This window comes from Chryseobacterium herbae (assembly GCF_025154075.1).
Classification (GTDB): Bacteria; Bacteroidota; Bacteroidia; order Flavobacteriales; family Weeksellaceae; genus Chryseobacterium; species Chryseobacterium herbae.
In genome coordinates this window covers 367,759-416,734 of sequence record NZ_JAOAMU010000005.1, presented here as the reverse complement: position 1 = coordinate 416,734, position 48,976 = coordinate 367,759, and the positions used below count along the sequence as shown (strand labels likewise).

Here is a 48,976-nt window from a genome sequence, read left to right as displayed (position 1 = left end):
TATTATGCTTATCTAAAAGCTCTTCTGTGCTACCGAAATACTCTCGTTTTTCAGTGGGGCAAAGATAACAACTTATTCAAACGCAAAACAAATTTATTTAACTTAAAATTCACGAACAAGCCCCTTTAAATCATAAAACACTGGTATGCAGAGAGAAAAATTTTAAACTAATGTTTAATTTTACCGCTCTCCTTTTCTTTAGTAGTGATTCTACCTTTTAGTATGTTCATAGATCAGGCTCAAAAACTCGGCATAAGACTTTTCCAGACCTATGATATCACCGGATTTGAGATTTAAACCGCCGTTTCCGGATGTATCGGATTTTACTTTTAATGAGGAAAACCGGAAATAGAGGATTAGTTTGTAAGTTTTGGCTAAAGCCTTTTAGAATGAACATATATTGTAAGCGGGCTAAAGCCCGCTTCTATTGAATCTTATACTATATATATTAATTATATACTTGTCATCATACATCTGGTTTCATCATATATATAAGGTATAAGATCTATCAATCAAACAGTCTTAGCTGCTGATCTTTTGCTCCGGTAAAATTCGCAGTGGAAAGCTTAGGAAATTCTTTGCCTTCAAAAAACTTCTTTCTTCCGATCTTAAATGTAGTATGAATCATGTCTGCGATGTTGCCCTCTCCTCTCTGTCTTTCAAAATATCTTTTGTCTCCCAGTTTTCCACCGCGCATAGAACGGATAAGATTTAAAACCTTTTGCGCCCTGTCCGGAAAATGTGACTCGATCCAATTAACAAAAACAGGTTCTACGGTATCATTCAATCTTACCAAGGTGTATCCGAAGCTCAATGCGCCTGCATCTGAAATAGATTTCAAAATGTTCAACGGCTCATCACTGTTCAGACCAGGAATAATAGGTGCCACCATAACATGAACAGGAATTTTATTCTCTGTAAGAACTTCTATGGCCTTCAATTTATTTGGAGCTGAACTAGTACGCGGTTCCATTTTCCGTCTCAACTCTTCATTAATAGTAGGAATACTAAGTGAAACTGAAACCAGATTCTGTTCCGCCATCGGTTTTAAAATATCAAGATCCCTCAGCACAAGTGCATTTTTTGTCAGAACATTGACAGGATGTCTGTAATCCAGACAAACCTGAAGAAGTTTTCGGGTGATCTCAAACTGTCTTTCCGCAGGCTGATAGCAATCGGTGTTTCCTGAGAGGAGAATTGGTGCCGGTTTGTAACCTCTTTTCTGAAAAAATTTTTCCAAAAGTTCAGGAGCATTTTTCTTCACCATGATTTTCCTTTCAAAATCAATTCCTGCGCTGTAGCCCCAATACTCATGGGTAGGTCTTGCAAAGCAATAGGAACAGCCATGTTCACAGCCCTGATAAGGATTCATGGAATATTCCATGGGGAGATCTTCACTTTTTACCTGATTCACAATGCTTTTTGGGAAAACTTCCGTAAAAGTGGTTTTTACCGCTTCGAAATCTTCTTCTTCCGGCTCATAGGTATACCGGTCGAAACGATTGATAACGTTCGACTGTGCGCCTTGTCCTTTTTTGAAATTTTCGTTCTGCATTATGATGTAAAATTAGAATGGATTTCTTATTAAATAATGAGTTTTAACATTAAAGTTATCCACAGAAAAAATCCGACCCTTAAAAAGGAGCCGGATTTCACATAATTAAATATATTCTTTTACTACTTCAGCGCATAAAATTCCACTCCGTGATATTCATCTTCGTGGTTTTTGTCATCAAAATGTCTGTGATAATCCGAATAGGTATCACTATATTTTTTATCTTTTTTAGTCAATATTTTCTTTAATCCAATAAAACCTAATACAGCCAAAAGACCAACACCTCCTGCCAGTAAAACGCCAACTTCTTTTTTCATATTTCGTCCGATTTAATATGGTACCTACTGCAAAAAGTGTACCTAATTTTCTGTTTTAAATTATAAATTTTGTTAACATTAAACTTTATTTCACCTAAAAATGTAATTCCCTTTTTTATTAAATTTAGCAAATCAATGGTTTAATTATTGTACTTACCTAAAAAAATAATATTATGGATAATTCAGAATATACCGATAGAATGACCACCTTAAGCCAGGTTATGAAAACCCTTTCAGAAAGAGGAATTCACCGTGAATTCAGAATGAACGACAAATGTGAAATGAAGTTTGAGAATTCAGATAAGGTATATCAACCTTCTGAACTTATCATTTTAAAGACCTATCGTTTTGAAGGTGACAGCAACCCCGATGATAATGCGGTTTTATATGTACTGAAAGATAACGCCGGAAACCGTGGTATGATCATAGATTCTTACGGAGCCGACAGCAATTATCCCGGCGAAAAGTTTGATGAATTTTTGAGAGATATTCCTGTTCAGGAAAGTGAAGAATTTAATTTCTAATCCTTTCTTCAACCAGAATACATATATATCCCCGGAACTATTCAGTTACCGGGGTTTCTTTTTTCTTGAAAATATTCTTTAGAAATCCTTTCTTTTCTTTTTTCTCTTCCTTTGGTTTAGGGTCTTCCTTTTTGGCTTTAATCTCCTTCTTCAGCTCTTTGACCGTTTGTTTCACTTCCTTTACAGAAGAAACAGCACTTTTTACCGTTTTTTCTGTTTTCTCGATGTTTTTTCCGATAAGTGTTTTCTTTAAACCTTGTTCAATTCCTTTCCAGAAAAGATTGAAAAATGATTTTGTAGGATCCCGTTCAACATTTTCCACGGCCACAGCTTCAGGATACTTTCCAGAATCGGATCTGATAAAAAGATTTGCAACAGCGGTGAGTACTCCTTTTTTCTCCTGATTATTTTTATTTAAGACGGCAATTTTAAGATCCTTATGTTTCAGATTGAATGTTCCATTCAGTCCAGCCGGGTTTCCTTTAAAATTGAACAGCATTTCCTGAATCGTTCCAGAAGTGGCTGTTACATGAAGATATGGTCTGATAAATGGATTGATTCCACTTGCCGGAAGATTGGATGTCTTTCCTGAAATGGCAAAACCGTCATTATGATCTGCGACATCAAAATTCCAGTTCACCGAGAGAGGGGCAAGATTCATGAACGAGCAGTTGATCCTGATATCCACTTTTGTAGGCTTTCCTTTTGTTTTGGCAGAATTCAGGTTTTTAACGTTCATATTAAAATTAGCAAAAGTCAGTTTTCCCGGGCCGGCACTTTCCGGTGTATCTTCTTCGTAAACCAAAACGGAATTTTTCAGATCAAGGTTATTGACTGTCATTGGAATTTTTATGGAACGGAGCAATTTGGAATACAATGGCTTCACTTTCGGATCATCATTTGGGATCTTACTTCTGAAAATATTGGCATCTGCCCCAAGAACCGCTACATTGGAAGCATTGATTGATTTATTATCTGAAAACAAATCCCAATGCCCATCTGCTGCAATCTGAGAAACTTTGATATCATACAGGTCGCGCTCTACAGGGATCATTTTGATAAACTGCGCCCTCGAAACGAGGGGTTTCATGATAAAATTATTAACCTGAATCCTATTTTTATTTAATTTTAAGAGACCGGCGCTTAAATTATAAAACTTTGTTCGGTACGCAAAATTCCTTGTGGTCAGGAAATAGTCTTTCACTTTAAAGGAAAGTCCCTGATTATTTGGTTTAGGTGCTATTTCAATGGTGTTAACCGTAGCATTCAGATCATGAAAGGCAAGCGGCTGCATTCCTTTATCATATACAACATCAGAATTCTTAAGAGACATTTTCCGGACGATGATCGAATTGATGATTGTCGGTCCTGGATTCTTCTTGGGCTTATTCACCCCCGCCTTAACTGTTCCGCTTACATTTTCAACCAGGACATCTTTGAGATCCAGATTCAGTTTCTTTTCAATAAATTCAAACTTATTAATGTTAAAAGCGATATGTCCGGTTTTCAGATCCATTGAACCTTTTCCTGCCTCCGGAACTCCGGGAGACAATACCAGATTTCTGATTTCACCGCTTTTTGGATTCAATGCAATGCTTTCAACCGTGAAATTCTGGTGATTTGAATACTGAATATCTCTTCCTGAAACATGAAAATCTTTATATCCGACAGGAATCACCTCTTCTGCGGTAATCTTGTCAAATTTTAACTGGTTGACTTTTATATTTAATGTTTTTGCGGAAAGTAATCTGCTGCCATCAGGTTTATTGATGAGTATGGAAGCGTTATTGAGTTTTATATCTTCTAAATTAACTTCAAAATTCAGTTTTTTCTCTGTCTTTTTAGGTTTTACTCCGGTATTGTAAACGGTAAGGACGGGATTTTGGAAATCAGCAGTGGCCAGCGAAATTTTGTTTTTAGCCAAAACCACATCTTTAAAATCCATTTTGGGAATAGAAAATTCAAAAAGTTTCGGTTTTTGAGGAAAAAATCTTTTAAACTGATTAAAAGACAACAGTGGAATCAATCTGAAATTATCAATTGACATCTGTCCGTCTGAAGTCGTGATAGTACTAATGGTTATCGCATATATATTATCCGGGCGAAAGAAGAACTCCTTTCCTTTAATCGTATAACGATCAAAAACTACCGGAAGCTTGTCTTCTACTGATTCTTCGGTCATCTGAAGATTTTCCACCACCAGATCCAATTGCTGAACCGATAAAAATTTCTGTTTTGTATGCTTGAAAATATTGATCGTTCCTTTATTAATCCTGATATTTTCAAATAGGACAGGATTTGTTTTTTTTCCGGTTTTACGGTCTACGGGTTTTGCAAGACTGATATTTAAGTTAGGTCTAGCCAGCAACAGATCAGATGAGCTGATTCTTTTATTAAAAATGGCATCATAGATCCCAAAACGACTGATTTTTAATGTATCAATTGTTCCCTGGAGGCCAATGACGTTAGTATTTTGAGGGTCTTTGCTGTTTACCGTAATTCCTGCAGCAAAAATATTTCCTGACCCCAGATCTACATCCAGTGTTTTGTAGGATACCTTATAATCTGTATTCTTCTTTATATAGTCCGGAAGTTGGGTTTTAAGCCATATATTCAGTCCGAAATTTGCAGCTAAAAGAATGAGCAGCAGAATTCCCAGGCTTATTAATAACTTTTTGACCCATTTTCTCATATTGTGATTTGGTGTTTGTCATCTTAAATATAAGATTAATTTTTTATCTCCAGCTCGATGACATAGCCTTCATGACCTCTTACATTCATAAAATCTGCTCCATCAAAACTCAGATACTGTCCTTTTATTCCCGTAAGCTTTCCTGTGAACTCAGGTTTTTTATCCAGGGTGAATGATGTTACTTTCGCAGGTTTTTCAAAAGGATAATCGAATCTCCACAGATCTTCTCCCTCACTGTAGAACTTTTGGAAGTCATCAGGGAAGTACTGTCTGATTTTCTGCTGGAAGTCAGCCAGATCAATTTCTCCTTCGAAATTGTCCTGAAGCATTTTTCTCCAGTTGGTCTTGTCAGGAAGATGTTCTTTTAAGGCAACTTCTATCATTCCTGCTTCGTAACGGTTTTCTGTTCTGGCAATCGGCAGCGCAAAAGTGGCCCCCTGATCGATCCATCTTGTTGGAATCTGGGTATTTCTGGTCACTCCTACTTTTACATCTCCGGTGTATGCAAGATAGACGGTGTGAGGCTGCAACTGGATTTGTTTTTCAACTTCCAGGTCACGCTCAGCAACGCCCAAATGGGCTGTGGATAATTCCGGACGAATAATGGTATCACTGGCATAAGGGCTTTCAAAGAAACAGCTCTTGCAGAATCCCATTCTGTAAATAGGCTTATTTTCTCCGCAGTTGACACACTGAAATCCGGTATGCTTTATACGCAGCTCCTTTCCGAAAAGCTCATTCATATGGATAAGATCCCCTGAAAGATTTAGATAATATTGTATCGGCTGTGCGTCGAAGCTCGTCATTTTTAAAATTTGCCCTTGAAACTGCATACTGTTTATATTACTTTTTTAAGTAAATTTAATGATTATATTTTCAAAAAGTAAATTTATATTTTTGCGACATTAAAAAATCACAAATGACTTATCTTGTAACTGGAGGAAGCGGGTTTATAGGTTCCCATTTAATAGAAAAATTATTACGAAATGGACATTCTGTCATAAACGTTGACAATTTTGATGATTTCTACAATTATCAGATAAAAATTAAAAATACTTTAGCGTCTATCGGTAAAAATTATGATTTTGATTTTTCGGACAAAGAGACAGACATCAGACATTTAGCTGACATTTCCCGGTCAGACTCCTATCAGATGTATTATCAGGATATTCGTGATAAAAAAGGGCTTGAACATATTTTTAAAAACCACAGTATTGATCTTGTTATCCATCTTGCTGCCCTTGCAGGTGTACGTCCTTCCATTGAAAGACCCCTTGAATATGAAGAAGTGAATGTTCGCGGCACGATGAATCTCTGGGAGCTTTGTAAAGAATTCAACGTCAGCAAATTCATATGTGCATCTTCATCAAGTGTTTATGGAAATAACGAAAAGACCCCATTTGCAGAAACTGACAATGTAGACCATCCGATCTCCCCGTATGCCGCCACTAAAAAGAGTGGTGAAGTTTTAGGACATGTTTACCACAATCTGTATCATATCGATATGATTCAGCTTCGTTTTTTCACAGTATATGGACCGAGGCAAAGGCCGGATCTGGCCATCCACAAATTTACAAAACTAATCTCAGAGGGACAGGAAATCCCATTCTACGGCGACGGAAATACAGCCAGAGACTATACTTATATTGATGACATCATCGATGGAATCATGAAGTCCATTGTTTATCTTGAAAATCATTCCGGGGTTTATGAAATTATTAATCTGGGTGAAAACGAGGTGGTCACTTTATCTGAAATGCTGGCTGCCATAGAAAATGCTCTGGGAATTTCTGCCACACGGAAAATTCTGCCAATGCAGCCGGGAGATGTCCTGAAAACCAATGCAGATATTACAAAAGCTAAGACATTAATACACTACAAACCAGACACGGACTTCCAAAATGGCATAAAAAAATTTGTGGAATGGTTTTTGAGAAAATGACATCATGTAAGTTGCTGGCACAGCTGTAATGCGGTCTATGACGGACAATGAACAAAAATTAATCAAAAAGAATTGAAAATCAAGTATAAAAAAGCGTATAATATAAGCTAATTTTATACTTTTGCAAAAAAATTAGAAAATTATGTACTGGACATTAGAACTAGCCTCCTACTTAAGTGACGCACCTTGGCCAATGACAAAAGCAGAACTTATTGACTATGCAATCAGAACTGGTGCACCAATGGAAGTTGTAGAAAACCTTCAGGCTATTGAAGACGAAGGAGAGATCTACGAATCTATCGAAGAGGTATGGAGTGATTATCCTACCGACGAGGATTTCCTTTGGAACGAAGACGAATATTAATTAAAGCAATAAGCTTTAAGCAGCGCGCTTAGAGCTTTTTTGCCCTTTTTTATATATAAAATTCACACGATAAGCGTGTCAGTAAAACGCTTAAAGCATATTACTTTAAGCATAAAGCAAAAAATTTATGAGTTTTTTAAACAAAGTTCTTAAAGGGTTTTTGGGAGACAAAAAAGCGCAGGACCTAAAAGAAGTAAAAAAAGTTGTAACAAAAATCAAAGCTGTAGAACCAGCCATTCAACAGTTGACTGATGATGGACTGAGAGAAAAAACTGCTGAATTTAAAGAAAATATTAAATCTGCAACCAGCAAAATTACAGCGCAGATAGAACAGATAAAGGAGCAGGTGAAAAATTCACCTAATGTAGATGAAAAGGAAGCTCTTTTCACAAAAATTGAGGCTCTTAAAAAAGAATCATACGACATCGAAGAAAAAGTTCTTGGTCAAATTCTTCCTGAAGCTTTTGCATTGGTAAAAGAAACAGCTAGAAGATGGGCTCAGAATGGAGAAATCCGTACTACAGCAACAGACTGGGACAGACAATTGGCCGGAGCGGGTAAAGATTTCGTAGAGATTCAGGGCGATACTGCCATCTGGAAAAGCTCTTGGGACGCTGCCGGAACTCCTGTAGTCTGGGATATGGTCCATTATGATGTTCAGTTTATCGGAGGGGTTATTCTTCACAGCGGTAAAATTACCGAAATGGCAACCGGTGAAGGTAAAACTTTGGTAGGAACATTACCTATTTACTTAAATGCACTTTCTGAAAGAGGTGTTCACGTAGTAACGGTGAATGACTATCTTGCTAAAAGAGACTCCGCCTGGATGGGCCCTCTTTATCAGTTCCATGGAATGTCTATCGACTGTATCGATAACCACCAGCCGAACTCAGACGGAAGAAGAAAAGCATACAACTCGGATATTACATACGGAACGAATAACGAATTCGGTTTCGATTATCTAAGAGATAACATGGTAACTTCACCTTCAGAACTTGTGCAGAGAGAATTAAACTTTGCGATTGTGGATGAAGTGGATTCCGTATTGGTAGATGACGCCAGAACACCATTGATCATTTCGGGTCCGGTTCCTCAGGGAGACAGACAGGAATTCGATGTTCTTAAGCCTTCTATCGACAGAATCGTTGAAGTTCAGAAAAAAACGGTTTCCGCACTCTTTAATGAAGCGAAAAAATTAATCGCGGCAGGAAACACAAAAGAAGGAGGATTCAAATTACTACAATCTTACAGAGGTCTTCCTAAAAACAGACAGTTAATCAAATTCTTATCGGAAAGCGGAAACAGAGCATTGCTTCAGAAAGTTGAAGCGCAATACATGCAGGACAACAACCGTGACATGCCGATCGTAGATAAAGATCTTTATTTCGTTATCGAAGAGAAAAACAATCAGGTTGATCTTACCGATAAAGGAGTAGAATATATGTCTCAGGGGAATTCTGACAATAACTTCTTCGTTCTTCCGGATATCGGAACAGAAATCGCTGAAGTTGAAGCAAAAAACCTGACTAAAGAAGAAGAATTCGAAGCTAAAGAAAAACTTTTCTCTGAGTTCGCTGAAAAGTCTGAGCGTGTACACACGATGAGCCAGCTGTTAAAAGCATATACATTATTCGAAAAAGATGATGAATATGTAGTAATTGACGGTGAAGTAAAAATCGTTGACGAGCAGACAGGCCGTATCATGGAAGGAAGACGTTATTCAGACGGTCTTCACCAGGCGATCGAAGCTAAGGAAAATGTGAAAATTGAAGCTGCTACGCAGACGTTTGCAACAGTAACGCTTCAGAACTATTTCCGTATGTACAACAAGCTTGCGGGAATGACCGGTACTGCTGAAACAGAAGCAGGAGAGCTTTGGGAGATCTACAAATTAGATGTTGTGGTAATTCCTACCAACCGTGCTATTTTAAGACATGACAGACAGGATTTAGTTTTCAAAACTAACCGTGAAAAATATAACGCCGTTATTGAAGAAATTGAAAAATTAACAGCAGCAAAAAGACCTGTACTTGTAGGTACGACTTCTGTTGAAATCTCTCAATTACTTTCTAAGGCCCTTCAATTAAGAAAAATCCCACACCAGGTATTGAACGCGAAGCTTCACAAGAAAGAAGCTGAGATCGTTGCCGGAGCAGGACAGCCGGGCGTTGTAACCATTGCAACGAACATGGCAGGTCGTGGTACGGATATCAAGCTTACTAAAGAAGTAAAAGAAGCAGGTGGTTTGGCCATTATCGGTACTGAAAGACACGATTCAAGACGTGTAGACAGACAGCTTAGAGGTAGAGCGGGACGTCAGGGAGATCCTGGAAGTTCTCAGTTCTATGTATCTCTTGAAGATAACTTAATGCGTCTTTTCGGTTCTGAGAGAATCGCGAAAATGATGGACAGAATGGGTCATAAAGAGGGCGAAGTGATTCAGCATTCTATGATCAGCAAGTCTATTGAAAGAGCACAGAAGAAAGTAGAGGAAAACAACTTCGGGATCAGAAAGAGACTTCTTGAATATGATGACGTTATGAACAAACAACGTGACGTAATCTATAAGAGAAGAAAGAATGCTCTTTTTGGAGATCACCTTAAGTATGACATTACGAACATGATCTTCGATGTTTCAAATTCAATTGTTACCAAAGGAAAAGCGACAGGAAACTATAAAGATTTCGAATTCGATATCATTAAGTTCTTCACGATGGAATCTCCGGTTTCTGAAAATGATTTCAAGAGCAAGCAGATTCCTGAATTGACAGATTTTGTTTTCAAAGCGGCTCAGGAAGATTATAAAATGAAACTGAACTTACTGAAAGAGAAATCATTCCCGATCATTGAGAATGTATATCAGAATCAGGGTTCAATGTTTAAAATGATCCAGGTTCCTTTCTCAGACGGACACAAAACAATGACTATTGTGGCTGACCTGAAAGAAGCTTATGATACTCAGTGTGAAAGTTTGATCAACGATTTTGAAAAGAACATCACTTTATCCATCATCGATGAAAACTGGAAACTTCACCTTCGTGAAATGGATGACCTGAGAAGATCTTCTCAAGGTGCCGTTTACGAACAGAAAGATCCATTGGTGATTTACAAACAGGAATCATTCCACTTATTCAGTGAAATGGTAGACAAAATGAACAAAGAAATAATTTCTTTCCTATACAAAGGAGAAATCCCCGCTTAAGGAATTAATAATAAAATCTCATAAAAACCCCGCTTCAGCACAGACTGAAGCGGGGTTTTGTTATTCAGTGCTTAATGAATTCATGATAAATATCAATCCTGTTATTTATTTAGAACAATTAAAAACAATATATTTGCAAAAAATTTGACTGCTTCATGAAGCTAAAAACTGCAAAACGTTGGTTTAATTGGCATAAATGGACGAGCCTCATCTGTACCGTTTTCTTGCTGTATCTCTGTATCACAGGGTTACCGTTGATTTTTCATGAGGAAATTGAACATCTTTTAGAAGATAATAAGGAAGCTGTGTCCAAAGGTCAGCAGAAATTAAGTCTTGATAAACTGGCTACCATTGCAGAGTCAAAATATCCCGGAGAAAAGGTAAGATATGTCTTTTGGGATGAAAATGATAAAAATAAAGTTCTTTTTGACGTTGTTGACAAACCTGATGCGCCTTACGAAAAAAGCAAATATTTAGTTTTAAATGAATATACCGGCGAAGTTTTAGGGGCTCCTAAAACAGATGGTCTTATGAACATCATCCTAAAGCTTCACACAGATATGTTTCTCGGAATTCCGGGAAAACTTTTTTTAGGTCTGATGGGAATGCTTTTCATGATCTCCATTCTTTCAGGGATTGTTTTATATGGTCCTATTATGAAAAAATTTGATTTTGGAATGGTCCGCAAAAACAGATCAAAAAGGCTTAAATGGCTGGATACCCACAATTTATTGGGAATTGCCATTACAGCGTGGATGGCTGTTGTAGGATTTACGGGCGTAATCAACACGCTTTCAGATGTTATCTTAGGGCTTTGGCAGCAGGGACAGCTTGCAGAAATGACGGCTCCTTACAAAAATCAAAAACCGTTGACAGGAGATTTCAGCTCTCTTGAAGATGCTAAAAAATCTGCTGAGAAAACAATCAGTGACATGAAAGTGTCTGTGATTGTTTTTCCAGGCACTCCTTTTACAAGCAAACACCACTACGCCGTTTTTATGCGTGGTAATACAGAACTTACTTCCAAATTACTGAAACCGGTCTTAATCGATGCTAAAACGGGTGATGTCACAGAGTCAAGAGATATGCCCTGGTATGTCAATGCTCTTTTCATCTCCGAGCCACTCCACTTTGGAAACTATGGAGGTATGGTACTGAAAATTGTATGGACAATCTTTGATGTCTTCACCATTCTGGTACTTATTACAGGACTGTATTTGTGGATTGCGAGACGAAAATCAGAGAAACAACAGTGGAAACTCATTTCAAAAGACGAATAAAGATGAAAAACACCTTTCTAAAACTTTGGGGAATGCCCTTATTGCTGGCTTTTCTCTCTCTATTCGGATTGATCGCGGCATTACTGGGCGACGGTATATGGGATGTATTAGGATGGCTTACTTTATCTGTTCCGCTCTTTTTAATTATAAAACATTACTTAAAATAAACTTATCATAATGAAGAAACTAATCCTTAGTATATCCGTGCTTTCAAGCATTGTAGCTGTTGCCCAGCAGAAAGATACGGTAAATAGAACTAAAAGTATTGATGAAGTAATCCTCACCACCTACGTAAAAAAGGACAGTGAATATTCTAACAAAATGCCTTTAAAAGCTATAGAAGATCCACAGGTATATTCTTCAATTGATAAGGGTATTTTAGAGAACCAATTACTGTTTACTGTCGATGATGCTTTCAGAAACGTGGCCGGAGCACAGAAAATGTGGAGCGCTACCAACAGAGCTGGAGATGGTGGAATCTACCTGAACTTAAGAGGTTTTGTGGCAGGAAATTCTATCAGAAATGGCATGGTTGCACCAATAACAACTTCTATGGATGCAATTAATGTAGAAAGGATAGAAGTATTAAAAGGGCCTTCTGCTACTCTATTTGGAAGCAATGTAACTTCGTATGGAGGAGTTGTAAACAGAGTCACCAAAAAGCCTTTCGAAACATTTGCGGGAGCTGTTTCATTAGCAGGAGGAAGCTATAACTATTACAGAGTTCAGGCTGATGTTAATGCTCCGGTAACTAAAGATAAAAAAATATTATTCAGATTAAATACGGCGTATACCAATCAGGGGACTTTCCAGAAAACAAATGCTAAAAATGAGTTTTATGCATTCACTCCTTCCATTACGTATCGTCCTACCGACAATTTAGAGATCAATGCAGAACTGGAAATGTTTGAAACAAATTCCTATCCTGAAACTGCTTTTTTCTTCTATGTACCAAGTGCACAGCTAGGAGCAGACAGCATGGACAAAATTGAAAAATTAGGTTATAATTATAAGCAGACTTATTTAGGTGATGGGCTGAAAACCACTGGAAAAGCCAGAAACTTTTTCGGACAGGTTAACTATAAAATTAATGAGCACACCAAATCATCTACGAATGTAAGTACTTCTTATTCCAATTCAGATGGCTTCAACCCTTACTTCTACTTTGCACCTAAAGCAGCGGTCACTCTAAACCCAAATGATACAGAATTGGGCATAGTTAGAGCAGACCAGTCTACCAGAGACAGTAAAAGAACTTACTTCCAGCTTCAGCAGAATTTCAATTTCGATTTTAATATCGGAAGTGTAAGAAACAGAACGGTTGCAGGATTCGATTATATGAGAATGAATGACAATCAGTATTTTATGTTTACTAATTTTGACTGGGTTCCATTTAATGCTCCTGATTATTCCAATATGAACGGACAGACATTGTCTGCCATGTACAGCAATCTTCAAAACCAGCCTGATTTTGCAAAAAACAATACCTATATCAGTACAGGAAAGAAAGATACGTACAGTGGTTATATTTCCAACGTAATTACTCCAGTACAAGGGCTTAATATTTTAACATCTTTAAGATATGAAAGCTCTAATTTTAAAGGAGGACAAATAGGACAGAATATAGCAGGTGCATATACCCAGGCCGCGTGGTCTCCAAAATTCGGAATCGTCTATCAGATCATTCCCGAACAGGTATCAGTTTTTGGAAATTACCAAAACAGTTTCACAAGCAATGGATATTACATTGCTGATGCTGCCTCAAACCTGAAATTGTCAGACCCTGAAAGAGCTAATCAGTTTGAAGGAGGGCTTAAAACCAATCTTTTAAAAGGAAGGATTACAACGACATTGAGCTACTATAATATCAAAGTTAAAAATACCCTTCTCAATACCGGAGAATTTGTTCAGTCTACAGGAAAGGCAATCCAAAATCAGGCAGGTTTATTAAGAAGCCAGGGAGTGGAATTAGAAGCCAATGCATATCTGGTAAAAGGATTCTCTGTAATTGCAGGGGTGAGTTACAATGATATGAAATACACCGAAGCAGATGCTACCATAATAGGGAAAAGACCAGCAACAGCTTCATCTCCGTGGTTAGTTAACTTTAACGCCAGTTATCAGTTTCTTGATGGAAACTTAAAAGGCTTAGGATTCGGAGTTGGAGGAAACTATGCGAGTGACAACAAAATTGTCAACTCTACAACGATGGGAACTTTCATCCTTCCAAAATATCTGGTCCTGAATGCGAATGCCTTCTATGATACCAAAAAATTCAGAATCGGGGTAAAAGTAGACAACTTCACCAGCGAACATTACTGGAACGGATTTACAACGGCAAATGCACAGCCTCTTGCTAATGTGGTAGGAAGTTTCACTTACAAATTCTAATTCAGACACTACTTAAACAATGAAAAGAATAACGATAGGAGCAGCATTATTAACATCCATATTAGCTTTAGCTCAGGAAAAAGATACTATTAAATCAAATGATATCGAAGAAGTTGTGGTCAACGGAAGATATTATCAGAAATATAAACTTAACGAGGTTTCCGGATCATTAAGACTGCAAACCCCGATTATTGAACTTCCACAAAACGTACAGTCTATCAGCGGCCAGGTTTTGAATGACCAGATCACTTTAAATATGTCTGAAGGAATTGTCCGTAACGTAAGTGGTGCCAGAAAAGTAGAACACTGGGACAATGTGTATTCCAACGTTTTCATGAGAGGAGCAAGTATTGCTACTTATATGAACGGAATGAATGTTTCTTCCACATGGGGGCCTATCAACCCGGATGCGTCTATTATTGACAGGATAGAGTTCGTAAAAGGACCCGCAGGATTCATGGGATCTATGGGTGATCCGGCAGGATTTTATAATGTGGTAACAAAAAAACCAACAGGAAAATTTGCCAACAGTGTAAGATTCACAACGGGAAGCTACAATCTTTTCAGAGGAGAAGCAGATCTTGATGGCGTTATCGTGAAGGATGGCGTTTTGGATTACCGTTTAAACCTGATGGGTAGCTCCAACAAATCATGGTCAAAAAATGATAAGACCAGCAAAATAATCATTGCTCCGTCTATTACTTTCAGACCTACAAAAACTACGACATTTACAGCACAATATAACTACCAATTCTTAAAATTCAATCAGCCGGGAGCTTATTTAATGTCTAATGACGGCTATGCTTCATTGAATGTTCATACCAACTTTAATGACCCAAACTTCAAGAAAACAGAAGTGAAGGATCAAAGCTTATTCTTAACCCTGGATCAGAAATTATTCAAAGACTGGGTGTGGAGTACACAATATGCTTATATGGATATGAACTATGACGGTGGTTCATGGTGGGGAGGATTCTCTGGTTCAAACCCAAATATTCTCAGCAGATCTTTAAGCAACTGGCAGGCTCTCGGAAAAAACAATATATTCCAGACCTACGTGAGAGGAAGTTTAGAAACAGGAAATATTACGCATAAAATCATTGCCGGATTCGATTACGGAAATAGAAAATACCAGGCTGACTTCTCTTATTTAGGCGATGGAGGATCAATTGATATTTATAATATTGCTTACGGTGTAAATCCAAATACACTGCCTCCTGAAAGCGCTTATTATCTAAACAGAAATGCTAATTATTATAATGATCAGGGCGTAAAATATACTTCTTATTATGCTCAGGATCAAATAGGAATGCTTAATAATAAGTTACGTATTACACTGGCAGGAAGATATACAAGTGGAACAACATTTTCTGGATATCCTAATTCAGCGCCTATAAAAGCTGACCAGGCAGGAGAATTCACTCCAAGAGTGGGTGCCAGCTACTCTATTAAAGATGATTTCTCTGTGTATGGAGTTTTTGATAAAACGTTCGCGCCTCAGTCTGCAATGGGGATTAACGGATCTTCAATTACAGATCCTTTAAAAGGGCAGAATATTGAATTTGGACTAAAAAAAGACTGGATGGGAGGAAAATGGAACTCTACCGTCGCAGTATATGAAATCCGAAGAAAAAACATTTTGGTTGCCGGAAATATAAATGATAACAGCGGAAATGCTTTTATGATTCCAACTGGGGAACAAAGATCTCGTGGTTTTGAAGCCGATATCAAAGGAGAAATTGTAAGAGGATTAAACATTGTGGTAAACTATGCTTATACAGATGCCAAAACAAACAAAGACAGTGATGCTTCAAAAATTGGTCAGCAATCTCCCGGAAATGCTAAAAACGTACAGAACACCTGGTTAAGCTACAGGTTTGAACATGGGAATCTAAAAGGATTCGGTATTTCTGCTGGATATCAGTATCAGGGAGGAAGACAGTCTTGGTTCGGAACCACCGCAAAATATGACCAGAGTCTGGAAGATTACTTTGACACCAACTTCGGGATCTCTTATGTGGCTAAAAAATTCGATGTTAATCTATTGCTGAACAATGTTCTGAACAGAAAGCTTTACAGCGGTTACAGATCAGATGACGGTTCTTACGCTTGGATCTACAATGCTCCACGTAACTGGAGACTATCAATAGGATATAAATTTTAAAGAATCAAAAGTTAGCCTCTTCGGAGGTTAACTTTTTGCTATGAAGAAAAGGCACCCCCATAAAAAGAAAATTTCTTTTACAAAAAAATGGTCTGCCAAACTGCATTTGTGGTTTGGTTTGTCCGTTGGTATCATTGTTTTCATCGTTTCGCTTACCGGAACTCTGTATGTTTTTAAAGACGAAATACAGAACATCCTCCGAAAAGAAGCGATGTATGTAAAGGAAACAACAACCTCGCCCCTTTCTATTGCCATCCTGAAGGAAAAAGTCAGTCTCGAACTCAATGAAAAATTTCCGGTGAATGCCGTGGAAATTTCTTTGGACAAAAATAGATCTTACCGTTTTTCTTACTATGAAAAAAACAAAAAAGGCTGGAATTATTTTGAAGAAGTTAAAATCAATAAGCTCGTCTATGTAGATCAGTATACCGGAAAAATTTTAGCGGTTTACAATGAAAAATATGACCTTTTTCCTATTTTAAAATCCATTCACTGGAGTTTATTATTAAAAGCAGATTGGGGGAAATATGTCATAGGAATTCCTACCGTCCTGTTTATTTTCATGCTCATCACCGGAATTGTATTATGGTGGCCAAAGAACAAAAAAGCAAGAAAAGGACGCTTCTGGTTCAGCTGGGAAAATGTAAAAACCTGGAAACGTAAAAACTATGATCTTCATAATGTACTAGGCTTCTATGCCTCATTTTTCGCTTTACTGATCAGCATTACAGGAATCTATTTTGCATATCCGTATGTAAAAAACACGTTCAATCTTGCCCTGTCAGGATCTTTGGAACAGCCGAAAGAAAAGGAAATCAAATCTCCCGACTCTCTGATGGCTAAAAACCCTTCGGTCTATGACCTTACGGCTCAGGAAACAAGAAAACTTTATGCCCACTCTTCCAGTTTCAGAATTCCACTGAACGGAAAAAATAAAAAAGGAAAAGAATTAAAGAACATTCCGGTGACCATATACGGAGAAGAGGGACGTTTCAGCGAAAGGAATTCATTGGTCTTTGACAAATATTCAGGAAAACTGCTGGCGGAAAAACCTCATCAGAAACTGAACAATGCAGAAAAATACGCCAATGCCAATTACGACATCCATACAGGTTCTTACTTTGGGCTGTTTGGAAAAATTTTATGGTTCATTACCGGACTCATCTGTACTTCACTTCCTGTGACAGGATTTCTGGTATGGTGGGGAAAACAAAAAAAACAAGGAAAGAAAATATAATGAAAAAAGCGCTTTTATCAGCCGCATGCTTAGGGTCGGCAACTGTTTTTGCACAGGTTAAAGACAGTGTCCAGACCAACAGCGTGGATGAAGTCGTGATGACTGCTTCCAGAAAAAAAGAAAGTATCAAAGAAATACCAAGCTCAGTAACGATCGTTGCCGAAAAGCAGATCCAATCTCAGCTGACTGTTAATTCAGACATCACCAGTATTCTTCAATATACGGTTCCCAGTTTAGGAACCAACTCCGGACAGACTTCCAACACAGGACAGACTTTAAGAGGGCGTCAGGTTCTTGTCCTTATCGACGGAATTCCCCAGTCTACTCCACTCAGAAACGGAGCAAGAGACATCAGGTCTATCGATCCTTCAGTGATTGAAAGAATCGAAGTCATCAAAGGAGCATCATCTATCTACGGAAACGGTGCAGATGGTGGGATCATCAACTATATCACGAGAAGAAGCAAGTCCGATAAAAAGATTTCAGGATTGAGCCAGATAGGCTTTACAGGCCAGGCTTATGGCGGAACACTAGGAGTAAGAGCCAGCCAGCTTTTATCCGGAAAGGTGAATAAATTCGATTATGTTTTCTCTCTTGCCTACGAAAGAACGGGCTACATGAAGGATGCAGATGGAGTAAGCCTCTCTCCTACTTACAGCACCGCAAAAATGGACAACTACAACGGGATGCTTAAAATAGGGTATGATATCAACAAAGATCAAAGGATTGAAGCTTCCTACATCGGATATTCCTCCAGATCTGACCTCAGCTTAGGATTGGCAACCGGGAAATATGGCATTAAACCAACCATTGGAGAAGGCGTAGGAAAAAATCTGGAAACGACTCCTCAGGGAACTCCTAAAAACCACAATTTCAGAATTAACTATGATAACCAAAATCTATTCTGGGGAACTACTTCACTGAATTTCAATGCCTACATGCAGGATTTCAAAACCGTATATGGATACAGCGACACGTTCTTCGGAGGAGGACAGTCCAATGTGATCTCTAAAAAATACGGAGCCAGAATTAACTTTGACACCAAACTTTGGAGCGCTCAAAATTCGCAGGCTGAAATCATGTACGGAATGGATATCCTGAATGACCAGACCGTTCAGAAACTGGAAGACGGCCGCTACTGGACACCGGACATGAATATGACCAACCTGGCCCCTTTCCTATTGGTTAAAGTTGATTTATTAAAGAAACTGACCATCAAAGGAGGTCTTCGCTACGAAAACATGAGCGTGAAAGCAGGTGACTTTAATACCCTTTCTTCCATTAAAAGTGACGGAACTTTTACAACAAGCATTTTTGTGACCAGAGGAAAGCTAAAATATAATGCATTGGTAGCCAATTTAGGGGTACGTTACAACGTTGAACCTTTCCTAAACCTGTTCGGAAGTTTTTCACAATCCTATTCTATCAACGAGCTGGGAAGAATTCTGAGAACATCTACTCAGGGAACCATTCAGAATCTTGAAACCAAACCGATCATCGTGAATAATTATGAATTTGGTGCTACAGGACAGATTTCAAAATGGGTCAACTATGAGATCACCTCTTATGTAAGTACTTCAAAGCTGGGCGCATCATTTGTGCAAAGTGCAGACAGAGCATTAACCATTCAGAGATCACCGGAAATTGTGTACGGAGTTGAAGGATTCCTTCATTTCACACCAGCCAAATGGGTCAATTTCGGAGGAAGCTACAGCTGGATGGAAGGAATTACTTCCGTAAAAGATGACGGAGATTACTCAGCAAAGATTAACAACAGCAGAATTTCTGCACCTAAAGTGCTGGCCTATGTTCAGTTCAGACCTATCCCAACATTATCTCTTGGTGTTGATATGCTGCATGCCTTTGAGCAGGACAGATTCCAGCCTAATGCAAAAACAGGACTGTATGTATACGGAGAAGGTTATGTTCCTGATTATACCGTTTTCAACTTTAAAGCAAGCTACGAAGTCAATAGAAACTGGAAGGTCTCTTTAGGGGTAGAAAACGTGTTCAACAAAATGTATCAGCCTGCTATTGCCTGGTGGTCTGCACGTGACAGTGAGTTCGTAAATTCATTGGGAACAAGAGGTACGGCAATGCTTGAATATAAATTTTAATTAAACTAAATAAAAAGTAAAACTTATCTTTGTGATACTTTGAACTGCGATATGAAGAAAAAACATCATCATAAAAATAAGCCTGGATTCTTTAAAAAATGGTCTGCCAAACTGCATCTGTGGTTTGGTCTGGGGATTGGCTTTCTGATCTTTATCATTTCCATTACAGGAGCACTCTATGTTTTTAAAGACGAAATAGAAAACCTCACCAGAAAGGATGTGATCTTTCACAATGAACAAAATATAGATCAGAAAAAGGTTCTTCCTATCCGACTGATGGAAAAGACCGTGGTGGAGCAGGTAAAAGAAAAATACCCTGTACACTGGGTGAACATTCCCATCGACAAAAAGAGATCCTATGTATTTTACTGGTATGAGCACAACACGAAAGCCTGGAATTACTTTGAAGAACTTCCGGTCTATAAAGCCGCCTATGTAAATCCTTATAACGGAAAAGTTCTAAGAGTCTATGATGAAAAGAACGGATTTTTCAATATCGTAAAAATGATTCACTGGAGCTTCCTGTTGAAGCAGGACTGGGGACCTTATGTAGTGGGAATCCCCGTGATCATCTTCCTGATTATGCTTATCTCCGGAATTGTACTTTGGTGGCCTAAAAACAAGGCAGCAAGAAAACAACGCTTCTCATTCAAATGGAAAAATATCAAAAGCTGGAAACGAAAGAATTATGACCTTCACAATATCTTAGGATTCTATTCATCTATCTTTGCTTTAGTCTTCACGATCACAGGATTATTTTATGCCTACTTTGTGGTACAGGCGATGATCTACGTGATCTTCTCCGGCGGAGAAACGAAATATCCGGATTTCTCCCACATTAAAACCAAAGCTCCGATAGAATTAAGAACTGAAGGAACACTGGATAAAGTCATCAATACCGTTATTCTGAAATACCCGGATGCATTCGGTTTTGCCATTGATCTTGGCCATGAGCATATGGACGATCATGAGCATCCGAACTTTGAAGTCTATGTAAAACATCTTTCTTACTCTTATCACAAAAGCAGCAGTCTGATCTTTGATGAAAACTCAGGAGAGCTTCTTCACACCCACGATCCAAAGGACAAAAACTTTGGTGAGAAAACCGTCAATGCCAACTACGACATCCACGTTGGAGCTATTTTAGGGCTTCCTACAAAGATCATTGCATTTGTTGTCAGCCTGATCTGCGCATCACTGCCTGTGACAGGATTCATGATTTGGTGGGGAAGAAGAAAAAAGAAACCGGTAAAAACGGCGTAAAAGTTTTTTAAATAAAAGTTTTGTTAATAATCCATTAATACAATCTTTTTTATAATTTTAACCCTTTAGAATTTATAAATAGAAATGTCATTAATAGATTTATCAAAACAGGTTGCTCTCGGAATTGATATTGGCGGAACCAATACAAAATTCGGAGTGGTGAACCACCGAGGTGAAGTTCTGGAAAAAGGAAATCTGAGAACTGATGAATACGAGCAGGTAGAAGACTTTATCGATGCTTTATACGAACAGGTTAAACCCCTGATCGATAAATACGGTACAGAAAAAAACTTTGACGGTATCGGAGTAGGCGCTCCTAATGCCAACTATTATAAAGGAACCATTGAACAGGCACCCAATTTACCATGGAAAGGACTCGTTCCTTTCAGTGAGCTGATGAAAGCCAAATTCGATCTTCCGTGTACCATTACCAATGATGCCAATGCGGCAGCCCTTGGAGAAATGCTTTTCGGAGCTGCACGCGGGATGAAAGATTTCATCATGATCACTTTGGGAACCGGTGTAGGCAGCGGAATTATTTCCAACGGAAGCCTGATTTACGGACATGACGGATTTGCAGGAGAATTGGGTCACACCATTGTAAAACCTGGGGGAAGAAAGCACTGGAGTACAGGATCTGAGGGAAGTCTGGAAGCGTATGCATCCGCAACAGGAATTGCGATCACCGCTAAAAAGATGAGAGCAGAGTTTCCTGAATCTATGCTGAATCAATATCCTGAAGAAACGATCAATTCAAAAACGGTACACGAGTGTGCGTTGAAAGGCGACCTTATCGCGACTGAAGTATTCAGATATACAGGACAAAAGCTGGGTGAGGCATTAGCGAATTTCGTGATGTTTTCTTCACCTGAAGCGATTCTTCTATTTGGAGGTGTCATCAAGGCCGGTGATTTCATTTTAAAGCCTGCCAAACTTCATATGGAGAGAAATCTTCTTCCGATCTTTAGAAATAAAGTAAAATTGGTTTTCAGTGAGCTGGACGAAGCCGATGCTGCCATTCTTGGAGCAAGTGCTTTGGTTTGGGAAAAATAACTGAAAAACGATTTTAAAATAATAATGAAAGCATCCTTTGGGGTGCTTTTTTTGTTTGAAGCAGGCTGCTATTTTCCAACAAACTCTGCTAATCCGGCAATTTTTTTTGATAAACGCAAAGGCGCAAATCTTTTCCCTATTCGAATGCTTTAAGGCGCAAGGATTTTATCTGCGATAAAATTGTATACCGCTGTCATTGCGAGGAGCAAAGCGACGAAGCAATCTCATCATCACATTGCTGATAATCTTTGATTTTCTTGCACCTTAAAAAGGCTCTTTAACGTACAGCCTTGCGCCTTTGCGTTTATCCAACTTATAAAACTCTATATTCCCCAATACCTAAAAAATAGCATATCAATTCTGTTTTAAATCATCGGATTTCTCATCCAAAATGAAAAACTTTTTTCTTACTTTTGATTGGTTTTTTACTGATTTTGTGTCATCGCTGAACAGGAAAAACCGTAAATAAAATAATCAACAGACAATGGATAACAATAATTTAGAACAGATCACTTTCGGAGGCGGATGCTTCTGGTGTGTGGAAAGCTGTTTCAATATGCTTAAAGGCGTTCATTCTGCCATATCAGGATATTCGGGAGGTCACAAAGACAATCCGACCTATGAGGAAGTATGTACAGGAGAAACCGGGCATGCGGAAGTGGTGCAGATTACATTTGATCCAAACATCATTTCTTATGCACAGCTGATGGATGTATTCTTCTTCCTTCATGATCCTACCCAACTGAACAGACAGGGCAATGATATCGGAACACAATACCGTTCTGTGATCTATTATAAAGACGAGGCTGAAAAGGTGAAAGCTGAAGAAGCCCTTAAAAAATCTGAAGCATCAGGAAAATGGCAGGGAACCTACGTAACGGAAGTTACCCAATTTGAGAAGTTCTGGCCGGCAGAACAGTATCACCAGGGGTATTACAACGTCAATCCCAACCAACCGTATTGTAGCGCCGTAGTAGGCCCGAAGATCCAGAAGTTTAAAAAACATTTTGGAGAATTGGGAATGCTGAATGAGGCGTAAAAAATATAAAAGCGAATATCTAGTAGATGTTCGCTTTTTTTATGTCTAAATTATTCTTCAACCTCTATTGAATCTTTTGGCTTTCCTGCATATTTATAAATAATAGTAGAGGTTGATTTTCTCAATTCCCTCCCATTTTCCGGATCTACTCCATCATCTGTAAAAAATTCAACATTTCCATAAAACTTTGAATACCATGTTTTTCCAAGAGCATTAGCCTCTGTCAGGGTATCTTTTCTTTTGATCTTTCTAAAATGCAGAAATACATGCTCGTTCATAGCCTTTACTTCCAGTCCAGGTCTTATAAAGCTACTGTCCGTAGCAATATATCTTTCCCCACCCCAATACATATATTTTTTATCTGTAGCCACTTGTAAACCCGACATAAGGCTTAATGGAAACGAAGAGCCATTAGATATCTTCTTATTATTAGAGAAAACTACATTTCCTGTGACGAGACATAAAAGCAATGCAATCTCCATGATCCCTAAACCATTCTGTTTCATAAAATCAGGTAGTTTGAAATGCTGCTCATTGGTAATATTGATATTCAGATTCGAAAACTTCTCAGATAAAGACTCTTCATCTTCATCTACTTTTATTTTAACGGTCGTTTTATTGATTGTTTCATCTTTCTTAATAAAAGTTCCGGAAAAATCTGTGAAGTCTGTATAACCTAAGTATTCACTAAGCTTATTCAGAATTTTTATGTCTTTTATATTGGGTTCTTTATTATCCCGTACACAAGCATCATAGTACCTAACGAAGGTCTTTTCGTTAATTATAAACTTTAGCTTTTTCTCAAAATAATCAACAAGTTCTTTACACCAACCATTCTTAGTGCTTTCAGCAGGAAAATCCTTTCTTGCCTTCTCAAATACCTCATGAATTAGTAGTTTTTTCTTGGACATATATAGTTTTTTCAGTCTTTACAAAATAGGTGATTATCTATCATACCACATTACGGATTCCCATAAGGCCTCCGTTGTCCAAAACGTGTCCACAGATGTCCAAAACGTGTCTAACATCTGCGTCATCATTTGCCGCATCTTTGCTTCAGAAATCAGTGACAAACAAAACATTACAAAAACAAATTTACAAAACTGATTTCAAACTCACCAGATAAAACGGAGGAAAACTCCGGGTTGGGAAGCAGATGTTTCTCCTCCGTTTTTGAAGGTTCACTTCCCAAAAAAAATTAGAAGCGCTTCGAAATTTTAAACGTGTACTGCTCGTGATCAAAAATCATGAGAGGAAGAAAAACAGTCTAAAAACTTCAAAATTTTAAGGAAATGATCCAGTTTATATTAATGCTAATAGGTTTAGCATTTTCAAATAATAACGCTAATACAGCAACAAATAATAACGACCAACCTATTCCGGTAACTATGCAGACGAGTTCAGACGGAGACGGAGTAAACCCGGGAGGTTCGGAAGGAGACACCAGCGGAGAAACTGGGCAAATTCCTCCTCCTAAGAAATAATTAAAATAGAAGGGCGATGTTTATCGCCCTTTTTTTATATTTAGCTACTAATTAACTGTAATCCATGGCAAATCTCAAGTTTATAATTTTATTTTTATTTTTCTTCATGATCAATTGTAATGATTCAGAAAAAAATATAAAAAAACAAAAAACACCCACCACAGTAGAAGCTGACAAAATTTTTGAAGAAGCCAAAAATCAATATAACGAGTCTGAGAATAAAAAAGCATTTTTATCATTCTCCAAGGCAGAAAACATTTACAAGCAGAACAAGGATACCCTTAACATAGCATCATCCTTAATTTATAAAGCTTTTATCTTAAATAATATTGGCGATTATTATTCAAGCAATGAAAGATCTGTAGAAGCTCTTAGTTTATTGTCTGAGCCTAAAGACAGTGCATACTTACCTTCAATCTATAATAACTTAGCTATTTCTGAAAAAAATCTAAAGCGTTATTCAGAGTCGCTTAAGTGGTATAATAAAGCTTTAAACTTAAATTCAGATAAACAACATCAATTTACACTCGAGAATAATATTGCAGATCTTTATACAAAGTTGAAACAATATTCAAAGAGTGTCAAAATTTATGATTCCCTTCTTAATGATAAAAATCTGCAAAAAAACACAATAAATTATGCCCGAATATTTGATAACTACAATTATTCCAAGTGGCTCGAAAATAATACATACAATCCTGAAAATAATCTATTATATATTTTAGATGTAAAAAAAGAACTGAAGGATGTCCCAGGACAAATATCCACACATTCTCATTTAGCAGAATATTATGCCTTATTGAATACTGATAAAGCTTTATATCATACCTATGAAAAGTATAAACTATCAGATATCATTAAGAACCCAATCGATAAATTAGAATCCTTGCAAAGCTTAATTGAACTAGACAAAACACAAAACACAAAAAAGCACTTTCAAGAATATAAATATCTAAATGACAGCATACAATCTTCTAAAGATGAAGCAAAAAACAGTTTTGCCCTTATAGAATATGATGTGGAAAAAAAAGAAACAGAAAATCAACAATTAAAACTTAAAACAGCAGAAGATAAAATAAAAATTATAATACGAAATGTCGGATTAGGAGGGTTATCATTATTAGTAATCGGAGGGTTCTTTTGGTATAGAAAAAGAAAAAAAAGGCTTGAACAAGAGAATGAGCTAAAGATCAAAGAAAACCAGCTAAGAATCTCCAAAAAAATCCACGACGTCGTAGCCAACGGCATCTACCAGGTGATGACCAAAATAGAAAACCAGGAAGATTTTGATAAGGAACATGCACTAGATGAACTTGAATTTGTTTACGAGAAATCAAGGGACATTTCATACGAAAAACCGGATCATGAAAATGATAAAAAAGATTTCAAAGAAAAAATATCAACCCTGATCGCTTCTTTCAAGAACGAAAATACAGAAACCTATACGGTAGGAAATGATGCCGAAATCTGGGCTTGTGTTTCCCAATCTTCTTTTGATGAAGTCTATCAAGTCGTACGGGAAATGCTGGTGAATATGAAAAAACACAGTCAGGCTTCGCGTGTTATTTTTAAGTTTGAAAGAATTGATGATTCAGTCAAAATCCAATATACAGACGACGGAATCGGAATTCCCGGTGATATGATCTATAAAAATGGTCTTACAAATACGGGAACCCGTATTGCCGCTATCAATGGAGCTATTATTTTTGACAATAAATCTGAACAGGGGCTGAAGATTACGATCTCATTTCCTGTTTCTTAAAAAAGACCTAAACGAATGTTCAAAAAAATTTTAATAGCCGAAGACCACGAGAGCATCAGTATTTCTATCCAGAAAACATTGGAAGAGCTCAACATTCCGAATGTAGATTATGTGTATTATTGTGATGATGCATTAGCCAAAGTTCAAAAAGCCCTCCGTGAGGAAAAACCTTATGATCTGCTGATCACAGATCTTTACTATGAAGAGGATCACCGGGACCAGAAACTTAAAGACGGTAGAGATTTAATACAGAAGGTAAAAGAATTGCAGCCTTCTTTAAAAGTGATTGTCTTTTCTGCAGAACATAAATCAGGAATTATTGATTCTTTGTTTAATAAGTTTAAAATCAACGGCTATGTCCGTAAGGCAAGAAACGACTCCAAAGAGTTGAAAAAATCTATTGCCTCCGTTTTTATTAATGAAAATTATTTATCCCTCGATTTGAAACATGACGTCAAAAAACTGAATAGTTATGAGTTCTCTGCTTATGACATTGCTTTGGTTTCTCTTCTGTCAAAAGGAATTTTACAGAAAAACATTCCTTTGCATCTCCAGGAGAAAGACATTAAACCCTACAGCTTAAGCAGCGTAGAAAAAAAACTGAACAGCCTGAAAGAAGATCTTGAGGTTTCCAGCAATGAACATCTGGTAGCATTCTGCAAAGACCTCGGAATTATTTAATCTTGTCTACATATTGTATAAAACCTTTCAACTAGTTGGAAGGTTTTTTCTTTTACGGATTCCCGTAAGGATAGAGCTTAAAGGCTTTATATTTTTGTAATAAATAAAACTTTAAAATAATGGAAAGATATTCAAACAACAATGGTGATTCAGGCGTTTCAGGTTACTCTATCGGGTCGGATTACATAGAGGTAGAATTTTCAACTGGCAGTATTTACGAATATACCTATTCCAGTGCCGGAAAAGCTAATATCGAAATGATGATAGACTTAGCCAGATCAGGGAGTGGATTAAACGGATTCATAAACAGATATGTAAAAAATAAATATTCAAGAAAAATAAGATAACATATGGAAACTCAAAATGAAACTAAATTTTACCAAGACAGTGCTGTTACAGTAACACAGTCTCGATTTGTTACTCAATCAAAAACATATGCAATGAGAAACATCTCTTCTGTTCATGTTTTTGAAATCATAAAGAGCAAAACAAAAGCAATTTTAATGGTTGTTTTCGGACTACTTTTTCTTTTTTCAAAAGACATTTTTTGGATAGGACTCATAATCATTGTCTTAGGAATCTTGTGGCTGTTTTCTATTAAAAATGAATATGCAGTGAGAATAAGTACTAACGCAGGAGAAGCTAACAGCATCATTTCAAAAAACAAAGATTACATTCAAAAAATTGTTAATGCATTAAATGATGCAATCATTCATAGAGGCTAAAATAAAAAAACTAATAACCACGAAAACCATTACCATATAAAAACTAATACCCATGAAAAAACTACTATTCACAGCCCTTTTGGCGACAGGTTTACTTCTTCCGGCGAGCTTTACAGCAACAGGAAACACTGTTATTTCCAAAACAGAACTATCCTCTAAAAAACAAAAGAAAAAGGCGAAAAAGAGCAAAGGCAGTTCCAGCTCCGGTTCTAAAAGATCAAAATCGTATTATTCACAGAACAAAAACTGTACTTACAATGGAAGTCAGCTGTATGTTGGGAAAAGAGGAGGCTGCTATTATTATACCGGAAGCAGCAAACAATATGTAGACAGATCATACTGTTCCGGATGCAACTAATCTAAAGTCATGGTGGAGAATTATATTGAACCTCTGACCTCAATAACTTCCCTCCTCCAGCTTCGAACTTCCTAACTAAAAAAATACTCACCATATAAAAAAAGCGAAGAGAGATCTTCGCTTTTTATTTTCTTATCATTTCCGTATGCGGAATATCGTCTTCCAGGTATTTCTTCCCGGTATCTACAAATCCGAATTCGGAATAAAATCTCAATAAATAATCCTGTGCTGAAATCTTAATCTCAGAAGTATGGAAACGGTTTTCTATCGTTTCTACAGCATATCTGATCAGCTGTCTGCCAAGGTTTTTACCTCTCGCCTGCTCTGTTGTGAGAACCCTTCCGAAAGAAGTTTCATCAAATTTGATTCCCTTATCAAAAACACGGCAATAAGCCAGAATTTGCTCATCTTCTTCCGCCCAGATGTGAATTCCCTTTTGGTCATTATTATCCAGATCAGGGTACGGGCAGTTTTGCTCGATCACAAAAACATCGATCCGTGCTTTCAGGATGGCATACAGTTCAGGAACCGTAAACTCATCGAAGGTTTTAATTTTCCAGATTATATTACTCATCCTCAAAATTTACACTATTATTTTTCAGGAATTCATTCGTGATCTGAATGAAGTTCAGGATTTCGTCGCCGCCGGTTTTCTTTTCCGCAGAAGTCACATACAACTCAGGAAGATCATCCCACGTTTTATGCAGTTCATTTTTATAATTTTCCACATTTTGAATGGTAACATTCGGCTTCAGCTTATCTGCTTTTGTGAAAACAATCGAAAAAGGAATTCCGCTTTCTCCGCACCACTGGATAAATTCTAAATCGATCTTTTGTGGCGTATGTCTGGAATCTACCAAAACAAAAAGATTCACCAGATTTCTTCTGTTAAGGATGTAATTGGTGATCAATTTTTCAAAATCCTTTCTGATAGATTTCGAAACTTTTGCATATCCGTACCCTGGTAAATCTGTCAGATACCAGTTTTCATTCACTAAAAAATGATTGATCAGCTGAGTTTTCCCTGGAGTTCCGGAAGTCTTTGCCAGGTCTTTGTGATTCATCATTGCATTGATCAATGAGGATTTTCCAACATTAGACCTTCCGATAAAAGCATACTCAGGCATCGTAGGTTCAGGACATTCCTGCCATTTCCCGCTACTTTTTACAAATTCTGCCGTTTTTATAACCATTTTTGAATATTTTTTAGAAAAACAAACCATTAAGAAAAGCTCTTAATGGTTTATTATTATTTGTTTTAAACTTTATCTTTTAACCAGTTGTACAGAATTTCATTGAATTCGTCCGGTTTTTCCATCATCGCGGCATGTCCGCATTTCTCAATCCAGAAGAGATCTGAATTTGGGATAAACTTATGCATATCTTCAGCTACATCAGGAGGCGTTACGTTATCCTGTCTTCCCCAGATCAGACATGTAGGTGTCAAAATCTTCGGAAGATCATTCAGCATATTGTGTTTGATGGCGCTTCTGGCCAGCATTACCGTTTTTATTCCTTTCATTCTGTCGTTCACCACAGAGAAAACCTCGTCTACAAGATCTTCTGTAGCGATAGCAGGGTCATAAAAAACCTCTTCCGTCTTCTTCCTTATATAGGAACGGTCATTTTTTCTCGGAAAACTGTCCCCGAAAGTTCTTTCATACAATCCCGAGCTTCCTGTTAAAACAAGATTCTTTACCAGATCCGGTCTTGCCAAAGTCATGATAAGTCCCACATGACCGCCCATAGAGTTTCCTACAATGGTGACAGGTGCGGAGATGTTACTCTCTATAAACTTGATAATATATTTTGCAATAGTGGTAAGATTCGTATTGAGTACCGGCAGATCGTAGATAGGCAACTGAGGAACATAAACCTTGAACCCCCTTTCCGAAAAAAAATCTACCATCTTATCGAAATTACTCAAACCACCCATTAAACCGTGCAACAGCACCAATGGATGTCCTTCTCCCGCCTCTATAAAAGTATATTTCTTTTCTTTTTTTGTACTAAATATCATAAAATGCCTTAATAAAGCTCTGCAAAAATACAAATTAAACCTCAAAAAATTTTTGATTACCCTAATTTAAAGTAAAAATAATATAATATCCCCCTTTTTGTTGACTTTTTTCAAAACCTCTTTATTATGGCCTGAATAATAGTTTTTACAACAGGCAACATATCAAATACTTACACCCATGAAATTGAATCATTAATAAAACTTATTAACATTAAGTCAAAAAGTGGGAAAAAGTGGGAAATTTTGGAAATTATTATATAAATTTGTCCCAAATGAAAAGTTTCATTGGAACATATGAGTGTAAAATTGACGACAAAGGCCGGTTAAAAGTTCCCTCCTCCCTGATCAAACAGATGGAAAACTTCGACGATAAGGCGTTTGTAGTCAAGAGATCTGTGTTCCAACCTTGCCTAGAAGTTTATCCCATGAATGCGTGGGACCAACTGATGGGCAAAATTAATAAGCTAAACAGATTCATTAAAAAGAATGCTGATTTCATTCGAATGTTTACGGCAGGGGTAAAAACAGTAGAGCTGGACAATGCAGGAAGACTTCAGATCTCAAAAGATCTGGTGAATTTTGCAAACCTTCAGAAAGACACGGTGATTACCAGCGCAGGAGAGCTTTTTGAAATTTGGGATAAAGAAGCCTATGAAAAGGTGATCTCTACCAACGAAGCTGATTTTGCGAGCCTGGCCGAAGATGTGATGGGCGCTTTCGATGAAGAATAAACCGCGCTTGCTGTAAAAGGCAAGGTAAAAAACACAATTAAGTATGTACCACAACCCCGTTTTATTGAAGCAGAGCGTTGATGATTTGGTGACGAATCCTGACGGAATATACGTGGACTGCACTTTTGGAGGAGGAGGCCACTCAAGAGAAATTCTGAGCAGACTTTCAGAGAAGGGAAAACTTTTCAGTTTCGACCAGGATCTGGATGCCCTTAAAAATACGATCGATGATCCCAGATTTACGCTGGTGAATCAGAATTTCAGGTTTCTGGAAAATTCCATGCTGATGTATGGGGTTTCTCATGTAGACGGCGTATTGGCCGATCTTGGTGTTTCATCTCATCAGTTTGATGAGGCGGAAAGAGGTTTCTCTACCAGAAACAATGCACCGCTGGACATGAGAATGAACGTTATGCAGAGTCTTGATGCCAAAAGAGTGATCAATGAATATGAAGAAACTGAGCTTGCCGATATATTTTATTATTACGGCGAATTGAGAGAAGCCCGAAAATTGGCAAGAGACATCGTTCATCACAGAAAAACAAAAATCATAAATACGACCGAGGATCTGAAAAAGCTTTTCAGCTATCTTCCGCCTCATAAAGTGAATAAATTCTATGCTCAGCTTTTCCAGGCGATCAGAATAGAAGTTAATCAAGAGTTGGAAGCACTGAAAGAAATGCTGGTTCAGGCACTGAATGTCCTAAGACCGGAAGGAAGACTTGTTGTGATCTCTTACCATTCACTGGAAGACCGTCTCGTAAAAAGATTCCTGAAAAACGGAATGTTTGAAGGCGAGCAACAGAGAGATATCTACGGAAATTATAAAAAGGTCTTTGAATTGCTTAAGAGTAAAGCGATCATCCCGGATGATAAGGAGATTGAGGAAAACTCAAGAGCAAGAAGTGCAAAAATGAGAACAGGAATTAAAGTGTAAAAGTGAATTGTCAATTGTTAATTGTGAAAAATTGACCATTGACAAGCAAAGCGAATTCACTGTAAAATAATTTAACACAGAATTTTGGCAAAAAGAACAACAAACCGCCCTCAGAAAAGACTCACTTTTATAGACATTATAAAAGGAAACTTTCTGAACCGTGATGAGATCAAAACTCATTACAAGTATTTTTTACTGTTGTTCATTCTGATGATGGCAATGATTTATAGCAATCACCTTGTCAACAAAAAGATCAAAATTGTCAATGCTTTAAAAGAAGAGACTGAAGAATACAAATCGAGAAACGCTTATGCCCAGAGTAAGCTGATCAAAGTAAAAATGGAATCGCAACTGGGGAAGGAAGTAGCAAAGGACTCACTGATGACTTTGGAAAACCATCCTCATAAACTGCTAATAAAACTAGACAGTACAGATGCAAAAACAAAATGAATACGATAACAAACGTAAAAAGACGTTAAGATGGGGCTACTTGTTCGCAGTAGGAGTCCTGTGTGTATTTGTGCTGTTTCTTGCGAGAATTGTAATCCTGCAAAACACTAATGTTCAGGAGATTAAAGATGATTACATTAATAAGAACTACCGCGAAGCCACTTTAAAAGCTGCCCGCGGAAATCTGTTTGCTTCAGACGGATCCATTCTGGCCACCACCGTAATGCGCTATGACATCTATCTTGATTTTAAAACAATGAAAGATACAATCTACAGCAATAATATCGGAGCGCTGACAGATTCTCTAAGCAAAATGTTCGGAAAATCCAGAGGAGAATTCAGACAGAAATTTGACGAGCAGAAAAAAAAGAAAAACCAGTACTACACATTGGTTAAAGGCCTTGATTTTGACCAATACGACAGAATCAGAAACTTTCCGGTCTTCAAAAAAGGAAAAAACAAAGGAGGTTTCATCGTAGACCGAAATTATAAGAGAGAACTCGCCACTTCAGAAATTGGTGCCGGAACCATTGGTATCGATAATGGTGAAGTAAAAGCCGGTCTGGAAGGAGCCTTCTCAAAATACCTTACCGGAACCGACGGAAGAAGATTGGAACAGAGAATCAATTCATCACAATGGAAGCCTATCGATTACTGGAAAGTAAAAGAACCGGTAGATGGTGAAGACGTATATACCACTTTAGACCTTAGAATTCAGGACATTGCGCACTCTGCATTAGAGAAGCAGCTGATCACCTATGAAGCCAAACACGGAACAGTGATCGTCATGGAAACAGAAACCGGGAAAGTGCGTGCTCTAGTTAACCTAAGAAGAACAGACGAAGGAGAATACGAAGATTCTTACAACTACGCTTTAAAAGATAATATCGAACCGGGGTCTACTTTTAAGACCATTTCTCTTTTGGCAGCAATGGACGACGGGTTTATCGATGAAAATACAACGGTAGATGTAGGAAACGGTGTTTGGACTTATGCAAAACAGAGAATTTCTGACGGCCACGGTGGAGGAATTTATGATATCAGTGACGTTTTAGCGAAATCAAGCAACGTAGGAACTTCAAAACTGATCACAAAATATTACGCAGACAAACCACAGATTTTCCTTGATCACCTGAAAAGATGGAAATTATTCGATAAGATGGATATAGAACTTCCGGGAATCACAAAACCCAAGATTCTGACTCCACAGCACAGGAGGTGGAATGCTGCAACGCTTGCTTCTATTTCTTACGGATATTCATCGAACATCAACCTGTTACAGTTAACAACTTTCTATAACGGGGTTGCTAACGGCGGTAAAATGCTGAAACCATTATTCATCGATAAGATCATGAAAGACGGTAAAGTAATGTACAGCGCAAAACCGGAAGTCATGGTGAACAAAATGGCCTCAGAAAAAGCCATCAAAATGATGACCAGCGCACTGACGAAAGCCGTAGAAAAAGGAACCGGACGAAGCATCTTCACACCAAACCTTAAAATGGCAGGGAAAACAGGAACTGCAAGATTTGAATACTGGCTTCCTGGTCCAATGAAATACCGCGCATCATTCGCAGGGTTCTACCCCGCAGATCATCCAAAATATACGTGTTATGTGATGATCAGTGAGCCTAATACAGCGATCGGTTTTTATGGAGGGCCCGTTTCAGCTCCCGTATTTAAGGAAATTGCAGGGAAAACATTCCTGAAAACACCTCAGAATATAGAAAAAGAAATGCTGGTAGACAGAAAGGTGAATCTAAGCAAAATGGTAGAACCTAATGTCAAAGTAGCAGTCAACAATAAACAGATGCCAAATGTAGTCGGTCTCATTGGTAAAAATGTAATTCCTCAATTGGAAAACTTAGGCTACCGTATTGATTACAAAGGTGTAGGAAGGATTAAAGAGCAGTTTCCTCTGGAAGGCACCATAATCAGTAAGAACCAGAGAATTTATTTATCTCTGCAGAATTAAAATAGAAAACCCAGTCCCAAAGGGACGATTTAAAGGTTACGGATTGACTACAATGACGTTGGAAGGATTAAAAAAAGTTTTCTCAGGAAGGCACCATAATCAGCAAGAACCAGAGAATTTATTTATCTCTGCAGAATTAAAATAGAAAACCCAGTCCTAAAGGGACGATTTAACAAAGAATAGGATGAAATCCTATTAATAAAAAATGATAATAACAGAATTATTAAAAAGAATCCCAGTTTTAGAAATTCACGGCGACGACGCCCGTGAGATCTCAGAATTGGTTTTCGACAGCAGAAAGATTACGGAAAACTCATTGTACGTTGCAGTGAGAGGAACCGTTGCAGACGGACATTCATACATTGCATCATCTGTTGAAAAAGGTGCAAAAGCAGTGGTGTGCGAAGAATTCCCTGAAACATTGAATGAAGAGGTAACCTACATTAAGGTGAAAGATTCATCTCAGACTTTGGGACATCTGGCATCCAACTTTTACGGAAATCCATCTCAGAAACTTAAATTAATCGGAGTTACGGGAACCAATGGAAAAACATCAGTATCTACCCTTCTTTTTGATGTATTCAAAAATCTGGGATATGATTCTGCCCTTCTTTCCACGGTGGAGATCAGAATTGCGGATGAAATCATTCCTGCAACACATACGACTCCGGATGTCATTACCATCAATAAAATTTTAGCCGAGGCCGTTGAAAAAGGTTGTGAATTTGCTTTCATGGAAGTTAGCTCCCATGGAATTGCACAAAACAGAATTGAAGGCCTGTATTTCAAAATTGCAGGATTCACCAACCTTACCCACGACCACCTGGATTACCATAAAACATTCGACGAATATCTTAAAACCAAGAAGAGGTTTTTCGATGGACTTGAAGATACTGCTGTAGCCATCACAAACGTTGACGACAAAAACGGAATGGTGATGCTTCAGAATACGAAGGCTAAGAAAAAGTCTTACGCCCTGAAAACCATGGCAGATTACCACGGAAAATCTTTAGAAATTGATTTCAATGGAATGCTGCTGAACTTCAATGGAAAAGAATTCTGGACGACACTGACAGGACGATTCAATGTGTACAACTTATTACTGGTTTTCGGAATCGCAACAGAACTTGGTTTTGAGCAGGATGAAATTTTGCAGGCGATCAGCAAGCTGAAGAGAGTTTCCGGAAGGTTTGAAACCTTCAAATCAGATGGTGGAATTTTCTTCATCGTAGATTATGCTCATACGCCGGATGCTTTGGAAAACATTCTGGACAGCATTAATGACATCAGAACCAAAAACGAAAGACTGATCACCGTTTTCGGATGCGGAGGCGACAGAGATCACTCCAAAAGACCTGAAATGGGAAATATTGCCACCAGAAAATCAACCTTGGCAATCATCACCTCAGACAATCCGAGAACAGAAGATCCTGCACAGATCATCAAAGAAATTGAAGCAGGTGTTGAATCTCAAAACTTCAGCAAATACACTTCAATTCCGGACAGAAAAGAAGCCATTAAAATGGCGATTAAGTTTGCAGAGCCTAAAGATATTGTTTTAGTAGCCGGAAAAGGCCACGAAACCTATCAGGACATCAATGGTGTTAAACATCATTTTGACGACAAAGAAACGATCAACGAGCTTTGGAAGTTAATGAGTAAATAAATTTATAATCGATTATTGAAAGCACTTAATTTATCATTCATCAATAATCACTTATCATTTATTAATAATTGAAACTATGCTATACTATCTATACGAATACCTAACCAGCCAGGGAATCCACATACCGGGATTGGGAATGCTGAAATACATTTCTTTCCGTGCCGGAATAGCGGTGCTGTTTTCTTTGGTCATTGCCTTGGTCTACGGAAAAAGGATCATCAATTATCTGAGAGCAAAACAGATGGGCGAATTGGTACGTGATCTTGGATTAGACGGACAAAAGCAGAAAGAAGGAACACCTACAATGGGAGGCCTTATCATTATTATTGCCACGATCATCCCGGTGCTGCTCTTTACGAGAATTACCAATGTGTATATCGTTCTTCTGCTGGTTTCCATGTTGTGGATGGGTGCCATAGGTTTCGTAGATGATTATTTAAAGAAAGTAAAGAAAAATAAAGACGGACTGAGTGGGAAATTCAAAATTGTCGGCCAGGTTGGTTTAGGGCTAATTGTCGGAGTTACAATGTATTTCCACCCGGACATTACGGTTAAAAGAAAGTATGCGGATGCAAAAGTGGTGAACCGAAACAATGTAGAGCAGAACTTTATGCCAACAGAAAAGATCACCGTTTCTACCGTTCCATTTGCTAAGAACAACGAGTTTGATTACAGCGGAATACTTTTCTGGATGAATGATAAAGATGCCCATGAGTGGGCATGGATTGTCTTTATCCCGATTGTTATTTTCATTGTGACCGCCGTTTCAAACGGAGCCAATATTACGGATGGAATTGATGGGCTCGCGGCAGGAACCAGTGCTATTATATTGCTCACCCTCGCCCTGTTCGCCTACCTTTCCGGGAACATTATTTTTGCAGATTATCTCAATATTATGTTCCTCCCGAATATGGGGGAAACCACGATTTTCGCAGTAGCCATGGTAGGTGCTGTAATCGGATTCTTCTGGTACAATACCTATCCTGCCCAGGTTTTTATGGGAGACACAGGAAGTCTGATGCTGGGAGGAGTGATTGCCGTTTTAGCGATCATCCTGAGAAAAGAACTTCTGATTCCGGTATTATGCGGAATCTTCCTGATTGAAAACGTATCGGTAATGCTACAGGTCGTTGTTTTCAAATACAGAAAAAGAAAATATGGACTGGATTACGCTCAGAATAATAGATTTTTTAGAATGTCACCATTACACCACCATTATCAGAAAGGAGGTTTCCATGAGAGTAAGATCGTCAACAGAATGATCATCATCGGAGTAATGCTGGCTATTGTATGCCTGATCACATTAAAAATGAGATAAAACCTTGTGTAAAGTATGAAGTATTAATACAAAACCAAATTACATTAATACATTTTACAGTATACATTTTACAAAAGAATAGATATGAAAATAGTTGTTTTAGGAGGTGGAGAGAGCGGATGCGGAGCTGCTTATTTAGCGAAAAAACAGGGTCTGGAGGTTTTCCTTTCAGACAAAGGAGCTATTAAGGATAACTACAAGCAGTTTTTAGCCGAAAATGAAATTGAATTTGAAGAAGGAAACCACAACGAAGAAAGAATTTTAAATGCCGACTGGATCGTAAAAAGCCCGGGAATTCCCAAAAAGGCGGAGATCGTTCACAAAATTCATGAGAAAGGAATCAGACTTTCCTCTGAAATTGAGTTCGCTTCAGAATTTACAGATGCCAAAATCATTGCCATCACAGGAAGCAACGGAAAAACAACAACCACTTCCCTGATCTACCACATCCTGAAAAATGACGGATTAAATGTAGGATTAGGAGGAAATATAGGATACAGCTTTGCCAAACAGGTGGCTGATGAAAACCATGAATATTATGTTCTGGAGGTGAGTTCGTTCCAATTGGATGATATTCAAAACTTCAGACCTTACATTTCTTTGCTGTTGAATCTGTCCAAGGATCATCTGGATCAGTACAACTACAATTATGAAGAATATGCTTTAGCTAAATTCAGAATTGCTGAAAATCAGGAGAATGACAATTTCTTCATCTACAACAAAGATGACGAAATGAGCAAAACCATTCTTGAGAAGCTGGAAATAAAAGCGAAAATGATTCCCTTCTCTACAAAAGAAAAATTATCTGAAGGGGGTTTCATTGATGGCGATCAGATTGTAGTAAAAATGGAGGATGAGTTTTCTATGAAGATGGATAAACTGTCTCTTCTTGGAAATCACAATGTTGCCAACAGCTTAGCCGCATCAATAGCCGGTAAAATATTAGAAATCAACAATGAAAGTATCAGAAACTCACTGATGACTTTCCAGGCGGTAGAGCACAGACTTGAATTCGTAACAGAGACCAATGGTGTAAAATACATCAATGACAGTAAAGCAACGAATGTAAACGCGACCTACTATGCTTTAGAAAGCATGAAAACCCCAACGGTCTGGATCGTAGGAGGATTAGATAAAGGAAACGACTACTCAGAAATTGAGGAGCTTGTTAAAAGAAAAGTAAAAGCCATTGTATGTCTTGGAATAGACAATACAAAGATTATAGACTTCTTTAAAGACAAAAAAGAATTCATCTATGATACATCAAGCATGGAAGAAGCCGTGAAAATATCAAAATCACTGGCCAAAAGCGGAGATACCGTTTTACTTTCCCCATGCTGTGCAAGTTTTGACCTGTTCAAAAGCTATGAGGACAGAGGAAAACAGTTTAAAGAGCAAGTATTAAAGTAAATGTAAAATGTCGGGTGTAAAAAGTACATTTTACTTTGTACATCATACATGAATACAAAAAAATATGGACGAACAGAACACAGAAAGCAGAATTGAATTTCTAAAGGGCGATAAAGTACTTTGGATGGTCATCCTTGTGATCTCCATTTTCTCTATCTTCCCGGTATACTCTGCAAGTTCAAATCTGGAATATATCGTTAATAACGGGACCACAACCGGTCACGTTATCAAACATATGTTCTTTGTGGTCTTAGGTCTTGTGATCATGAGAGTGGTGGGAATGGTGAAATACGAGTACATCGGAAAGCTCAGCAGTATTCTGCTCGGTCTAATGATCGTTCTTCTTGTGGTCACCATGTTTACAGGTCAGACCATTGATGGAGCCAGCGCTTCAAGATGGTTGAAAATCCCCGGAACCCCTATCTCATTCCAGCCATCGTCATTTGCGTTTTTAATGCTGGTCATTTATCTCTGCAGATATCTGACCAAGAAAATAACGCGGGAAAGACTTCCGATAGAGAACATTATGTACATCTTCGGACCTATCCTGCTGGTATTTGTGCTGGTTGCAAAAGACAACGGTTCTACAGCATTGATGATCTTATTGGTTTCCGTGATTGTTCTGATTATAGGACAGCTCCACTGGAAATACATTGCCGGATTCATCTCTTCCTCGTTTGTAGCCATTGTTTTCTTTCTGATTATCGCATTAAACACCAATCTGATCGGCGGAAACCGTGTGCATACATGGATGAGCCGTATTGAAACATTTACTTCCAGCAAAGCAAAAACCACTGATGTAGATGATGAAAGCGTAAAAGCTAAAAACTATCAGGTCATGCAGGCCAAAGCTGCGATCGTTCATGGTGGAATTACCGGAATGGGACCAGGAAAAAGTGCATTGAAACAAATGCTTCCACAGTCTGCCTCCGACTTTATTTTTGCTGTAATCGTAGAAGAATACGGACTGATTGGGGCCGCTTTCCTGATATGTCTGTACCTCATTATGATGATCAGAATCGTGATGATCGCCAGCAAAATGCCCGCCTTTTTCGGGTCCCTGCTCGTGCTCAGTCTCGGGGTAATGATCTTTATCCAGCTTGCAGTGAATATTGCTGTAGCAGTCAATCTGATCCCGGTAACAGGACAGCCGCTGCCACTGATAAGTTACGGAGGAACCTCCATGCTGGTGACCTACCTCCAGCTTGGAATTATTTTAAATATAAGCTCAAGGATCCAGATATACGATGAAGAAGGAATGGGCAAAAAACAAAGCGTAGCAGAAATTAATGATATAGCATAAAGAGTCCCAACGGGACGACTTATAGGAGGATAGGATAAAATCCTATCAAAAAAAGAAATGATAAAGAGTCCCAACGGGACGATTTAACAAAAGATAGGACGCAGTCCTATCATATTATAAAAAGAAATGAACAAAAAACTAAAAGTATTACTATCAGGCGGCGGAACAGGAGGACACATCTTCCCGGCTATCGCTATTGCAGACGAAATCAGAAAGAGATTTCCTGATACGGAATTTTTGTTCATCGGTGCCAACGGAAAAATGGAAATGGAAAAAGTTCCGCAGGCAGGTTATAAAATTGAAGGAATTGATATTGCCGGAATCGACAGAGGAAACATGCTCTCGAATTTGGGACTGCCTTTCAAAATTTTGAAAAGCTTATCCAGATCAAAGAAGATCATTAAAAATTTCGCTCCCGATTTTGCAGTTGGAACCGGAGGTTTTGCAAGCGGCCCGGCTTTGTACGAAGCCAGTAAAATGGGAATTCCCATCTTTATTCAGGAGCAGAATGCCCACGCAGGAGTAACCAATAAAATCTTAAGTAAGAAAGCCAAAGCTGTTTTCACGGCTTATCCTAAAGTGGAAGGCTTTCCTTCTGAAAAGATAAAATTCCTGGGAAATCCAATTCGTGAGAATATCATCACAGGAATGACGGAAACAGCCCTTGCAAAAGAAAAAATGGGACTGAGTAAAGACAAGCTTACCATTCTTTCAGTAGGTGGCTCTTTGGGCTCCAGAACATTAAATAATGCATGGAGATCTCATTTAAATGAACTTGTCAATAAAGACTATCAGCTGATCTGGCAAACAGGAAAGCTTGATTATCAAGATATTTTAGAAGAAACAAAGGATACCGAACGCAGAAATATCCACATCAATGAATTCATAAAAGACATGGAAACAGCTTATTCTGCGGCAGACATCATTGTTTCAAGAGCGGGTGCCATTGCTATTTCAGAATTGGCAGTAGCAAAGAAACCGGTTCTTCTGGTACCTTTCCCTTTTGCAGCGGAAGATCATCAGACCAAAAACGCCATGAATCTGGTTGAAAAAAATGCAGCCAGAATGGTAAAAGACTCTGAAATGCAGGAAAAATTCTGGAATACACTGGAAGAAATCTGCAGCAGTGAAAGTTTAAGAAATGAAATGTCTCAGAATCTGGAATATTTTGCCAAGCCCAATGCAGCAAAAGAGATTGTAGATGAGATATTTAAAACTGTAAAAAGTACAGTGTAAAATGTATTAACCACAAAAACATACATCAATACATTGTACATCATACATTAATACAAAAAGAATGAACATTTTAGAAACATATCAAAATTATTACTTCGTAGGAATCGGAGGTATTGGAATGAGTGCTTTGGCGCGTTATTTCAATGCTTCGGGCAAAAAAGTGCTGGGCTATGACAAGACCAACACCAAGCTTACGGCCCAACTGATGAAAGAAGGAATTGATATTGTTTTCGAAGATAGCATTGACGAAAAAATAACCACACTTCAAAAAGAAAATACGCTGGTGATCTATACTCCTGCGATCAAAACGTTAGGAATTTTAGATTATTTCAACCAGAATCAGTTTGAAGTTTTAAAACGCGCCAAAGTGTTAGGTTTGATCACAGAAAACACAGATTGCATCGCTATCGCTGGAACCCACGGAAAAACAACAACTTCCACACTGGTATCTCACCTGTGCAAAGAAGCTGACCTTCCGTTTTCATGCTTTTTAGGCGGAATTTCTGAAAATTTCAAATCAAACTTTTTGTATAACGGGACACAGTATTCGGTAGTAGAAGCAGATGAATATGACAGAAGCTTCCTGGCTCTTTCTCCTGACTGGGCTGTGGTCACTTCCACCGATGCTGATCACCTGGATATTTACGGCGATAAAAGCCATATTGAAGAAGGTTTCAAGCAGTTTGCAGCACTTGTTCCGAATGACAGACAGTTATTTGTAAGAAAAGGACTCGACATCGGCAGAGACCATCAGACTTATGCCGTCAATGAAAAAGCAGATTACTACTCAGACAACCTGCGTATGGATCATGATAAGATCTATTTTGATTTCCACACTCCGTCTGAAACCGTAAAAGATTTTGTTTGGGAAATTCCGGGCATTCATAATGTGGAAAATGCTACAGCAGCACTGGCTATCCTTCACAATTTAGGCGTGGATTTTGAAACGCTGAAAAAGGCTATTGCCAATTTTAAAGGAATTAAAAGAAGATATACCAAGCATATTTATCCCAACGGTAAAATTTATATCGATGATTATGCCCACCATCCGACAGAGATCAATGCGGTAGTGAGCTCAATCAGAACATTTTATCCGGAGAAAAAACTGTTGGTGGTTTTCCAGCCGCATCTTTTCAGCAGAACAAGAGACTTCGCTGACGCGTTTGCAGAAAGTTTAAGCAAAGCAGATGAACTCATCCTTCTCGATATTTATCCGGCAAGAGAACTTCAGGAAAATTTCGAAGGAATAACATCCGGCTGGTTATTGGAAAAAGTGAATTTAGATAAAAAAGAAAAATCGGATCTGTCCGGTGCTTTTGAAAAAATAAAAGAAAAAGATTTTGACATTCTCCTCACGGTAGGCGCAGGGAATATTGACACCCTGTATGATCCTATTGCTGAATGGATTGTAAAAAAATAATAGTGAAAATTAATAATGGAAAATGAATCAGTTCTGATGTCTGACATCTGAAATCTGACATCTTAGAATTATGAAAAATAAATACAGAATATTAAAAATTGCTGTCACAGTGATCATCCTTGGATTACTGCTGAGTTTCTCATTGAAGAGATTCAGCGGCCAGAAGATCACGGACAATAAGATTTCTGTAAAAATGAATGAAAAAACTCCGGTATACTTCATTGATGAAAAAGATATCCGGGAAATTGTAAAAAAAGAAAACCCTTCCGGAAAAGTAGGCGACCTGAATATTCCGGTGCTTGAGAAGAAGATCAACTCACTTCCAGCTGTAGACAGCGCCAATGTTTATCTGAATCTGAACGGAAAACTCTATCTGGATATCAAACAGAGAGTTCCTGTTTTCAGATTGAATAAAGACGGAAGAGACTTCTATGTAGATGAAAAAGGAACCGAGTTTCCTATTTCCAAAACCTACTCGCATCCATGCATGCTGGTAACAGGAAATGTAAGTCCGGATGAATATGAGAAGCTGGCAGAATTAGTAGAAAAGATTGATAAAGATGATTTCAGTAAAAAATTCTTTATCGGAATTTCAAAAAGCAAAGGCGATTATAATCTTCTCACAAGTGACGGAAATTATAAAGTAGAAATAGGAGATCTTGATAATATTGAATTTAAAGTTAAAGGACTAAAAACTTTCGTGGAAAAATACCTGGTATTCCAGGATCCACAAAAGTACAGCATGGTTTCTGTGAAATACCAGAACCAGATTGTAACGACCTTAAATCCTTATTTCAAAGAAAACGACAGTATTCTGAAAGCAGGAAATCTGGAACTGGCCAAAGCCCCGGCACTGGTAGCAGCAAAGAAACCAGATGTAATGCCTAAAACAGAAACTAAGAAAGCAAAAACACCTGCAGCTAAGCCTAAGGAAAAAGCAAAGCCAAAAACGACCGCCAAACCAAAGGAAACGAAAAAGACAGAGAAAAAGCCCACGGCAGCAAAGCCCAAAGCAAAAGCAAAGGTAAAAATAGAATAACACAGAGTCCCAAAGGGACAATTTAACAAAAGATAGGATAAAATCCTATCAATGGATAAAAGGAAAAAAATCAAATCGACATAAAATGGAAAATCAAGAGTATTCAGTAGGTCTGGACATCGGGACAACGAAGATTGTCGCGATTGTCGGACGGAGGAATGCACACGGGAAGATAGAAGTTCTCGGCGTTGGGAAAGCCAAAAGTCTTGGAGTTCATAAAGGTATTGTGAATAATATTTCACAAACCATTAATTCAATCAAGGCGGCCGTTTCTGAAGCACAATCCAGCGCAGGAGTTCCTATCCGTAAGGTCACAGTAGGTATTGCAGGAAAACATATCCGTTCTCTTCAGCATTCCGACTATATCATGCGTGAGCATCCGGACAAATTTATTACAGACGACGACATTGAAGCCCTGAAAGATCAGGTAAAAAAGCTGGTCATGCTTCCCGGAGAAGAAATCATCCATGTTCTTCCCCAGGAATATAAAGTGGATTCCGAAGGTGAAATTCAGGAGCCTGTAGGAATGCATGGAAAGCGTTTAGAAGCTAATTTCCACGTGGTAGTAGGACAGATGGGCAGCATCAGAAACATCGCAAGATGTGTAAGAGAAGCAGGCCTTGAAATGGAAGCCCTTACCCTGGAACCTTTGGCGTCTTCAGAAGCTGTATTAACGAAAGAAGAAAAAGAAGCTGGCGTTGCTATTGTAGATATAGGCGGCGGTACTACAGATATAGCAATTTTCAAAGATAATATCATCCGTCATACCTGCGTCATTCCTTACGGAGGCGGTATCATTACGGAAGATATCAAAGAAGGCTGCTCCATTATCGAGAAACATGCAGAACAGCTGAAAGTAAAATTCGGTTCTGCTGTTCCGGAACTGGAAAAAGACAGCACATTTGTAACCATTCCCGGACTTCACGGAAGACCGGATAAAGAGATTTCCCTTAAAACTTTAGCGCAGATCATCAATGCGAGAGTGGAAGAAATCCTGGAAATGGTGAATACAGAATTAAAAGCTTACGGAGCATTCGAGCAAAAGAAGAAACTGATCGCAGGGATTGTCCTTACGGGAGGTGGATCCAACTTGAAGCACCTTCGCCAGCTTGCCAACTATACAACAGGTTTTGACAGCAGAATAGGATTTGCTAATGAATATATTGCCAACGACAAAAATCAGTACCTGAAAGGCCCGGAATTTGCTACTTCAATCGGCTTGCTGATGGAGAGTTTGAAGATTCGGGACAAAAAGCAGGGCGCTGAAACAGAAGAACTCGTGGAAGAGGAAATAGCCAATGCAGAAACTGCTGTGGCACAGACCGAAACAGTTCAGGCGGTTCAGTCGACAGCAATAGTTCAGGAACAACCCGTTGTTAATGAGCAGCAGGAAAACAGAAGAGCGAAATTGACCTTCGGACAGTCGCTTATGGAAAAAGTAAAAAAATTCTTTGAAGAAGTAGAGTAAAATATAAATGATAGAAGATCATTGATAATTGATAAATAAAAAGCTTTTTGCCCAACGCCATTTATCACTCATCAGTTATCATTCATCACTCATCAATTATAAAAAGCATAGTTATGGAAAATATAGATACACAAGGATTTTCATTTGATTTGCCAAAAGGAAATTCATCCATTATAAAAGTAATCGGTGTAGGAGGCGGTGGAAACAACGCATTGAAGCACATGTACGAGAAAGGAATTTACGGAGTAGATTTCGTAGTCTGTAATACAGATGCCCAGACTTTAGATAATAACCCCGTTGCCAATAAAGTACAGCTTGGTACTACCATCACAGAAGGCCTTGGTGCCGGTGCTGATCCTGAGGTGGGGGAAAAATCCGCTATTGAAAGCATCGAAGAAATTAAAGCTTGTATGGGCCAGAATACCAAAATGGTGTTCATCACTGCCGGAATGGGCGGTGGTACAGGTACCGGAGCAGCTCCTGTGATTGCCAAGGTAGCTAAAGATATGGGAATTCTTACCGTAGGTATTGTTACCGTTCCTTTCAGCTTTGAAGGCAAAAGAAGACTTGAACAGGCCGAAATAGGTCTTGAAAAGCTAAGAAATAATGTTGATTCACTTATCGTGATCAATAATGATAAACTGAGACAACAATTCGGAAACCTTGGATTCAAACAGGGATTCTCAAAAGCCGATGAAGTTTTAACTAATGCCGCGAAAGGAATGGCAGAAGTTATTACCGGTTACTTCGATGTAAACATTGACTTTAGAGATGCTAAATCTGTCCTTCAGAACTCTGGTACGGCTCTGATGTCTACCGGAATTGCTTCAGGAGAAAACAAAGCGGAAGAAGCCGTTAAAAAAGCATTAGACTCTCCGTTGTTGAACGACAACAAAATCACCGGTGCTAAAAACGTCCTTCTATTGATCAGAAGTGGTGCGGAAGAAGTGACCATGGATGAGATTGGGGTCATTATGGACCACATTCAGAAAGAAGCTGGAAATACCGCTGATATTATTTTCGGGGTGGGTGCTGATGAAGAATTGGGAGATTCTGTAAGCGTTCTTGTAATCGCTACAGGTTTTTCAAATGACAGCAAAAGATTCGCCGGTCCTACAGAAAAGATCAGAATCAGTCTTAATGACAGTTTTGAGAACCCAAAAGCCTCTCCTTTTAAAACAAGGGAAGAAAGAGAAACCCCTTCTGAAACAACACGTGATTTCGGAGGAAAACACACTTTCAGACTGGATGATGAGGACAATGACGCTCCACAGTTCGGAATGACCTCTTCTGAAAAAAAAATGATTATTGAGGAAGAAGAAATCAAAACAGAAATAAGATTCTTTGATAAAGAGGAAGATACGCAGAACAGCGCTTCCCGTGACTGGAGAAATGATGAAGAATCAGAAGAGGAGTCTTACAGCTTATTCTCGCATGATGAAGAAGGAGAAGATCCGAATGATCTGGAAATTGAGTCTTTTAAATTTGACTTTGATTCCAGAAAAGACGAAACTCCATCTACACCAGCCACCAGTGCTTTTTCAGATGAGAAACCTGTTGAGTTCAGTTTCTTTGTGAACAATCAGCCTTCATCCAATGAGCCTAAAACTGACTATGGTCAGCCAAAAGCTGAGTTTACAGCGCCTGCAAGTGCAGTAACTGAAATTCCGGTTCAGGCGGTTGAAGCGATCTTCCAGACAAGATATGAAGAGCCGAAAGCAGAAACAAAACCTGCTTTTGAAGAAAAGATAGAAATTGAAACTCCAAAACCTGCAGAATCAGAATTCACGTTTGTGAATAAAGCGGTTGACCAGGAAAGGATTGTGGAGAGAAGAAATAAATTAAAAGAATTCAATTCACGCTATCAAAGCTTTGACAGCTCAAGCGAATTCGAATCTGTACCGGCTTTCAAAAGAAAGAATATTGCTATAGACGGAACCAATGCTTCAGACCAGAATATCAATACTTATCTGTCTGACAACAATGGATCTATGCAAGTGAGAGAGAACAGATTTTTAAATAAAGACGTTGACTAAATAATGTAACAATGTATCAATTTAACAGTGTAACAATTGCTTGTTCAAAATTGGTACATTGGTACACTTTTACATTGATAAATTAAATACCATGAGTTTAGAAAATATCATAAGCGAAGCTATTAAAACAGCTATGAGAGCTAAAGACAGAGTTGCTCTGGATTCTCTGAGAGCTGTAAAAGCTCAAATTTTAAATCTACACACTGAAGCGAGAGGTGTTGAAGTTTCTCCGGAGCAGGAAATTGCTATTCTGCAAAGAATGATCAAGCAGCGTAAGGATTCCTTCGAACAGTTTTCGGCGCAGGGAAGAAATGATCTTGCCGAAGTAGAAGATGCCCAGATGAAAGTGATTGAGCAGTTTCTGCCTAAACAGCTGAGTCCGGAAGAATTGGAAGCAGAAATTAAGAAAATTATCTCAGAAACCGGAGCTGAGTCTGCAAAAGACTTAGGAAAGGTAATGGGAGCTGCTTCAAAAGCGTTGGCAGGGAAGTCAGACGGAAAAAGTATTTCCGAAATGGCTAAGAAACTGCTTTCATAAATGAGTTTTCGGGTTTCGGGTTTCGAGTTTTTTTTCTTAATGTTTTAACGCTTGTATCCGTAACACGTACCTCGCAACACACCAGGATATCCAACCTTTGCATATCGATTTGATTAAAGAATCCCGGAACGCTAGCGTTCCGGGATTCATTTTTTGGATATTCATAATTATTAATTCAGTTATCATGTTTCAAACTGAACTGGTGTTACTTAACGACTGATTCATGCCGTATTGAATAATTTGAATGCTCGAGGGAAAGCAGTAAATGTTTTTTTCATGGTCGTTTGTTTTTCAGAATCATTTCAAATTTAGTAAATATTTCTCATTATTCATAATTTTATTTCACATTTTTTTGAATATTGTTGATATATTAATATTATATTAATTTTATCTGCCTAAACCATTGATAGTTTTTATATATTGAAGAAAAGCTAAGAAATCATTAACTTTGTATCGATAAAAAACAAAATATATGTATCCAACAGATTTAGTAATGCCTATGAAGGCAGAACTTACAGATAAAGGTTTCCAGGATTTAACATCTCCAGCACAGGTAGAAGAGGCTTTAAAGCAGTCAGGAACTACTCTATTGGTCATCAATTCAGTTTGTGGATGTGCAGCAGGTGCGGCAAGACCGGGAGTTGTATATTCTTTGACGGGTGATAAAAAACCTGATCATTTAACAACTGTTTTTGCAGGATTTGATACGGAAGCTGTAGCAGAAGCTAGAAAGCATCTTGCACCATTCCCTCCAAGCTCTCCATGTGTCGCACTTTTCAAGGATGGTGAATTGGTTCACATGCTGGAAAGACACCACATCGAAGGAAACCCTGCAGGCGCTATTGCAGCAAATCTTCAAGCTGCTTTTGACGAGTACTGCTAAGAGAAACAATCAAACAAATATGAACCCGCTACATGATCTGTAGCGGGTTTTTTATGATGAATTCGGGCTATCTGTAATAAAACAAATTTTAACAGTAAGTACTACCGCCAATACCCAATAAATGAAGAGAGAAAAGGATTCGAACCTTTGATGCGAAGAACGTATATACCGTCACGAAGACAATACGCCTTAAGCCACTCAGCCATCTCTCTTTGTATAAAATAAATGATCAGAAGTTTTGCGGCAAATGCAACCGTAAACATCCAACAAATGAAGAGAGAAAAGGATTCGAACCTTTGATGCGAAGAACGCATATATCGTCACGAAGACAATACGCCTTAAGCCACTCAGCCATCTCTCTTTATGTAAAATAAATGATCAGAAGTTTTGCGGCAA

The 48,976-nt window shown here is 38.2% G+C and carries 42 protein-coding genes and 2 tRNA genes; 34 read left to right on the top strand and 10 right to left on the bottom strand.

The genetic code is table 11. From position 1 onward, the window contains the following. Positions 1-508: 508 nt before the first annotated feature. Complete coding sequence (locus tag N0B48_RS17265) at positions 509-1,555, bottom strand: PA0069 family radical SAM protein (RefSeq protein ID WP_259840165.1); 1,047 nt, start codon at positions 1,553-1,555, stop codon at positions 509-511. 122 nt (positions 1,556-1,677) lie between these two features. Further along, positions 1,678-1,872 (bottom strand): hypothetical protein, encoded by a 195-nt coding sequence (locus tag N0B48_RS17260; RefSeq protein WP_034724644.1) that lies wholly within the window; start codon positions 1,870-1,872, stop codon positions 1,678-1,680. Between the two features lie 173 nt (positions 1,873-2,045). Between N0B48_RS17260 and N0B48_RS17255 the strand changes: the two genes are divergently transcribed. After that, positions 2,046-2,396: a hypothetical protein gene (locus N0B48_RS17255; protein ID WP_047456460.1), complete on the top strand. Its 351-nt coding sequence runs from the start codon at positions 2,046-2,048 to the stop codon at positions 2,394-2,396. Positions 2,397-2,433: 37 nt separating this feature from the next. Here the strand turns inward: N0B48_RS17255 and N0B48_RS17250 are convergent, their stop codons facing one another. Further along, complete coding sequence (locus N0B48_RS17250; RefSeq protein ID WP_259840164.1) at positions 2,434-5,088, bottom strand: hypothetical protein; 2,655 nt, start codon at positions 5,086-5,088, stop codon at positions 2,434-2,436. 35 nt (positions 5,089-5,123) lie between these two features. Further along, positions 5,124-5,921, bottom strand: a complete 798-nt coding sequence (locus N0B48_RS17245) for a DUF2797 domain-containing protein (RefSeq protein ID WP_259840163.1) — start codon at positions 5,919-5,921, stop codon at positions 5,124-5,126. Between the two features lie 86 nt (positions 5,922-6,007). Between N0B48_RS17245 and N0B48_RS17240 the strand changes: the two genes are divergently transcribed. The 12 genes from N0B48_RS17240 to msrA all read left to right on the top strand — a co-directional run bounded on the left by N0B48_RS17240 (position 6,008) and on the right by msrA (position 23,140). Continuing rightward, the gene (locus tag N0B48_RS17240) at positions 6,008-7,030 is read left to right on the top strand and encodes a GDP-mannose 4,6-dehydratase (protein WP_259840162.1); all 1,023 of its coding nucleotides are present in this window, start codon (positions 6,008-6,010) and stop codon (positions 7,028-7,030) included. Positions 7,031-7,172: 142 nt separating this feature from the next. Further along, positions 7,173-7,394, top strand: coding sequence for a DUF2795 domain-containing protein (locus N0B48_RS17235; protein ID WP_002662059.1), 222 nt, complete (start codon positions 7,173-7,175; stop codon positions 7,392-7,394). 127 nt (positions 7,395-7,521) lie between these two features. Further along, positions 7,522-10,596: a preprotein translocase subunit SecA gene (secA, locus tag N0B48_RS17230; protein ID WP_259840161.1), complete on the top strand. Its 3,075-nt coding sequence runs from the start codon at positions 7,522-7,524 to the stop codon at positions 10,594-10,596. 155 nt (positions 10,597-10,751) lie between these two features. After that, a complete protein-coding gene (locus N0B48_RS17225; protein WP_259840159.1) occupies positions 10,752-11,876 on the top strand; it encodes a PepSY-associated TM helix domain-containing protein in 1,125 nt (374 codons plus the stop codon). A gap of 2 nt (positions 11,877-11,878) precedes the next feature. Further along, the gene (locus tag N0B48_RS17220) at positions 11,879-12,043 is read left to right on the top strand and encodes a hypothetical protein (RefSeq protein WP_259840158.1); all 165 of its coding nucleotides are present in this window, start codon (positions 11,879-11,881) and stop codon (positions 12,041-12,043) included. A 10-nt stretch (positions 12,044-12,053) separates the two neighbouring features. Further along, positions 12,054-14,267: a TonB-dependent siderophore receptor gene (locus N0B48_RS17215; protein WP_259840157.1), complete on the top strand. Its 2,214-nt coding sequence runs from the start codon at positions 12,054-12,056 to the stop codon at positions 14,265-14,267. Positions 14,268-14,286: 19 nt separating this feature from the next. Next, complete coding sequence (locus N0B48_RS17210) at positions 14,287-16,431, top strand: TonB-dependent siderophore receptor (protein WP_259840155.1); 2,145 nt, start codon at positions 14,287-14,289, stop codon at positions 16,429-16,431. Positions 16,432-16,471: 40 nt separating this feature from the next. Further along, complete coding sequence (locus N0B48_RS17205; RefSeq protein ID WP_259840153.1) at positions 16,472-17,668, top strand: PepSY-associated TM helix domain-containing protein; 1,197 nt, start codon at positions 16,472-16,474, stop codon at positions 17,666-17,668. Next, the gene (locus N0B48_RS17200; protein ID WP_259840151.1) at positions 17,668-19,785 is read left to right on the top strand and encodes a TonB-dependent receptor; all 2,118 of its coding nucleotides are present in this window, start codon (positions 17,668-17,670) and stop codon (positions 19,783-19,785) included. The genes N0B48_RS17205 and N0B48_RS17200 overlap by 1 nt, the downstream gene beginning before the upstream one ends. Positions 19,786-19,836: 51 nt before the next feature. After that, positions 19,837-21,048 (top strand): PepSY-associated TM helix domain-containing protein, encoded by a 1,212-nt coding sequence (locus N0B48_RS17195; RefSeq protein WP_259840149.1) that lies wholly within the window; start codon positions 19,837-19,839, stop codon positions 21,046-21,048. An 84-nt stretch (positions 21,049-21,132) separates the two neighbouring features. Next, positions 21,133-22,101 carry an ROK family protein gene (locus tag N0B48_RS17190; RefSeq protein WP_259840147.1) on the top strand — a complete coding sequence of 323 codons (969 nt, stop codon included), beginning with the start codon at positions 21,133-21,135 and terminating at the stop codon, positions 22,099-22,101. Between the two features lie 484 nt (positions 22,102-22,585). Next, positions 22,586-23,140 (top strand): peptide-methionine (S)-S-oxide reductase MsrA, encoded by a 555-nt coding sequence (gene msrA, locus N0B48_RS17185; RefSeq protein WP_259840145.1) that lies wholly within the window; start codon positions 22,586-22,588, stop codon positions 23,138-23,140. 50 nt (positions 23,141-23,190) lie between these two features. On the opposite strand, the gene N0B48_RS17180 is transcribed toward msrA, so the two are convergent. Then, positions 23,191-24,051, bottom strand: coding sequence for a hypothetical protein (locus N0B48_RS17180; RefSeq protein WP_259840144.1), 861 nt, complete (start codon positions 24,049-24,051; stop codon positions 23,191-23,193). A gap of 381 nt (positions 24,052-24,432) precedes the next feature. Between N0B48_RS17180 and N0B48_RS17175 the strand changes: the two genes are divergently transcribed. The 6 genes from N0B48_RS17175 to N0B48_RS17150 all read left to right on the top strand — a co-directional run bounded on the left by N0B48_RS17175 (position 24,433) and on the right by N0B48_RS17150 (position 28,150). Further along, positions 24,433-24,624, top strand: coding sequence for a hypothetical protein (locus tag N0B48_RS17175; RefSeq protein ID WP_259840143.1), 192 nt, complete (start codon positions 24,433-24,435; stop codon positions 24,622-24,624). A gap of 106 nt (positions 24,625-24,730) precedes the next feature. Further along, entirely contained in the window at positions 24,731-26,386 is a 1,656-nt protein-coding gene (locus N0B48_RS17170) for a tetratricopeptide repeat-containing sensor histidine kinase (protein WP_259840141.1), read from the top strand. A 15-nt stretch (positions 26,387-26,401) separates the two neighbouring features. Beyond that, positions 26,402-27,067: a response regulator gene (locus tag N0B48_RS17165; protein ID WP_259840139.1), complete on the top strand. Its 666-nt coding sequence runs from the start codon at positions 26,402-26,404 to the stop codon at positions 27,065-27,067. A gap of 119 nt (positions 27,068-27,186) precedes the next feature. Beyond that, positions 27,187-27,414, top strand: coding sequence for a hypothetical protein (locus N0B48_RS17160; RefSeq protein WP_259840137.1), 228 nt, complete (start codon positions 27,187-27,189; stop codon positions 27,412-27,414). 3 nt (positions 27,415-27,417) lie between these two features. After that, entirely contained in the window at positions 27,418-27,792 is a 375-nt protein-coding gene (locus N0B48_RS17155) for a DUF6232 family protein (protein ID WP_259840136.1), read from the top strand. Between the two features lie 52 nt (positions 27,793-27,844). Further along, the gene (locus N0B48_RS17150; protein ID WP_259840135.1) at positions 27,845-28,150 is read left to right on the top strand and encodes a hypothetical protein; all 306 of its coding nucleotides are present in this window, start codon (positions 27,845-27,847) and stop codon (positions 28,148-28,150) included. Between the two features lie 124 nt (positions 28,151-28,274). Here the strand turns inward: N0B48_RS17150 and N0B48_RS17145 are convergent, their stop codons facing one another. The 3 genes from N0B48_RS17145 to N0B48_RS17135 all read right to left on the bottom strand — a co-directional run bounded on the left by N0B48_RS17145 (position 28,275) and on the right by N0B48_RS17135 (position 30,170). Then, positions 28,275-28,724 carry a GNAT family N-acetyltransferase gene (locus N0B48_RS17145; RefSeq protein WP_259840134.1) on the bottom strand — a complete coding sequence of 150 codons (450 nt, stop codon included), beginning with the start codon at positions 28,722-28,724 and terminating at the stop codon, positions 28,275-28,277. Beyond that, complete coding sequence (gene yihA, locus N0B48_RS17140) at positions 28,717-29,343, bottom strand: ribosome biogenesis GTP-binding protein YihA/YsxC (protein ID WP_259840132.1); 627 nt, start codon at positions 29,341-29,343, stop codon at positions 28,717-28,719. The genes N0B48_RS17145 and yihA overlap by 8 nt, the downstream gene beginning before the upstream one ends. Positions 29,344-29,408: 65 nt before the next feature. Beyond that, entirely contained in the window at positions 29,409-30,170 is a 762-nt protein-coding gene (locus N0B48_RS17135) for an alpha/beta fold hydrolase (protein ID WP_259840129.1), read from the bottom strand. Positions 30,171-30,442: 272 nt separating this feature from the next. Between N0B48_RS17135 and mraZ the strand changes: the two genes are divergently transcribed. The 15 genes from mraZ to N0B48_RS17060 all read left to right on the top strand — a co-directional run bounded on the left by mraZ (position 30,443) and on the right by N0B48_RS17060 (position 48,580). Continuing rightward, entirely contained in the window at positions 30,443-30,901 is a 459-nt protein-coding gene (gene mraZ / locus N0B48_RS17130; RefSeq protein ID WP_259840127.1) for a division/cell wall cluster transcriptional repressor MraZ, read from the top strand. Positions 30,902-30,944: 43 nt separating this feature from the next. Further along, positions 30,945-31,838: a 16S rRNA (cytosine(1402)-N(4))-methyltransferase RsmH gene (gene rsmH / locus N0B48_RS17125; protein WP_259840125.1), complete on the top strand. Its 894-nt coding sequence runs from the start codon at positions 30,945-30,947 to the stop codon at positions 31,836-31,838. Positions 31,839-31,922: 84 nt separating this feature from the next. Beyond that, complete coding sequence (locus N0B48_RS17120) at positions 31,923-32,288, top strand: FtsL-like putative cell division protein (RefSeq protein ID WP_047456505.1); 366 nt, start codon at positions 31,923-31,925, stop codon at positions 32,286-32,288. Next, positions 32,272-34,263 (top strand): penicillin-binding transpeptidase domain-containing protein, encoded by a 1,992-nt coding sequence (locus N0B48_RS17115; protein ID WP_259840122.1) that lies wholly within the window; start codon positions 32,272-32,274, stop codon positions 34,261-34,263. Before N0B48_RS17120 ends, N0B48_RS17115 begins: the two co-directional genes overlap by 17 nt. A 205-nt stretch (positions 34,264-34,468) precedes the next feature. Continuing rightward, positions 34,469-35,929 carry a UDP-N-acetylmuramoyl-L-alanyl-D-glutamate--2,6-diaminopimelate ligase gene (locus tag N0B48_RS17110; RefSeq protein ID WP_259840120.1) on the top strand — a complete coding sequence of 487 codons (1,461 nt, stop codon included), beginning with the start codon at positions 34,469-34,471 and terminating at the stop codon, positions 35,927-35,929. A gap of 76 nt (positions 35,930-36,005) precedes the next feature. Next, positions 36,006-37,247 (top strand): phospho-N-acetylmuramoyl-pentapeptide-transferase, encoded by a 1,242-nt coding sequence (gene mraY / locus N0B48_RS17105; protein ID WP_034724610.1) that lies wholly within the window; start codon positions 36,006-36,008, stop codon positions 37,245-37,247. 84 nt (positions 37,248-37,331) lie between these two features. Continuing rightward, entirely contained in the window at positions 37,332-38,657 is a 1,326-nt protein-coding gene (murD, locus tag N0B48_RS17100; protein WP_259840117.1) for a UDP-N-acetylmuramoyl-L-alanine--D-glutamate ligase, read from the top strand. Between the two features lie 64 nt (positions 38,658-38,721). Continuing rightward, positions 38,722-39,960: an FtsW/RodA/SpoVE family cell cycle protein gene (locus tag N0B48_RS17095; RefSeq protein ID WP_259840115.1), complete on the top strand. Its 1,239-nt coding sequence runs from the start codon at positions 38,722-38,724 to the stop codon at positions 39,958-39,960. Positions 39,961-40,086: 126 nt separating this feature from the next. After that, complete coding sequence (murG, locus tag N0B48_RS17090) at positions 40,087-41,196, top strand: undecaprenyldiphospho-muramoylpentapeptide beta-N-acetylglucosaminyltransferase (protein ID WP_259840114.1); 1,110 nt, start codon at positions 40,087-40,089, stop codon at positions 41,194-41,196. A 61-nt stretch (positions 41,197-41,257) separates the two neighbouring features. Then, positions 41,258-42,616, top strand: coding sequence for a UDP-N-acetylmuramate--L-alanine ligase (murC, locus tag N0B48_RS17085; protein ID WP_259840112.1), 1,359 nt, complete (start codon positions 41,258-41,260; stop codon positions 42,614-42,616). A gap of 70 nt (positions 42,617-42,686) precedes the next feature. After that, positions 42,687-43,655: a cell division protein FtsQ/DivIB gene (locus N0B48_RS17080; protein WP_259840111.1), complete on the top strand. Its 969-nt coding sequence runs from the start codon at positions 42,687-42,689 to the stop codon at positions 43,653-43,655. An 85-nt stretch (positions 43,656-43,740) separates the two neighbouring features. Continuing rightward, a complete protein-coding gene (ftsA, locus tag N0B48_RS17075; protein WP_259840109.1) occupies positions 43,741-45,123 on the top strand; it encodes a cell division protein FtsA in 1,383 nt (460 codons plus the stop codon). A 113-nt stretch (positions 45,124-45,236) separates the two neighbouring features. Further along, positions 45,237-47,159, top strand: coding sequence for a cell division protein FtsZ (ftsZ, locus tag N0B48_RS17070; protein ID WP_259840108.1), 1,923 nt, complete (start codon positions 45,237-45,239; stop codon positions 47,157-47,159). 91 nt (positions 47,160-47,250) lie between these two features. Continuing rightward, positions 47,251-47,697, top strand: a complete 447-nt coding sequence (locus N0B48_RS17065; RefSeq protein WP_259840107.1) for a GatB/YqeY domain-containing protein — start codon at positions 47,251-47,253, stop codon at positions 47,695-47,697. 472 nt (positions 47,698-48,169) lie between these two features. Then, positions 48,170-48,580: a BrxA/BrxB family bacilliredoxin gene (locus tag N0B48_RS17060; RefSeq protein ID WP_034724594.1), complete on the top strand. Its 411-nt coding sequence runs from the start codon at positions 48,170-48,172 to the stop codon at positions 48,578-48,580. A gap of 124 nt (positions 48,581-48,704) precedes the next feature. On the opposite strand, the gene N0B48_RS17055 is transcribed toward N0B48_RS17060, so the two are convergent. Further along, positions 48,705-48,792: transfer RNA gene (locus N0B48_RS17055), tRNA-OTHER, on the bottom strand. Positions 48,793-48,853: 61 nt separating this feature from the next. Next, positions 48,854-48,941 (bottom strand) — tRNA-Arg (locus N0B48_RS17050). Positions 48,942-48,976 lie beyond the last annotated feature (35 nt).

Bases quoted from the DNA above. Each gene is read 5' to 3' on its own strand.
- N0B48_RS17265 (WP_259840165.1), bottom strand. From the start codon at position 1,555: ATGCAGAACGAAAATTTCAAAAAAGGACAAGGCGCACAGTCGAACGTT.
- N0B48_RS17260 (WP_034724644.1), bottom strand. From the start codon at position 1,872: ATGAAAAAAGAAGTTGGCGTTTTACTGGCAGGAGGTGTTGGTCTTTTG.
- N0B48_RS17255 (WP_047456460.1), top strand. From the start codon at position 2,046: ATGGATAATTCAGAATATACCGATAGAATGACCACCTTAAGCCAGGTT.
- N0B48_RS17250 (WP_259840164.1), bottom strand. From the start codon at position 5,088: ATGAGAAAATGGGTCAAAAAGTTATTAATAAGCCTGGGAATTCTGCTG.
- N0B48_RS17245 (WP_259840163.1), bottom strand. From the start codon at position 5,921: ATGCAGTTTCAAGGGCAAATTTTAAAAATGACGAGCTTCGACGCACAG.
- N0B48_RS17240 (WP_259840162.1), top strand. From the start codon at position 6,008: ATGACTTATCTTGTAACTGGAGGAAGCGGGTTTATAGGTTCCCATTTA.
- N0B48_RS17235 (WP_002662059.1), top strand. From the start codon at position 7,173: ATGTACTGGACATTAGAACTAGCCTCCTACTTAAGTGACGCACCTTGG.
- secA (WP_259840161.1), top strand. From the start codon at position 7,522: ATGAGTTTTTTAAACAAAGTTCTTAAAGGGTTTTTGGGAGACAAAAAA.
- N0B48_RS17225 (WP_259840159.1), top strand. From the start codon at position 10,752: ATGAAGCTAAAAACTGCAAAACGTTGGTTTAATTGGCATAAATGGACG.
- N0B48_RS17220 (WP_259840158.1), top strand. From the start codon at position 11,879: ATGAAAAACACCTTTCTAAAACTTTGGGGAATGCCCTTATTGCTGGCT.
- N0B48_RS17215 (WP_259840157.1), top strand. From the start codon at position 12,054: ATGAAGAAACTAATCCTTAGTATATCCGTGCTTTCAAGCATTGTAGCT.
- N0B48_RS17210 (WP_259840155.1), top strand. From the start codon at position 14,287: ATGAAAAGAATAACGATAGGAGCAGCATTATTAACATCCATATTAGCT.
- N0B48_RS17205 (WP_259840153.1), top strand. From the start codon at position 16,472: ATGAAGAAAAGGCACCCCCATAAAAAGAAAATTTCTTTTACAAAAAAA.
- N0B48_RS17200 (WP_259840151.1), top strand. From the start codon at position 17,668: ATGAAAAAAGCGCTTTTATCAGCCGCATGCTTAGGGTCGGCAACTGTT.
- N0B48_RS17195 (WP_259840149.1), top strand. From the start codon at position 19,837: ATGAAGAAAAAACATCATCATAAAAATAAGCCTGGATTCTTTAAAAAA.
- N0B48_RS17190 (WP_259840147.1), top strand. From the start codon at position 21,133: ATGTCATTAATAGATTTATCAAAACAGGTTGCTCTCGGAATTGATATT.
- msrA (WP_259840145.1), top strand. From the start codon at position 22,586: ATGGATAACAATAATTTAGAACAGATCACTTTCGGAGGCGGATGCTTC.
- N0B48_RS17180 (WP_259840144.1), bottom strand. From the start codon at position 24,051: ATGTCCAAGAAAAAACTACTAATTCATGAGGTATTTGAGAAGGCAAGA.
- N0B48_RS17175 (WP_259840143.1), top strand. From the start codon at position 24,433: ATGATCCAGTTTATATTAATGCTAATAGGTTTAGCATTTTCAAATAAT.
- N0B48_RS17170 (WP_259840141.1), top strand. From the start codon at position 24,731: ATGATCAATTGTAATGATTCAGAAAAAAATATAAAAAAACAAAAAACA.
- N0B48_RS17165 (WP_259840139.1), top strand. From the start codon at position 26,402: ATGTTCAAAAAAATTTTAATAGCCGAAGACCACGAGAGCATCAGTATT.
- N0B48_RS17160 (WP_259840137.1), top strand. From the start codon at position 27,187: ATGGAAAGATATTCAAACAACAATGGTGATTCAGGCGTTTCAGGTTAC.
- N0B48_RS17155 (WP_259840136.1), top strand. From the start codon at position 27,418: ATGGAAACTCAAAATGAAACTAAATTTTACCAAGACAGTGCTGTTACA.
- N0B48_RS17150 (WP_259840135.1), top strand. From the start codon at position 27,845: ATGAAAAAACTACTATTCACAGCCCTTTTGGCGACAGGTTTACTTCTT.
- N0B48_RS17145 (WP_259840134.1), bottom strand. From the start codon at position 28,724: ATGAGTAATATAATCTGGAAAATTAAAACCTTCGATGAGTTTACGGTT.
- yihA (WP_259840132.1), bottom strand. From the start codon at position 29,343: ATGGTTATAAAAACGGCAGAATTTGTAAAAAGTAGCGGGAAATGGCAG.
- N0B48_RS17135 (WP_259840129.1), bottom strand. From the start codon at position 30,170: ATGATATTTAGTACAAAAAAAGAAAAGAAATATACTTTTATAGAGGCG.
- mraZ (WP_259840127.1), top strand. From the start codon at position 30,443: ATGAAAAGTTTCATTGGAACATATGAGTGTAAAATTGACGACAAAGGC.
- rsmH (WP_259840125.1), top strand. From the start codon at position 30,945: ATGTACCACAACCCCGTTTTATTGAAGCAGAGCGTTGATGATTTGGTG.
- N0B48_RS17115 (WP_259840122.1), top strand. From the start codon at position 32,272: ATGCAAAAACAAAATGAATACGATAACAAACGTAAAAAGACGTTAAGA.
- N0B48_RS17110 (WP_259840120.1), top strand. From the start codon at position 34,469: ATGATAATAACAGAATTATTAAAAAGAATCCCAGTTTTAGAAATTCAC.
- mraY (WP_034724610.1), top strand. From the start codon at position 36,006: ATGCTATACTATCTATACGAATACCTAACCAGCCAGGGAATCCACATA.
- murD (WP_259840117.1), top strand. From the start codon at position 37,332: ATGAAAATAGTTGTTTTAGGAGGTGGAGAGAGCGGATGCGGAGCTGCT.
- N0B48_RS17095 (WP_259840115.1), top strand. From the start codon at position 38,722: ATGGACGAACAGAACACAGAAAGCAGAATTGAATTTCTAAAGGGCGAT.
- murG (WP_259840114.1), top strand. From the start codon at position 40,087: ATGAACAAAAAACTAAAAGTATTACTATCAGGCGGCGGAACAGGAGGA.
- murC (WP_259840112.1), top strand. From the start codon at position 41,258: ATGAACATTTTAGAAACATATCAAAATTATTACTTCGTAGGAATCGGA.
- N0B48_RS17080 (WP_259840111.1), top strand. From the start codon at position 42,687: ATGAAAAATAAATACAGAATATTAAAAATTGCTGTCACAGTGATCATC.
- ftsA (WP_259840109.1), top strand. From the start codon at position 43,741: ATGGAAAATCAAGAGTATTCAGTAGGTCTGGACATCGGGACAACGAAG.
- ftsZ (WP_259840108.1), top strand. From the start codon at position 45,237: ATGGAAAATATAGATACACAAGGATTTTCATTTGATTTGCCAAAAGGA.
- N0B48_RS17065 (WP_259840107.1), top strand. From the start codon at position 47,251: ATGAGTTTAGAAAATATCATAAGCGAAGCTATTAAAACAGCTATGAGA.
- N0B48_RS17060 (WP_034724594.1), top strand. From the start codon at position 48,170: ATGTATCCAACAGATTTAGTAATGCCTATGAAGGCAGAACTTACAGAT.